The sequence below is a fragment of the Amycolatopsis sp. genome (assembly GCF_025464955.1).
GTDB lineage: Bacteria > Actinomycetota > Actinomycetes > Mycobacteriales > Pseudonocardiaceae > Amycolatopsis.
Map to the genome: position 1 here is coordinate 1 of NZ_JAODNM010000094.1, position 55717 is coordinate 55717.

At 68.1% G+C, this 55717-nt stretch carries 56 protein-coding genes (1 of these 56 cut by a window edge); 29 read left to right on the forward strand and 27 right to left on the reverse strand.

The window, feature by feature from the left end; genetic code table 11:
* The 6 genes from JWQ81_RS21885 to JWQ81_RS21910 form a co-directional block, all read right to left on the reverse strand.
* The coding region (locus JWQ81_RS21885; protein WP_297544344.1) for a nickel-dependent hydrogenase large subunit at positions 1-759 on the reverse strand (759 nt) is incomplete at its 3' end.
* A 14-nt stretch (positions 760-773) separates the two neighbouring features.
* Positions 774-1850: a hydrogenase expression protein HypE gene (locus JWQ81_RS21890; protein WP_297544345.1), complete on the reverse strand. Its 1077-nt coding sequence runs from the start codon at positions 1848-1850 to the stop codon at positions 774-776.
* Positions 1847-2587 carry an SIS domain-containing protein gene (locus JWQ81_RS21895; RefSeq protein WP_297544346.1) on the reverse strand — a complete coding sequence of 247 codons (741 nt, stop codon included), beginning with the start codon at positions 2585-2587 and terminating at the stop codon, positions 1847-1849. The genes JWQ81_RS21890 and JWQ81_RS21895 overlap by 4 nt, the downstream gene beginning before the upstream one ends.
* A 20-nt stretch (positions 2588-2607) precedes the next feature.
* A complete protein-coding gene (locus tag JWQ81_RS21900) occupies positions 2608-2838 on the reverse strand; it encodes a HypC/HybG/HupF family hydrogenase formation chaperone (RefSeq protein ID WP_297544347.1) in 231 nt (76 codons plus the stop codon).
* On the reverse strand, positions 2835-3455 hold the full coding sequence (locus JWQ81_RS21905; RefSeq protein WP_297544348.1) for an SIS domain-containing protein: 621 nt from the start codon (positions 3453-3455) through the stop codon (positions 2835-2837). The genes JWQ81_RS21900 and JWQ81_RS21905 overlap by 4 nt, the downstream gene beginning before the upstream one ends.
* 157 nt (positions 3456-3612) lie before the next feature.
* On the reverse strand, positions 3613-3975 hold the full coding sequence (locus JWQ81_RS21910; protein WP_297544349.1) for a metalloregulator ArsR/SmtB family transcription factor: 363 nt from the start codon (positions 3973-3975) through the stop codon (positions 3613-3615).
* Between the two features lie 90 nt (positions 3976-4065).
* On the opposite strand from JWQ81_RS21910, the gene JWQ81_RS21915 reads away from it, so the two are divergent.
* Entirely contained in the window at positions 4066-4917 is an 852-nt protein-coding gene (locus JWQ81_RS21915; RefSeq protein WP_297544350.1) for a hypothetical protein, read from the forward strand.
* Between the two features lie 79 nt (positions 4918-4996).
* On the opposite strand, the gene JWQ81_RS21920 is transcribed toward JWQ81_RS21915, so the two are convergent.
* Complete coding sequence (locus JWQ81_RS21920) at positions 4997-6196, reverse strand: ROK family transcriptional regulator (RefSeq protein WP_297544351.1); 1200 nt, start codon at positions 6194-6196, stop codon at positions 4997-4999.
* Between the two features lie 145 nt (positions 6197-6341).
* Here JWQ81_RS21920 and JWQ81_RS21925 point away from each other — a divergent pair, with 145 nt between their 5' ends.
* The gene (locus JWQ81_RS21925) at positions 6342-7097 is read left to right on the forward strand and encodes a DUF427 domain-containing protein (RefSeq protein ID WP_297544352.1); all 756 of its coding nucleotides are present in this window, start codon (positions 6342-6344) and stop codon (positions 7095-7097) included.
* On the opposite strand, the gene JWQ81_RS21930 is transcribed toward JWQ81_RS21925, so the two are convergent.
* Complete coding sequence (locus JWQ81_RS21930) at positions 7094-8320, reverse strand: MFS transporter (RefSeq protein ID WP_297544353.1); 1227 nt, start codon at positions 8318-8320, stop codon at positions 7094-7096. The genes JWQ81_RS21925 and JWQ81_RS21930 overlap by 4 nt on opposite strands.
* Before the next feature lie 207 nt (positions 8321-8527).
* Between JWQ81_RS21930 and JWQ81_RS21935 the strand changes: the two genes are divergently transcribed.
* The 5 genes from JWQ81_RS21935 to JWQ81_RS21955 are packed head-to-tail and all read left to right on the forward strand — an operon-like array spanning position 8528 to position 12071.
* Positions 8528-9703: an alkane 1-monooxygenase gene (locus JWQ81_RS21935; protein WP_297544354.1), complete on the forward strand. Its 1176-nt coding sequence runs from the start codon at positions 8528-8530 to the stop codon at positions 9701-9703.
* Positions 9700-9867 carry a rubredoxin gene (locus JWQ81_RS21940; RefSeq protein WP_297544355.1) on the forward strand — a complete coding sequence of 56 codons (168 nt, stop codon included), beginning with the start codon at positions 9700-9702 and terminating at the stop codon, positions 9865-9867. The genes JWQ81_RS21935 and JWQ81_RS21940 overlap by 4 nt, the downstream gene beginning before the upstream one ends.
* Positions 9864-10037, forward strand: a complete 174-nt coding sequence (locus JWQ81_RS21945; protein WP_297544356.1) for a rubredoxin — start codon at positions 9864-9866, stop codon at positions 10035-10037. Before JWQ81_RS21940 ends, JWQ81_RS21945 begins: the two co-directional genes overlap by 4 nt.
* The gene (locus JWQ81_RS21950) at positions 10034-10693 is read left to right on the forward strand and encodes a TetR family transcriptional regulator (RefSeq protein WP_297544357.1); all 660 of its coding nucleotides are present in this window, start codon (positions 10034-10036) and stop codon (positions 10691-10693) included. The genes JWQ81_RS21945 and JWQ81_RS21950 overlap by 4 nt, the downstream gene beginning before the upstream one ends.
* A gap of 22 nt (positions 10694-10715) precedes the next feature.
* Entirely contained in the window at positions 10716-12071 is a 1356-nt protein-coding gene (locus JWQ81_RS21955) for a hypothetical protein (protein ID WP_297544358.1), read from the forward strand.
* 83 nt (positions 12072-12154) lie between these two features.
* Here JWQ81_RS21955 and mgrA read toward each other — a convergent pair whose 3' ends face one another.
* Together mgrA and JWQ81_RS21965 are read right to left on the reverse strand one after the other, a co-directional pair.
* Entirely contained in the window at positions 12155-13183 is a 1029-nt protein-coding gene (gene mgrA, locus JWQ81_RS21960; protein WP_297544359.1) for an L-glyceraldehyde 3-phosphate reductase, read from the reverse strand.
* A gap of 25 nt (positions 13184-13208) precedes the next feature.
* Positions 13209-15008, reverse strand: coding sequence for a helix-turn-helix domain-containing protein (locus JWQ81_RS21965; protein ID WP_297544360.1), 1800 nt, complete (start codon positions 15006-15008; stop codon positions 13209-13211).
* A gap of 224 nt (positions 15009-15232) precedes the next feature.
* On the opposite strand from JWQ81_RS21965, the gene JWQ81_RS21970 reads away from it, so the two are divergent.
* From JWQ81_RS21970 to JWQ81_RS22020, 11 genes are all read left to right on the forward strand, one after another.
* Positions 15233-16870, forward strand: a complete 1638-nt coding sequence (locus JWQ81_RS21970) for a methane monooxygenase (RefSeq protein WP_297544361.1) — start codon at positions 15233-15235, stop codon at positions 16868-16870.
* Between the two features lie 78 nt (positions 16871-16948).
* Positions 16949-18001: an FAD-binding oxidoreductase gene (locus tag JWQ81_RS21975; protein ID WP_297544362.1), complete on the forward strand. Its 1053-nt coding sequence runs from the start codon at positions 16949-16951 to the stop codon at positions 17999-18001.
* A 47-nt stretch (positions 18002-18048) separates the two neighbouring features.
* Positions 18049-19155: an aromatic/alkene monooxygenase hydroxylase subunit beta gene (locus JWQ81_RS21980; protein WP_297544363.1), complete on the forward strand. Its 1107-nt coding sequence runs from the start codon at positions 18049-18051 to the stop codon at positions 19153-19155.
* Entirely contained in the window at positions 19152-19502 is a 351-nt protein-coding gene (mimD, locus tag JWQ81_RS21985) for a propane 2-monooxygenase effector subunit MimD (protein WP_366942323.1), read from the forward strand. Before JWQ81_RS21980 ends, mimD begins: the two co-directional genes overlap by 4 nt.
* A gap of 94 nt (positions 19503-19596) precedes the next feature.
* A complete protein-coding gene (locus JWQ81_RS21990) occupies positions 19597-20637 on the forward strand; it encodes an amidohydrolase family protein (RefSeq protein WP_297544364.1) in 1041 nt (346 codons plus the stop codon).
* On the forward strand, positions 20634-21377 hold the full coding sequence (locus tag JWQ81_RS21995) for an iron-sulfur cluster assembly protein (RefSeq protein ID WP_297544365.1): 744 nt from the start codon (positions 20634-20636) through the stop codon (positions 21375-21377). The genes JWQ81_RS21990 and JWQ81_RS21995 overlap by 4 nt, the downstream gene beginning before the upstream one ends.
* Entirely contained in the window at positions 21374-22399 is a 1026-nt protein-coding gene (locus JWQ81_RS22000; protein ID WP_297544366.1) for an NAD(P)-dependent alcohol dehydrogenase, read from the forward strand. Before JWQ81_RS21995 ends, JWQ81_RS22000 begins: the two co-directional genes overlap by 4 nt.
* Before the next feature lie 38 nt (positions 22400-22437).
* Positions 22438-24087, forward strand: a complete 1650-nt coding sequence (gene groL, locus JWQ81_RS22005; protein ID WP_297544367.1) for a chaperonin GroEL — start codon at positions 22438-22440, stop codon at positions 24085-24087.
* 271 nt (positions 24088-24358) lie between these two features.
* Positions 24359-25255, forward strand: a complete 897-nt coding sequence (locus JWQ81_RS22010) for a MoxR family ATPase (protein WP_297544368.1) — start codon at positions 24359-24361, stop codon at positions 25253-25255.
* Complete coding sequence (locus JWQ81_RS22015; RefSeq protein ID WP_297544369.1) at positions 25252-26652, forward strand: VWA domain-containing protein; 1401 nt, start codon at positions 25252-25254, stop codon at positions 26650-26652. Before JWQ81_RS22010 ends, JWQ81_RS22015 begins: the two co-directional genes overlap by 4 nt.
* Positions 26653-26743: 91 nt before the next feature.
* A complete protein-coding gene (locus tag JWQ81_RS22020) occupies positions 26744-27862 on the forward strand; it encodes a N(5)-(carboxyethyl)ornithine synthase (protein ID WP_297544370.1) in 1119 nt (372 codons plus the stop codon).
* Positions 27863-28161: 299 nt separating this feature from the next.
* On the opposite strand, the gene JWQ81_RS22025 is transcribed toward JWQ81_RS22020, so the two are convergent.
* The 4 genes from JWQ81_RS22025 to recQ form a co-directional block, all read right to left on the reverse strand.
* Entirely contained in the window at positions 28162-28581 is a 420-nt protein-coding gene (locus JWQ81_RS22025; protein ID WP_297544371.1) for a hypothetical protein, read from the reverse strand.
* The gene (locus JWQ81_RS22030; protein ID WP_297544372.1) at positions 28581-29399 is read right to left on the reverse strand and encodes a heavy metal-binding domain-containing protein; all 819 of its coding nucleotides are present in this window, start codon (positions 29397-29399) and stop codon (positions 28581-28583) included. The genes JWQ81_RS22025 and JWQ81_RS22030 overlap by 1 nt, the downstream gene beginning before the upstream one ends.
* 11 nt (positions 29400-29410) lie before the next feature.
* Positions 29411-30229 (reverse strand): heavy metal-binding domain-containing protein, encoded by an 819-nt coding sequence (locus JWQ81_RS22035; RefSeq protein ID WP_297544373.1) that lies wholly within the window; start codon positions 30227-30229, stop codon positions 29411-29413.
* Between the two features lie 158 nt (positions 30230-30387).
* The gene (gene recQ / locus JWQ81_RS22040) at positions 30388-32238 is read right to left on the reverse strand and encodes a DNA helicase RecQ (protein WP_297544374.1); all 1851 of its coding nucleotides are present in this window, start codon (positions 32236-32238) and stop codon (positions 30388-30390) included.
* A 117-nt stretch (positions 32239-32355) separates the two neighbouring features.
* Between recQ and JWQ81_RS22045 the strand changes: the two genes are divergently transcribed.
* Positions 32356-32877 (forward strand): PadR family transcriptional regulator, encoded by a 522-nt coding sequence (locus JWQ81_RS22045; RefSeq protein ID WP_297544375.1) that lies wholly within the window; start codon positions 32356-32358, stop codon positions 32875-32877.
* Between the two features lie 35 nt (positions 32878-32912).
* Here JWQ81_RS22045 and JWQ81_RS22050 read toward each other — a convergent pair whose 3' ends face one another.
* Positions 32913-34202 (reverse strand): RNA polymerase sigma factor, encoded by a 1290-nt coding sequence (locus tag JWQ81_RS22050; RefSeq protein WP_297544376.1) that lies wholly within the window; start codon positions 34200-34202, stop codon positions 32913-32915.
* A gap of 104 nt (positions 34203-34306) precedes the next feature.
* Here JWQ81_RS22050 and JWQ81_RS22055 point away from each other — a divergent pair, with 104 nt between their 5' ends.
* On the forward strand, positions 34307-35053 hold the full coding sequence (locus JWQ81_RS22055) for a DUF899 domain-containing protein (protein WP_297544377.1): 747 nt from the start codon (positions 34307-34309) through the stop codon (positions 35051-35053).
* A gap of 83 nt (positions 35054-35136) precedes the next feature.
* On the opposite strand, the gene JWQ81_RS22060 is transcribed toward JWQ81_RS22055, so the two are convergent.
* Positions 35137-36354 carry a cytochrome P450 gene (locus tag JWQ81_RS22060; RefSeq protein WP_297544378.1) on the reverse strand — a complete coding sequence of 406 codons (1218 nt, stop codon included), beginning with the start codon at positions 36352-36354 and terminating at the stop codon, positions 35137-35139.
* A 181-nt stretch (positions 36355-36535) separates the two neighbouring features.
* On the opposite strand from JWQ81_RS22060, the gene JWQ81_RS22065 reads away from it, so the two are divergent.
* From JWQ81_RS22065 to JWQ81_RS22075, 3 genes are read left to right on the forward strand one after another with little or no spacing between them, the layout of a single operon-like run.
* Positions 36536-37060 (forward strand): PadR family transcriptional regulator, encoded by a 525-nt coding sequence (locus tag JWQ81_RS22065; RefSeq protein ID WP_297544379.1) that lies wholly within the window; start codon positions 36536-36538, stop codon positions 37058-37060.
* Complete coding sequence (locus JWQ81_RS22070) at positions 37057-37740, forward strand: ABC transporter ATP-binding protein (RefSeq protein ID WP_297544380.1); 684 nt, start codon at positions 37057-37059, stop codon at positions 37738-37740. Before JWQ81_RS22065 ends, JWQ81_RS22070 begins: the two co-directional genes overlap by 4 nt.
* 26 nt (positions 37741-37766) lie before the next feature.
* Complete coding sequence (locus tag JWQ81_RS22075; protein WP_297544381.1) at positions 37767-40070, forward strand: ABC transporter permease; 2304 nt, start codon at positions 37767-37769, stop codon at positions 40068-40070.
* A gap of 20 nt (positions 40071-40090) precedes the next feature.
* Here the strand turns inward: JWQ81_RS22075 and JWQ81_RS22080 are convergent, their stop codons facing one another.
* On the reverse strand, positions 40091-41053 hold the full coding sequence (locus JWQ81_RS22080; RefSeq protein WP_297544382.1) for a 2-oxoglutarate and iron-dependent oxygenase domain-containing protein: 963 nt from the start codon (positions 41051-41053) through the stop codon (positions 40091-40093).
* Between the two features lie 10 nt (positions 41054-41063).
* Positions 41064-41534, reverse strand: coding sequence for a nucleoside deaminase (locus JWQ81_RS22085; RefSeq protein WP_297544383.1), 471 nt, complete (start codon positions 41532-41534; stop codon positions 41064-41066).
* Between the two features lie 84 nt (positions 41535-41618).
* Here JWQ81_RS22085 and JWQ81_RS22090 point away from each other — a divergent pair, with 84 nt between their 5' ends.
* Positions 41619-42581, forward strand: a complete 963-nt coding sequence (locus JWQ81_RS22090; protein WP_297544384.1) for a YafY family protein — start codon at positions 41619-41621, stop codon at positions 42579-42581.
* A gap of 99 nt (positions 42582-42680) precedes the next feature.
* On the opposite strand, the gene JWQ81_RS22095 is transcribed toward JWQ81_RS22090, so the two are convergent.
* Positions 42681-43292: a TetR/AcrR family transcriptional regulator gene (locus JWQ81_RS22095; protein WP_297544385.1), complete on the reverse strand. Its 612-nt coding sequence runs from the start codon at positions 43290-43292 to the stop codon at positions 42681-42683.
* A 134-nt stretch (positions 43293-43426) separates the two neighbouring features.
* Between JWQ81_RS22095 and JWQ81_RS22100 the strand changes: the two genes are divergently transcribed.
* Positions 43427-44182 (forward strand): SDR family oxidoreductase, encoded by a 756-nt coding sequence (locus JWQ81_RS22100; RefSeq protein WP_297544386.1) that lies wholly within the window; start codon positions 43427-43429, stop codon positions 44180-44182.
* Entirely contained in the window at positions 44179-44970 is a 792-nt protein-coding gene (locus JWQ81_RS22105; RefSeq protein ID WP_297544387.1) for an SDR family oxidoreductase, read from the forward strand. The genes JWQ81_RS22100 and JWQ81_RS22105 overlap by 4 nt, the downstream gene beginning before the upstream one ends.
* Before the next feature lie 108 nt (positions 44971-45078).
* On the opposite strand, the gene JWQ81_RS22110 is transcribed toward JWQ81_RS22105, so the two are convergent.
* Positions 45079-45870, reverse strand: coding sequence for an enoyl-CoA hydratase-related protein (locus JWQ81_RS22110; protein ID WP_297544413.1), 792 nt, complete (start codon positions 45868-45870; stop codon positions 45079-45081).
* A 149-nt stretch (positions 45871-46019) separates the two neighbouring features.
* Positions 46020-46493, reverse strand: coding sequence for a hypothetical protein (locus tag JWQ81_RS22115; protein WP_297544388.1), 474 nt, complete (start codon positions 46491-46493; stop codon positions 46020-46022).
* Between the two features lie 178 nt (positions 46494-46671).
* On the opposite strand from JWQ81_RS22115, the gene JWQ81_RS22120 reads away from it, so the two are divergent.
* Genes JWQ81_RS22120 through JWQ81_RS22130 form a run of 3 tightly spaced genes read left to right on the forward strand, consistent with a single transcriptional unit; the run spans position 46672 to position 49960 of the window.
* Entirely contained in the window at positions 46672-48324 is a 1653-nt protein-coding gene (locus JWQ81_RS22120) for an AMP-binding protein (protein ID WP_297544389.1), read from the forward strand.
* Positions 48325-48332: 8 nt separating this feature from the next.
* Positions 48333-49313, forward strand: a complete 981-nt coding sequence (locus JWQ81_RS22125; RefSeq protein ID WP_297544390.1) for a phosphotriesterase-related protein — start codon at positions 48333-48335, stop codon at positions 49311-49313.
* A 26-nt stretch (positions 49314-49339) separates the two neighbouring features.
* Complete coding sequence (locus JWQ81_RS22130) at positions 49340-49960, forward strand: TetR/AcrR family transcriptional regulator (protein ID WP_297544391.1); 621 nt, start codon at positions 49340-49342, stop codon at positions 49958-49960.
* 9 nt (positions 49961-49969) lie between these two features.
* Here the strand turns inward: JWQ81_RS22130 and JWQ81_RS22135 are convergent, their stop codons facing one another.
* From JWQ81_RS22135 to JWQ81_RS22160, 6 genes are all read right to left on the reverse strand, one after another.
* Positions 49970-50308: a hypothetical protein gene (locus JWQ81_RS22135; RefSeq protein WP_297544392.1), complete on the reverse strand. Its 339-nt coding sequence runs from the start codon at positions 50306-50308 to the stop codon at positions 49970-49972.
* A gap of 448 nt (positions 50309-50756) precedes the next feature.
* Positions 50757-51893, reverse strand: coding sequence for an acyl-CoA dehydrogenase family protein (locus JWQ81_RS22140; protein WP_297544393.1), 1137 nt, complete (start codon positions 51891-51893; stop codon positions 50757-50759).
* Positions 51890-53089, reverse strand: coding sequence for an acyl-CoA dehydrogenase family protein (locus JWQ81_RS22145; RefSeq protein WP_297544394.1), 1200 nt, complete (start codon positions 53087-53089; stop codon positions 51890-51892). Before JWQ81_RS22145 ends, JWQ81_RS22140 begins: the two co-directional genes overlap by 4 nt.
* Positions 53086-54312, reverse strand: a complete 1227-nt coding sequence (locus JWQ81_RS22150) for an acyl-CoA dehydrogenase family protein (RefSeq protein ID WP_297544395.1) — start codon at positions 54310-54312, stop codon at positions 53086-53088. The genes JWQ81_RS22145 and JWQ81_RS22150 overlap by 4 nt, the downstream gene beginning before the upstream one ends.
* On the reverse strand, positions 54312-55337 hold the full coding sequence (locus tag JWQ81_RS22155; RefSeq protein ID WP_297544396.1) for a phosphotransferase family protein: 1026 nt from the start codon (positions 55335-55337) through the stop codon (positions 54312-54314). The genes JWQ81_RS22150 and JWQ81_RS22155 overlap by 1 nt, the downstream gene beginning before the upstream one ends.
* A gap of 88 nt (positions 55338-55425) precedes the next feature.
* Positions 55426-55717: the 3' portion of a MaoC family dehydratase gene (locus JWQ81_RS22160; protein ID WP_297544397.1), read on the reverse strand. Its footprint extends 161 nt past the window's final position; only the last 292 of its 453 coding nucleotides appear in the window; the start codon falls outside the window, past its right edge — the gene reads right to left on this strand; its stop codon occupies positions 55426-55428.

The following is a 55717-nucleotide window of genomic DNA, read 5'->3' on the forward strand; positions in this document are numbered from 1 at the left end:
GTAGCCGGGAAGCGCGTCGTAGAAGAAGTCGAACAGGTCGTCGTGCATGGGCACGACCCGCTTCATGAACTCGACGTAGCGCATGAGCCGGGTGAGGTAGTCGGTGAACAGCTGGACGGTCGCGACCGTGCCGACGCCGCCCGGATAGAGGGTGGACGGGTGGACGTGCCGGCCCTCCATGAGGCAGAACATCTCCCGGGTGGACCTGCTGACCTGCAGGGCCTCCCGGTAGAACTCGCCGGACAGCGGGTTCAGCGACGTCATGATGTCGGAGATGAACTTGTAACCGTGCTCGCCGGCGTGCGGAGCCTCGGTCCTCTTGGCCAGCTCCCAGACGCCCGGGTTGGTCTCGCGGACCATGCGCTCGCAGTAGTCCACCCCGACCAGATTCTCCTGGAAGATGTTGTGGTCGAACATGTACTCGGCCGACTCGCCGAGGTTGATGATCCATTCCCCGAGATGCGGCGGACGTACCCCGTAGGCCATGTTCTGCGCGTACACCGAGCAGGTCGCGTGGTTGTCCCCGCAGATCCCGCAGATCCGGCTGGTGATGAAATGCGCGTCGCGGGGGTCCTTGCCCTTCATGAAAATGCTGTACCCGCGGAAGACCGACGACGTGCTGTGGCACTCGACGACCCTCTTCTGCGCCCAGTCGATCTTCGTGTAGATGCCGAGACTGCCGACGATCCGGGTGATCGGATCCCAGTTCATCTCGACCAGGTCGTTGCTTCCCTTGGAGCTCCTGCCTGAGGCGGCCATTGGTCAGTTCCCTTTCAACGCCAGGTCGAGCGGTAGCCGGTCTGCAATTGCTTCCCCTTGTTACGCCACTTCGGTTCTTTGTCCGCCTTCTTCTCGGTGTACTTCCGCAACCTGCGGATCACCGAACCGTAGGCACCGCTGGCCATGGCCGAAACGTGCGCGCCGGGGGGTTCGTCCATGAACGGCATGAACTTGTCCGGGAACCCGGGCATCGTGCAGCCGATGCAGATCCCGCCGACGTTGGGACAGCCGCCGACGCCGTTGATCCAGCCGCGCTTGGGGACATTGCACTTCACGACCGGGCCCCAGCAGCCGAGCTTGACCAGGCAGCGGGGTGAGTCGTAGGTGTCGGCGAACTGGCCCTGTTCGTAGTAGCCCGCCCGGTCGCAGCCTTCGTGCACGGTGTTTCCGAACAGCCACTGCGGACGGAGGTTGTCGTCGAGGGGGATCATCGGGGCCTGGCCGGCGGCCTGGTAGAGCAGGTACGTGATGGTCTCCGACAGGTTGTCCGGGTGGGTCGGGCAGCCGGGGACGCACACGATCGGGATACCCGCTTTGGACTTCCAGTCCCAGCCGAGGTAGTCGGGGACGCCCATCGCGCCGGTCGGGTTTCCTTCCATGGCATGGATTCCGCCATAGGCGGCGCAGGTGCCGACGGCGAGCACGGCGAGCGCCTTGGGGGTCAACCTGTCCAACCATTCACTGGTGGTCATCGGCTGCCCGGTTTCGGGGTTGTTGCCGAACCCGCACCAGTAGCCTTCCTGTTTGATCGCCTCGTTCGGAATGGACCCTTCGACGACGAGGACGAACGGTTCCAGCTCGCCGCGGTCGGCCTTGTGGAACCATTCGATGAACGTGTCGGCGCCCTGCTCCGGACCGCATTCGAAATCGATCAGCGGCCAGTGGACGGCGATCTTCGGCAGTCCCGGCAGCACACCGAGCACGATTTCCTCGATACTCGGCTGGGTGGCGGCGGTCAGCGCGACCGAGTCCCCGTCACAGGACAGGCCGGCGTTGATCCAGAGAATGTGGATCGGTTTGACTTCTTCGGTCGGTTGGGCGTGCTTGGCTTCAGAGGCCGCTGTTGTCACGACAGATCACCCTCGGGTGTTGGGACGTGTCCTTGGTGGTGTCCGGCTCGAGGTGCCGGGTTCGCGCGGCCCGCGTCTTGGGCTGCCAGCGCGGCGAGACTGAGTTCCCACAGCGCGTGATAAAGAGTCGTTTGTGCTTCCTGGATCCGGTGCACCGACGGGGAAGGCACGACGAACAGGTAGTCGATCGTGTCCAGCTCCGCCATCTTTCCGCCGTCGTACCCGGCGATTCCGACCGTCATGAGCCCGCGTCTGGCGGCTTCGTCGAACCCGCGCAGCAGGTTCGCCGAATTGCCGCTCGTCGACAGGCCGACCGCGATATCGCCGCGACGGCCGAACGCGCCGACCTGCCGGGCGAACACCACGTCGAAGCCGATGTCGTTCGACAAGGCCGTCACCACGGCGATGTCGTTGGTCAACCCGAACGCGGGCAGTGGCCGGGAATCGCCCGGTGGGCTCAGGAACAGGCTCGCCAGATCCTGGGCGTCGGTCGAGCTCCCGCCGTTGCCGAAAGCCAGCAGCCGTCCGCCGTTGCCGAACGCCGTCGCCATGTCGCGGGCGCACGCGAGCAGTCGCCCGCCCTGCGCCTGGCACACTTCGCGGCGCAGTGCGGTGATCTCACGTGCTTTGTCCACAGTAGACTGACGGACGCGCGCGAGTACGGCGTCGAGATCGCTCGTTGCGGAATAGAGAAACGGGTAGAGCGCTTCAAGGCCGCTTGCTTCCAACTCACTCACGTTCCCGTGTGATGGGGAGCTCAACCGAGGGTGGCGATCGCTTCCTTGGCATGGACCAGGATGCGGTCGCCGACGCCCGCCGAAACCAGGGCGACACTGACCTCTTCGGTGCCCGAACCGGTGTCCACCATGGCGAGTCCGTCACCCAGCAGCTCGACCACCGTCACGGCGAGAGCGGTGTCGGAGCAGGTGATGCACACCCCGTCGTGGCACTCGGGGACGGGCACTCTGTCCGCATCACGCTCGTTCATGACGCCACTCCGGGGGTCAGGATGCCCGGTTGCTCGAAGAACACGTGGACCAGCTCCCAGAGCACGTGATAGGTCGTCACGTGGATCTCCTTGACCACCAAGGGATCGGCGGACTTCGCCACCAGGACGTGGTCCAGGCCCGGCAGGTCGGCGATCCGGCCGCCTGTCCCGCCGAGCAGCGCGGCGGTGAGCATGCCGAGGTCGCGTGCGGCGGCCAAACCCCGCAGCACGTTCTCGCAGTCGCCGTCGGTGGAGATCCCCAGTGCGATGTCTGCGGGCTCGGCGAGGAACCGGATCTGATGGGCGAATACTTCGGCCAGGCCCGCCCGGCTCGCGATGTTCGTCAGGGTCGCGATGTCCGCGGTGAGCGAGATGGCGGGCAACGCGCGTTTCCCGACGATCACCGGATGAACGAATTCGACGGCCACGTGCTGGGCGTCGGTGCTGGGGCCGCCGTTGCCGAACACGACGAGCTTGCCGCCGGAATGAAAGCGGACCGCCATCGCGTGGCACAGGCGCGCGACCTCGTCCGCTCGCGCGGCGAGGTCGGCAACCGGCGCTTCTCGCCGCGCGAAGATCTTTTCCACGGCGTCCGCGTCGTCGGAAGACCACGGCATTGCAGTCACTTCCTCGGAGTGGGAGGCAGACCCTGTCCAAGGTAGAACTGAAAGCAAGATCACACAACAGCGATGTTGATGTTTTCAGTCCAATGTGTTAGTTCGAGACCTCTAAAATTGCTGGATCTCTTTTCACCTGTTCAGATAAAGAGGTGGATCATTTGCCGTCGGGCGTGTCGGAATGCGGCCGGACGCGGTGGATCAGGTCGTGCACGGTGGTGTCGGTGAGCCGGTACCGGACCACGCGGCCGCTGCGGTGGGCCGTGACGAGCCCGTGCGCGCGGAGCAGCCGGAGCGCCTGCGAGACGGCGGTGTCGGTCATCCTGGCGGCCACGGCCAGATCGGAGACGCAGATCTCCTTGGCGTAGTGGATGCAGACCAGCAGCGTCAGCCGGGACGGATCGGCGACCACCGAGAAGCGCTGGGCCCATTCGTCGATGCCCGCGCGATCGCCGAGACCGGCCAGGGCGTCTTCGACACGCTGCGGATCGATCAGGGGACGGACGGGCTCGGTGCTCACGGGGCGAATTATCCCCTCCGGCACCGGTCGCCGCTCACGCGGCCACAGGCTGCCCATGACGGGTTCGGCCCGGTATCCCATGATGGCGGTATGGCCATGCCGTCACCGCGCTCGATCTGGAGTCTGCTCGAGCCCATCCATGCCGTCACCTACTTCACCCCGCAGGCGCGGGCCGCGCACGAAGCCGTGGGGTTGCGTGGTTTCTGGCGCGGGTACGTCGCGATGCGGGCGGCGCCGCTCGGGCCCGCCGGGCTCGGCCCGGTGACGGCGGTCTTCTACAACTTCTCACCGTCGTTCCTCGCTCGGTCGCTGCCGGAGGTCTGGGACATCGTGTCGCCCGCGCAGGCCCTCGCCGTTCGGACCGAGGGCGCGACGGCCTCACTGCGCGCGTACCTGCCGGACCTGCTCGACGAGTCCCGGATCGACGGAGTACTCGGCACGCTGCGCGGGCTCGTCTCCCGTGCGGGGTGGGCGGGCCGGCCTCTCGGTGCGGCCAACGCGGCGCTGCCGTGGCCGGACAAGCCCGTCGAGGCACTGTGGCACGCGGCGACGGTGCTGCGGGAGCACCGCGGCGATGGTCACGTAGCCGTCCTGTCGGCTGAAGGCGTCGACGGCGTCGAGGCGCACGTGTTGCGAGACGCAGAGGAAGGCAACCGAGCGTCGATCATGGCCATCCGCGGCTGGACCGACGTGGAGTGGGATGACGGCGTCGCGCGCCTAGCCGCGCGCGGTCTGCTCGCGCCTGCCGGCGGGCTCACCGCCGAAGGTGCTGCCCTGCGTGCACACATCGAGCAGCGCACGGACGACCTCGCCGCCGCCCCGTACCGCGATGTCGACCCTGCCGAGTTGGTGGCGCTGGCCGACGTCCTCCGCCCTCTCGCCCGCGGCCTCGCCACCTCCGCCGTCCCCTATCCGAACCCCACCGGAGCCCCCGCCCCGTAGGTAGGGCAGGGACGTTGTGAAGGCCTAGTTGAGTGCGCTTTACGCTGTGAAGGTGGCCTTCACGACAGGTCACAGCCCGTTATGCGCCGACGCGGCGTTCGAAGACGAGGCCCTCGGCGGTGCGCAGGCCGACGGTGATCGCGCCGGCGAGGACGGCGTCCTCGCCCAGTTCGCCCTGGACGATCTTCGGCACCAGGGGAGTGAAGGCGTGCAGCGCGCGTTCCATGGGCTCGCGCAGCAGGTCGGCGTTGGCGCCCATGCCACCGCCGAGCACGATCAGCTCCGGGTCGACGACGGCAGCCACCGACGCGACGGTGTAGGCGAGCCTGTCAGCCTCCGCGTCCACGGCCCGTTGGGCCAGTTCGTCGCCGTCGCGTGCCAGCCGGAAGACCTGCCGCGCCGAACGAGCCGTGCCGAGCCCCAGTTCCCTCGCACCCCGGACGACGGACTGCGCCGCTGTCGCCTCTTCGAGGTGGCCGCGGGCGGGTGGCTCCAGCCCGGCCCGGTCCGCCGCCCTCAGCTGGCCGTAGGGCAGGTAGCCGATCTCGCCCGCCGCGCCCGTCGCGCCGCGGAAGACCTCGCCGTTGAGCATCAGGCCCATCCCGACCCCGGTGCCGATCGTGATGCAGGCAAACACGTCGACGCCCCGCGCGGCACCGCGCTCCCACTCGCCGACCGCGGTGAGGTTCGCGTCGTTCTCCACCACCACGTCCGGCCCGATCGCGGCCTCCAGCTCGTCGAGCAGGCCGGCCTTACCCCAGCCGGGCAGGTTGGGCGCGTGCCGGAAGCAGCGGCGGCTCGGATCGGCGACACCGGGGCTGCCGACGACGCGGACCAGGATGTCGTTCTGTTTCAGCCCCGCGGCCCGCACGGTCTCGGTCGCGAGCGCGCCGATCGCGGCGACCAGCGCGACACCCGACCTGGACGTATTGCGTTCGTCACGGTGCGCGACGATCGTGCCGCCGAGGTCGGCGATCGAGGTCCGCAGGTGTTCGCGGCCGATGTCGACCCCGAGGACGTACCCCGCCGTCGGGTCGGCCTCGTAGAGCACGGCCGAGCGTCCGGTACCGGTCGAGGTGTGCCCGGTGGCGCGGGCGAGCCCCACGCCTTCCAAGGCGAGCAGCGCCTGGCTCACCGTGGGCTTCGACAGTCCGGTGTCCTTGGCGATCTGGGGTCGGGTGGCCGGGCCGGAGCGCCGCAGCAGGTCCAGCACGGCCCGCTGGTTGATTTTGCGCATTCCGGCCGGCGTGCCGACCGGAGTTGTTTCGAGGCCGACCACCGGCGCCTGCTTCCTGTCGAATGAGTTGTCAGTCAGTCCAAGTTATCGGCGCCGGCTGAGCAAGGGTTAAGAACCTTTCCGATTCCGCCCGTTTCCGTAAGATCGTTCCCGAAATACCACCGTACGGAACGGGGTTGTGCTGTCCATGAACACAGTCGGCCGCGGACGAGTCCGCGTTTCACCAGGTGCCAAGCGAATCAGGGCGTACTTCGGCGGGAAGGTCATCGCCGACACCGTCCATCCCTTGCTGGTGTGGGAAGTCCCCTACTACCCCGCCTACTACATTCCGTCCGGCGACGTGCGCACGGAGTTCCTGTCCGCTACCGGTCGCACCCAGCACTCGCCGAGCAGGGGAGACGCCGTTCTGTCGAGCTTACGTGTCGACGAGCGGGAAGTCGTGGACGCCGCGCTGGAGTACGTCGATTCGCCCATCGACGAGCTTCGGGGCCATATCCGTCTCACCTGGGACGCCATGGACGCGTGGTTCGAAGAGGACGAAGAGGTGTTCACCCATCCGCGTGATCCTGGGGTGCGGGTCGACATCCTGCCGAGTTCGCGGCATGTCCGCGTCGAGATCGACGGCATGACCGTCGCCGATTCGGTGCGGCCGCGGCTGCTGTTCGAGACCGGGCTGCCCACGCGGTACTACCTGCCCAAGGTCGATGTCCGGCTCGACCTGCTCGAGCCGACCGCGACGATCACGCACTGCCCGTACAAGGGTTCGGCCGAGTACTGGTCGGTGCGGACCGGAAAAGACGTTCATACCGACATCGCCTGGAGCTACCGCACTCCGCTGCCGGAGAGCCAGAAGGCCGCCGGGCTGATCGCGTTCACAGACGAGAAAGTCGACGTATATGTGGACGATGTTCTGCAGGTGCGACCGAAGACGAAGTTCTCTTAAGCGTTTTTGATGCCCTTCAGTTCGCGCGAACGGGCGCGGGTGCCGCTCAACCGGGCCAGTGCGGCGGCACCCGCGAGCGGGCCCAACGCGAGCAGGGGTGCGGCGGCGCGCCAGCCGACGGCGTCGGCGAGCAGCGGCAGGGCCTGGATGGTCAGCACGCTGATGCCGAACCCGATCGCGGTCTGGACGGTCAGCGCCGTGCCGACGTAGGCCTGATCGGTCGCTTCGGTCAGCGCGGCCGAGAACTGGCCGGAGTCGGCGATCGCGGCAATGCCCCACACCAGCACGAGGCTGAACAGCACGGCAGGATGGGCCCCGAACGCCGCGACGGACAGGACGCAGCACGCCGCGCTGAGCAGCATCGCCGCCTTCGCGACCTCGATCCCGCCGACGCGGTCCGCCAGGGTTCCGCCGGCGAGGCAGCCGATGGCACCGCCGATCCCGATCACGGCGAATGCACCGAAGCTCACCGCGCGGGCGCTCACCGGCCCGGGTGACCAGGCCGCGTAGCTCGCGGTGAGGTAGGCGGGCAACCAGGTCCACAACGCGTAGAGCTCCCACATATGCCCGAAGTAGCCGAACACGATCAGTCGCTGACGTCGATCGCGGAACAGCCGGGTGACCTGTGCGGGTGCCCACGGCGGCGCGGGGCGTGCGTTCGGGCCGGGTTTGACGAACAGGAGCGAGATCAGTGAGCCGAGCAATGCCAGCGCCGCGGCCACGAGGAGGACATCGCGCCAGCGCGGCATGTCCAGTCCGTTGAGCAGTTGGGGTGCGGCCGAACCGAGCGCGAGCGCGCCGAGGAGCACGCCGAGCGCGGTGCCACGCCCGCGCGGGAACCACGAGACGACGACCTTCATCCCGGTCGGATACACCCCGGCCAGCGCGAACCCGGTGGTGAAGCGCAATGCCGCGGCGGCCCAAATCTCCTTGCCATAGAAGGGGAACGCAAGCGTCGCGCCGGCGGCGAGCGCCGCGCTGAGGGCGATCAGGAGCTGCGGGCGCAGCCGGTCGGCGAGGTTCGCCACCGCCGAGACCACCGCGCCCGCGGCGAACCCGACCTGCACCGTGGCGGTGAGCAGGATGCCGGCCTCGCGGGACAGCGCCCATTCCGCGCGCAGCGCCGGAACCACGCTGGAGGCGGAGAACCACAGTCCCATCACGAGGATTTGCACGAGCGCGACAAGCCCGAGCTGGACACGGCGTGACGCGGGTGGGGGCAACGTGGTTCCTCGAAGCTCGCCGACCGGCCCGTTCGCCGTCGAATCCCTTTCATATCGCCGTCCAGCCGGCCGCGGGTCAAGGCTCCGGCGTGCTTGATCAATCTATCGAGTGATGAACCACGAGGTTGACACCGATTGCTCTCGTGTCTAGATTGGGTACACATCACGATGGTTTGTAAGCTGGTCGGGACCGCAAGGAGGCGTGTCATGACGGCATCGACGTCGAGGGGTCAGGAGGCCGAAGAGGTCACCTGGCGCGATGGCAAGCGGTATGCGTGGCTGCTCGGCCTGATCATCCCGACGGCCCCGTTCATCGCCTGGGGCCTGGTTTCGGCCACCGGGCTCGGGCTGTTCTGGTGGGCCGGGCCGATCCTCGTCTTCCTGCTCATCCCGCTCATCGACGTCGTGGTGGGCACCGACGCCGAGAACCCGCCGGACGACCTGATCGACTGGCTCGAGCGGGACCGCTACTACCGCTGGGTCACCTATCTCTACCTGCCGATCCAGTACGTGTCGCTGGCCGTCGCGTGCTGGCTCTGGACGACACATCCGATGTCGGTGGCAGACAAGATCGGCCTGGCGGTCACGGTTGGCATCGTCGCCGGGATCGGCATCAACACCGCGCACGAACTGGGGCACAAGAAGGACGAACTCGAGCGCTGGCTGTCGAAGATCGCGCTGGCGCAGTCCGCATACGGCCACTTCTTCATCGAACACAACCGGGGTCACCACGTCCGCGTCGCGACCCCGGAAGACCCGGCGAGCTCCCGGTTCGGCGAGACGTTCTGGGGTTTCCTCCCGCGTTCGGTGTCCGGCAGCCTCAAATCGGGATGGAGCCTGGAAAAGGCGCGGCTCGCGAGGTCGAACAAGGGGCCGTGGAGCCTGCGCAACGACGTCGTCAACGCCTGGGCGATGACGCTCGTGTTGTTCGCGGCGCTCGTCGCGGTGTTCGGCGTGAGTGTGCTGCCGTACCTGGTCGTCCAGGCGGTGTTCGGGTTTTCGTTGCTGGAAGCCGTGAACTACCTCGAGCACTACGGCCTCCGGCGGCAAAAGGAACCTTCCGGTCGTTACGAGCGCCCGGCGCCGCGGCACAGCTGGAACAGCAACAACGTGTGCACCAACGTCTTCCTGTACCACCTCCAGCGCCACAGCGACCACCACGCGAACCCGACGAGGCGGTACCAGGCGCTGCGGCATTTCGAACAGGCGCCGCAGCTGCCCGCGGGGTACGCGTCGATGATCGTGTGCGCGTACTTCCCGCCGGTATGGCGCAAGGTGATGGACAAGCGCGTACTCGCCCACTACGGCGGCGACGTCACGCTCGCGAACGTCAACCCCCGCAACCGCGGCCGGATCCTGGCCAGGTATGGACAGGCGGCATGAGCCGGTTCCGGTGCCCGGTCTGCTCGTACGTCTACGACGAGGCTCAGGGCGCGCCACGTGAAGGATTCCCGGCCGGCACGGGCTGGGCCGACGTGCCCGACGACTGGTGCTGCCCGGACTGCGGGGTCAGGGAGAAGATCGATTTCGAGGAGGTCGGGTCATGAAGGTCTACCGCTGCGAGGTCTGCGGGTTCGAGTACGACGAGGCGCTGGGCTGGCCGGACGAGGACATCGCTCCGGGCACCCCGTGGGACGACATCCCGGACGACTGGTCCTGCCCCGACTGCGGCGCCGCGAAGGCGGACTTCGTCATGGTCGAGGTGGAACGGGCTTGAGCGCGGTTTTGACACTGCGGACGGGCGCTGACAACGTGACGGACATGGCCGTCACCAAAACCCGGGTCCCGTTCGCCGAAGCGGCGCGGACGCTGCTGCGGGACACTCTGCTCGACGCGGCGAGCGACCTGCTGCGCGAGCACGCCTGGGCCGAGCTGAAGATGGCCGACATCGCCAGGACCGCCGGGGTCAGCAGGCAGACGCTGTACAAGGAGTTCGGCTCCCGCCAGGCGTTCGCGCAGGCCTACATCGTGCGCGAGGCCGGGGTGTTCCTCACCGCCGTCGAGAGTGCGGTCGCCCAGCACCTCGACGACCCGCGTCAGGCGGTGAGCGCGGCCATCTCCGTCTTCCTGACCGCGGCTGCCGAGGAGCCGCTGATCAAGGCGATCGTCGCCGGTGACGACGCCGACGGGCTGCTCTCGCTCGTCACCAACCACGCCGGCCCGGTGCTGAGCGGCGCGAGCGAGCGGCTGGCGGCCTTCCTGATCGCCCACTGGCCGGACGCCCCGGCCGCGAAGCTCGAACTGGTCGCCAAGTACATGGTCCGGCTGGCGGTCAGCTTCGCCGCGTCGCCGGAGGGGACGCCCGCCGAGACCGCGGCCGCGATGGCGGACGTGCTCGGGCCTTTCCTCGACGAGGTCGTCGGACCACGCTAACGTCACCCCACGGAGGTGTCGCATGCGCTTGGCTCGCCGGGTCCGCAGTGTGGTGTCAGTAGGTCTGGGTTTGTTACTGCTGGGGGCGCTCCTCGCGCCCGCGGCTTCGGCGGCGGCGACGTCTCCACCGGACGACCAGCCGTTGCCCGGTTACACGATCAGCAATCCGCCGTTGCCTCCGGCGACAGTCGGCGGTCAACTCGCGAAGGTGACCCAGGGCGTGCACAGCCACGCCGCGTACACCATCGAAGTTCCGCCGCACTGGAACGGCAGCCTCGCGCTGTGGGCGCACGGGTATCGCGGTCAGGGCACCGTGCTCACCGTCGACGCGCCGTCGTACGGCCTGCGCCAGCAAATGCTCGACCAGGGCTACGCGTGGGCGGCGTCGTCGTACTACGACAACGGCTACGACGTGCGGTCCGGTGTGACGACGACGCGTGATCTCGCGACGTTGTTCGGCAAGCTCGCCGGGAAGCCCAAGCAGGTCTTCCTCGCCGGGGTGTCGATGGGCGGGCACGTCATCGGCCGCTCGCTCGAGCAGTACCCCGGGTTCTACGCCGGCGCGCTGCCGATGTGCGGGGTGCTCGGCGACCAGACGCTGTTCGACGGCTACTACGACTACAACCTCGCCGCGCAGGACCTCGCGGGCGTGCCGGCGTTCCCGATTCCCGCCGACTACGCGACGAACGCGGCGCCGAAGATCGAAGCCGCGCTCGGACTGACGGCGTTGAAGCCGGGCGGTCCGGACACGACGAACGAGCGTGGAGCGCAGCTGCGGGCGATCACGGTCAACCGCACGGGCGGCGTGCGGCCGGGCGCGGACAACGCGTTCGCGTACTGGAAGGACTTCCTGTTCAGCATCGCCGTGCCGTCGGGCGGGACGACGTTGGCGCAGAACCCGGGCCAGGTCGCGACGAACTTGTTCACCCGGTACCAGCCCAACACCCCGGTCAACGTCAACGCCACTGTGCGCCGGGTCCCGCCGGCCAACCTCGCGGCCCGGCTCTCGCCCGCGTTGACGCAGATCCCGCACATCTACGGGCTGCCGCGCGTGCCGGTGCTGACGCTGCACGGCCTCGGGGACATGTTCGTCCCGTTCTCGATGGAACAGGCGTACCGCGCCGACGTCGACCGCACCGGCCAGGGTGGCCTGGTGGTGCAACGGGCGATCCGGTCGGTGAACCACTGTGAGTTCGACGCGACCGAGGCCGGATCAGCCTGGAACGACCTCGTTCGCTGGGTCGACACCGGGCACCGCCCCGCCGGCGACGTCGTCGACAACCCGAAGACCGTCGCGTCCCCGACGTTCGGCTGCCGCTTCACCGACCCGGCAGCCCACGCCACCGGCACCCGGCCGCTCTTCCCTGCCTGCCCGTAGGGGGAGCTCGGGAGCCCTCAGGGCCACCCTTGTGGCGTTCAACGCCACAAGGGTGGCCCTGAGGGAGCTTTGCCGGGAGGACCTCAGGAGTCGGTGGACTTCTTCCAGAGGTTGATGTCCGCGTCGGTGGCGTACTTGTCGATCTCGGCGAGCTCATCGGCGGTGAACTCGAGGTTGTCCAGGGCGCCGACGTTGTCCTCGAGCTGTTTGACGCTGCTCGCGCCGATGAGGACCGAGGTCATCCGCGGGTCGCGGAGGCCCCAGGCCAGTGCGAGCTGGGCGAGGCTCTGACCGCGGCGTCCGGCGATCTCGTTGAGCGCGCGCACCTTGCTCAGCGCTTGCTCGTTCAGGGTGTCCGGGTTGAGCGACTTGCCCTGCGCGGCGCGCGAGTCCGACGGGATGCCGTCGAGGTAGCGGTCGGTCAGCATGCCCTGCGCGAGCGGGGAGAACGCGATGCAGCCGGAGCCGGTCTCCTCGAGGGTGTCGAGCAGGTGGTCGTCCTCGGTCCAGCGGTTTAGCATCGAGTACGACGGCTGGTGGATCAGCAGCGGCGTGCCGAGTTCGCGCAGCAGCCGCGCCGCCTCGCGGGTCTTCTCGGAGGAGTACGACGAGATCCCGACGTAGAGCGCCTTACCCGAGGTGACGGCGGTGTGCAGCGCGCCGACCGTCTCCTCCAGCGGGGTCTCCGGGTCGAAGCGGTGCGAGTAGAAGATGTCGACGTAGTCGAGGCCCAGCCGGCCGAGGGACTGGTCGAGCGACGCCAGCACGTACTTCCGGGATCCCCACTCACCGTACGGGCCCGGCCACATGTCGTAACCGGCTTTGGACGAGATGATCAGCTCGTCGCGGTACGGGCGGAAGTCGTCGGCGAGCATGCGGCCGAAGTTCGTCTCGGCCGAGCCGTACGGCGGGCCGTAGTTGTTCGCCAGGTCGAAGTGCGTGATGCCGAGGTCGAACGCCCGGCGCGCGATGGCCCGCTGGGTGTCGTACGGGCGGTCGTGGCCGAAGTTGTGCCACAGACCCAGCGAGATCGCCGGCAGTTTCAGGCCGCTTCGCCCGCAGCGCCGGTAGGGGAACGAGTCATATCGGCTGCTAGCCGCAACGTAGGTCACGACCGCCAATCTAACCCTGCCCGCGCTAGTGCGGCACGTCGATGCCGTAGTCGTGGATCTTGCGGTAGATCGTCGCCCGTGACATGCCGAGCGCCTTCGCCGCCTGCGCCTTGTTGCCCTCTGCGTCGAGCAGGCTCCGCACGATCGCATCCCGTTCCATCGACTCGAGCGGGCTCAGGATGCGGCGGTTCACCGTGCGGCATTCGGGTGGCAGGTCCTCGGGCTCGATCGTGCCCGCCCGCCGGCGCCGCTCGACTTTCCGCAGCACCTGCTTGAGCTGGCTGACGTTGCCGGGCCACTTGTTCCGCAGCAGCAGCTGGACCGCGGCGGGCGAACACACCAGCCGGGTGTCCTGGCCCAGCTTCAGCAGCAGGAACGGGACGAGCTCGCGGATGTCCTCGATGTGGTGCCGCAGCGGCGGAACCGGGACGGACCGGGGGAAGCACTCGAGGACGTCGTCTGCCGCGTGGTCCTGGCCCTCGGCCATCGTGGCGACCAGCCAGGGGCCGTCCTGCTTGTCCTCTCGGCGCAAGGCCGCCGCGTCAAGCTTCGCCACGAGCCTGTCGGCGTGCTCGGGAGGCATCTGGTCTAGATGGGAAAGCACGACGGTGCCCGAGTCTCGGTCGAGCGCTTCGGCGAGCGGCTTGAACAGCTCGTCCGGTGTCGACAGCTGCGCGAAGTCGAGAACGGTGAACGGGGCCGTGGGGTTCTGCCGATCGTGGACGGCTTTGGCGATCGACAGCTTGCCGGTCCCGCGTTCGCCTTCGAGCACGGTCCACTCGCCGTTTTGGCGGTGGTGGCGCGTGTCGTTGCAGGCACGCAGCCACAGGGCGCCCGAGCCGACGATCCCGGGCAGCAGCGGCGCCTGGATGGGGACGGCGGCCGCGGCGGGGAACTCGGCTTCCCGGGTGAGGCGGACGCGCACGATGCCACCGGCCGGGCCCGCTTCGCTCGACACCGGCGTGCACGACAGCCGCGCGGTCGCGCCGCTCGGCAGGTCCATACTGAGCGTGACCTGCCGCCGTGCGGTCAGCACCTCGGCGCCGCGCGCCAGCAGCGCGGCCTGGTCGCCGGGGGCGAGGACACGCCGCGCGTGCTCGTTCAGCATCACCAGGCTGTTGTTGACGGCGAAGACGATGCCTTGGCCGCGGCGGCACGCGCGGAGGTACTCGGTGAACAGGCTGAGCTCGCGGATACCCACTTGCGTGGTGAGTTCGTGCTGGATGTCTTGCACGGTCGCCTTCGCCAGGGTCAGCAGGAGTGGGCCGGCGTCTTTCCGCCAGCAGGTCAGGTCGAGCAGGCCGACCACCTGGCCGGAGATCGGGTGGCGGATCGGGACTCCGGCACAGCCGAGCATGTCGAGGTTCTCGGCGTAGTGCTCGTGCCCGAACACCGCCGTCGGCTGCCGGCCTTCCAGCGCGGTGCCGATGCCGTTCGTGCCGACGAACTCCTCGGCGTAGCTGAACCCGCGTGCCAGCTGGACGCGGTCGAGGTGGCGTTCGAGTGACGGGTCGTCGGTCCGGCGGTCGAGGACGAGCCCGCGGTCGTCGGTGAGGATGACACTGACGGCCGAGCCGTTCAGCTGCTCCTGAAGCCGGGCGAGCACCGGGCCCGCGCTCTGCGTCAGCGGGGTCTCGAGGTTGGGGTCCTTGACGTATGGCGATTCGACGTGGTCGGCGGCGACGTTCCACGTCCTCGACCGCCACCAGGAGGCCAGGATCGTCGACCGTACAGCGCGTTCATCGACCGATTCCGCGCTGAGGAAACGTTCTCGTGCCTCCGCGAGCAGGCCAAGAGAGCTGCCTTGGCCGTACGAATCCGCCAACGATCCACCTCCGACCTGAGTCCCGGATCTGCCGTGGGGAGTGCAGCGTCGAGGCGCGGCACAGCCCTGTGTCGCTGACCAGAGTACGCGGAGCGCAAGTCCGGCATCGTCTCACAATGAGACCGCGCGCCCATCGGCTCTGGGGTGTGATTCGAGTTACCAGGACGGCACCGCGAATGCTTCATCCCGGACCTGCGCACGAACCCCATCCACGGAGGTATGGCGTGAGCCGACAGAGTCTGAGCAAAGCACATAAAAAGATCACCGAACTGTCGTGGGATCCCACGTTCGCCACTCCCGCGAAGCGTTTCGGCACCGACTACAAGTTCGACAAGGCCCCGAAGAAAGATCCACTGAAGCAGATCCTTCGCTCCTACTTCCCGATGGAGGAGGAAAAGGACAACCGGGTCTTCGGCGCGATGGACGGTGCCATCCGCGGGAACATGTTCCGCCAGGTGCAGGAGCGGTGGATGGAGTGGCAGAAGCTGTTCCTGTCGATCATCCCGTTCCCGGAGATCTCGGCGGCGCGGGCGATGCCGCTGGCCATCGACGCGGTCCCGAACCCCGAGGTGCACAACGGCCTCGCGGTGCAGATGATCGACGAGGTCCGGCATTCCACGATCCAGATGAACCTCAAGCGCCTCTACATGAACCACTACATCGACCCGGCCGGGTTCGACATCACCGAGAAGGCGTTCTCCAACAGCTACTGCGGCACCATCGGCCGCCAGTTCGGTGAAGGGTTCATCACCGGCGACGCGATCACCGCCGCCAACATCTATCTGACGGTCGTGGCCGAGACGGCGTTCACCAACACGCTGTTCGTCGCCATGCCGTCGGAAGCCGCCGCCAACGGCGACTACCTGCTGCCGACGGTGTTCCACTCGGTGCAGTCGGACGAGTCGCGCCACATCAGCAATGGTTACTCCATTCTGCTGATGGCGCTCGCCGACGAGGACAACCGCCAGCTGCTCGAGCGCGACCTGCGTTACGCCTGGTGGAACAACCACTGCGTGGTCGACGCCGCGATCGGGACCTTCATCGAGTACGGCACGAAGGACCGCCGCAAGGACCGCGACAGCTACGCCGAGATGTGGCGCCGGTGGATCTACGACGACTACTACCGCTCGTACCTGATCCCGCTGGAGAAGTACGGCTTGAAGATCCCGCACGACCTCGTCGAAGAGGCGTGGGACCGGATCATCAACAAGTTCTACGTCCACCGCGTCGCGCAGTTCTTCGCGACGGGCTGGCCGGTGAACTACTGGCGCATCGACCCGATGACGGACAAGGACTTCGAGTGGTTCGAAGCCAAGTACCCGGGTTGGTACAGCCAGTTCGGCAAGTGGTGGGAGGCGTACAGCCGCCTGCGCTACCCGGGCAAGAACAAGCCGATCGCCTTCGAGGACGTCGGCTACGAGTACCCGCACCGCTGCTGGTCGTGCATGGTCCCCTGCCTGATCCGCGAGGACATGGTGGTGGACAAGGTCGACGACACCTGGCGCACCTACTGCTCGGAAACCTGCGCCTGGACCGACAAGACCGCGTTCCGCCCGACCTACGAGGGTCGCGAGACCCCCAACATGGGCCGGCTCACCGGAAAGCGGGAGTGGGAGACGCTGTACGACGGCGGCGACCTGGCCGACATCATCACCGACCTCGGTTACGTCCGTGATGACGGCAAGACGCTGATCCCGCAGCCGCACCTCGACCTCGACGACCCGAAGAAGCTGTGGACCCTCGACGACGTCCGTGGCATTCCCTTCGGCAGCCCGAACATCGCGCTCAACAAGATGTCGGACGCCGAGCGCGAGGCCCACGTGGCCGCGTACCGGGCCAACCCGAACGTCACGGTGAGCTGATGAGCATCCCCGCGGCGGCCCGCAACCCGGGCCGCCGCGGGTGACCCATCCCCTTTTTCGCGGCAAGGAGTGGCGTACATGGGCGAGACCCACAGGATCCGGTTCGAACCGGTCGGCATCGACATCGAGGCGGACGAGGACGAAACGATCCTCGACGCGGCGTTCCGGCAGGGCGTCATGCTGATGCACGGATGCAAGGAAGGGCAGTGCTCGGCGTGTAAGTCCTTCCTGCTGGAGGGCGACCTCCAGATGGACCGGTACTCCACCTTCGCGTTGGCCGACTACGAGAGCGAAGAAGGTTACGTCCTGCTCTGCCGGGGACACGCCTACAGCGATCTCGAAATCGAACTGGTCAACTACGACGAGGACATGATCCGCTCGGGTCTGCCGGTCGTCAGCGCGGCTACCGAGGTCGAGTCGATCACCCCGCTGACGCACGACATCTCGTTGCTGCGGCTGAAGATCACCGAGGACGCGGGGCTGCGGTTCCACCCCGGGCAGTACGTGGACATCGCGATCCCCGGCACCGAGGAGCACCGCTCGTTCTCGATGGCCAACATCACCGTGGCCGACGGGGTCCTCGAGTTCATCATCAAGCGGTATCCCGGCGGCAAGTTCTCGGGCCTGCTCGAAGGGACGCTGCAGCCCGGCGACCCGCTCAAGGTGACTGGCCCGTACGGGACGTTCACCCTGCGGGTCAGCTCGGACCGCCGGCTGGTCTTCGTCGGGGGTGGCGCCGGGATGTCCCCCATCCTGTCGCTGCTCGGGCAGATGGCCGAAAGCGGGAACGAACGGGAAGCCGTCTACTACTACGGAGCGCGCACGGAAGCCGATCTCTTCCACGCCGAGGAAATGGCGCAGCTCGCCGAACGACTCCCGAAGTTCCGGTTCGTGCCGTGCCTTTCCGAGTCCTGGCCGGATGGCTGGCCAGGCGATGGCGTCGAAGGCGAAACCGGGCTGGTCACTCAGGTTCTCGAGCGCTGCGAAGAGAACCTGACCGACTGCGACGTCTATCTGTGCGGCCCGCCGCCCATGATCGACGCCGCGTTGCCGCTGCTGGAAGCCCTGGGCGTGCCCAAGGAGCAGATCTTCTACGACAAGTTCACGATCACCGCCGCCGCCGAAGCCTGACAGCGCGGCAGTTCTCCACCAACGTTCACACACAGAGAGGTGTGCTCATGGTCAGCGCGGAAAAAGTCCAACCGCAGAGCTTCCCGAAGCCGGAATTCACCGGTGCCGAAGCGGGCCTGCTCGACTTCCCGAGCTCGAAGAGCCGCAGTTACAACTATTTCAAGCCGAAGAAGCTGCGCGCGACGATGTACGAAGACGTCACGATGGACGTCCAGCCGGACCCTGAGCGGCACCTCAGCCAGGGCTGGCTCTACGGGTTCGCGAACAGCCCCGGTGGCTACCCGCCGGAGTGGACCGCGGTCAAGTCCACGGACTGGCACCTGTTCCTCGACCCCAACGAGGAATGGGAACAGACGATCTACCGCAACAACGCCAACACGGTGCGGCAGATCGAGCGGACCCTGAGCAACGCGAAGGCCGCCGGCGCCTACAAGCACTGGACGCCGAGCTGGACCAAGTTCGTGGAGAACCACGTCGGCGCGTGGATGCACGCCGAGCACGGTCTCGGGATGCACGTGTTCATGTCCGAGCAGCGGTCCGCCCCGACGAACATGATCAACAATGCGATCGCCGTCAACTGCGTGCACAAGCTGCGGTTCGCCCAGGACCTGGCGCTGTACAACCTGGACCTGTCGGAGTCGGAGATCGAGTTCGACGGCTCGGCGCACAAGGCGTCGTGGCAGTCCGCGCCGGTGTGGCAGGGCGTCCGCGAGAACGTGGAGCGGCTCACCGCCATCGGTGACTGGGCCGAATCCCTGTTCGCCGCCAACGTCGTGTTCGAGTCGCTGGTCGGGTCGCTGTTCCGCAGCCATCTGGTGATGCAGATCGCCGCCCGCAACGGTGACTACGTCACCCCGACCGTGGTGGGCGCCGGCGAGCACGACTACGACCGGGATCGCCGCTACAGCAAGGTGTTGTTCGCCATGCTGACCGCCGACGAGCAGCACGGTGAGGCCAACAAGGAGACCATGCAGGGCTGGATGGACACCTGGGTCCCGATCAGCGTGCAAGCCGCGCGCGAGCTGCAGCCCATCTGGTCTCAGCCGCACGAAAAGGTCGTCACCTTCGCGGAGTCCTGGGAAGCGGCGCTGACCGGATTCCGGACTCTGCTGTCCGATCTCAACCTCTCCGAGCCGAAGGGACTGGACCTGTGACCGCGAGCAGGCAGTACGAGGTCAACCGCACTTCCTCGAACATGTGCGGCGTGACGCTGATGAACAACCAGAACGGGTACGTGGTCGCGGAGGTCATGCGCGGCAAGGAAGGCGTCGAAGTCGCCGAGTACCCCTCGATGATCCGGGTGGACGGCAAGAACAAGGTCGTCTTCAACTGGGACGAGATCTCCGAGGCCATCGGCTTCGAGTTCGCCCAGCCCGACTTCGAAGAGATCATGTCGACCCACTACGGCCGCATGGTTCATCTCGACGACGAGACAGTCCTCTTCGCCAACCCGGAGGACGCCGCGGAGTACATCGACTTCGACCTCAAGGTCATCGACTAGTCGGTAGCGGTATCCGAACTGATGTGCCCGGGGCCGCGGTGCCCGTTCCCGCGGCCCCACCCCTAAACCCGCGACGTAGAACAGAGGTAGGAATATGTACACGAAGGACGGCGAGAACTACTTTGTCGTGGACAGCCACGTGCACTTCTGGGACGGTAGCCCGGCCAACCAGCTGAACCGGTACGGCAAGGGCTTCATTGAGTGCTTCTACGACTACCACCGCAACCTGAGCCCGTCGGAATGGGTCTGGACGCTGGAGAAGTTCGGCAAGTACTCCGAAGAGACGATGCTCCACGACCTGTTCGAAACGGGCTACGTCGACAAGGCGATCTTCCAGCCCACCTATCTCTCCGACTTCTACGTCAACGGGTTCAACACCACCGAGGACGACGGCGCCGTCGCCGAACGCAACCCCGGCAAGTTCATCGTCAACGGCGCTTTCGACCCGCGTGACGGCGAAGCCGGCCTCGACGACTTGGCGAAGCTCGCCCAACGGTGGAACCTCAAGGGCGTCAAGCTCTACACCGCCGAATGGAAGGGTGACTCCAAGGGCTGGAAGCTGTCCGACCCCTGGGCGTACCGCTACCTGGAGAAGTGCCAGGAGCTCGGCATCAAGAACGTCCATGTCCACAAGGGACCGACGATCTACCCGCTGAACCGCGACGCCTTCGACGTCGCCGATGTCGACGAGGCCGCCAGTGCGTTCCCGGACCTCAACTTCATCGTCGAGCACGTCGGCCTGCCGCGGCTGGAGGACTTCTGCTGGATCGCCACGCAGGAGCCGAACGTCTACGGCGGGCTCGCCGTCGCGATGCCGTTCATCCACACCCGGCCGCGGTACTTCGCGCAGATCATCGGGGAACTCCTGTACTGGCTGGACGAAAACCGCATCACCTTCGCCAGCGACTACGCGATCTGGAGCCCGAAGTGGCTCGTCGAGGCCTTTGTGGACTTCCAGATTCCCGAGGACATGCAGTCCGAGTACGGTGTGCTGACCCCGGACATCAAGCGGAAGATCCTCGGTCTCAACGCCGCGGCGCTCTACGACATCGAAGTGCCCGCCGAGGCGCAGGCGTCCAGCGCGCCCGTGGACAGCGGCGAGGCGGTGGGTTCGGCCCCGAAGGTACCGGCATGACTACCACCCAGGAATCCTTGACCGCTCAGACGAATGAAGAACTTGCGGTCCGGGCGTGGGCGGCGCTGGGTACGGTCGTCGATCCCGAACTCGGTGAGCCGATCACCGATCTCGGTTTCGTCACCGCGCTCAGTGTGGTCCCGCCCGGGGGCGGCGGACAGGAAGTTCATGTCCTGCTTCGGTTGCCGACCTATTTCTGCGCGCCCAACTTCGCCTACCTCATGGTCGCCGACGCGCATGACGCGATCCTCGGCCTGGACGATGTCGACAGCGTGAAGGTCGAGCTCCAGGATCATTTCGCCTCGGCGGAGATCAACGCCGGGGTGGCCGCCAGCAACGGGTTCACGGACGCCTTTCCGGGCGAAGCGACGTCGGAGCTGAACGAGCTCCGGCTGACGTTCCAGCGCAAAACTCACTTGGCCTGCCTGGAACGCACCTGTCGCCGTTTGATCGCGGCAGGTTGGCAGATCGACGCGCTCGCGGACACGAAGCTCGCCGACGTGCCGCCGTCGCACGAGTTCGACAGCCTGATGCGCCGACGTGCCGAACTCGGGTTGCCGACCGGTCCGGAGTCGCCGCTGTTCGTCGAGGAAGACGGTGTCGGGGTCTCGGCCGAACAGCTGCCGGCGCGACTGCGGTTCGCCAAGGCGGTCCGGGTCAGCATCGACGGCAACGCCGGGCTTTGCCGTGGGCTGCTGAAGACCCGCTATGACCGGATGGCGAAGGAAGGTCAGTCATGAAGGCGGTCCAGCTCGGCAAGTACAACTCCGAACCCGCTCTGGTCGACGTCGCCGAACCGCAGGTCACCTCACCGCTGGACGTGGTCGTGCGCGTCGGCGGCGCGGGCGTCTGCCGGACGGACCTGCACATCATCGAAGGGCAGTGGGAGCAGAAGTCCGGCGTCACGCTGCCTTACACGATCGGCCACGAGAACGCGGGCTGGGTGCACGAGGTCGGGAGCGCGGTGACCGGGATCGCCGTCGGCGATCCGGTGATCCTGCATCCGCTCGCCACCTGCGGTCTCTGCCGTGCCTGCCGGGCAGGCGACGACGTGCACTGCGTCAACTCGGCGTTCCCCGGCATCGACAGCGATGGTGGTTATGCCGAGCTGATCAAGACCAACGCCCGTGCGGTGGTCAAGCTCGACCCGTCGCTGCAACCGGTCGACGTCGCCGCGCTCGCCGACGCGGGATTGACGGCGTACCACGCCGTGCGCAAGGCCGCGGCGGCGTTGCGGCCAGGCGATAAGGCGGTGGTGATCGGGGCCGGCGGGCTCGGACACATCGGCGTGCAGGTGTTCAAGGCGCTCAGTTCGGCTGAGATGATCGTCGTCGACCGGTCGCCCGAAGCACTGAAACTGGCCGGTGAACTCGGCGCGGAGCACCTGATCGTCGCCGACGGCAGCCAGGTCGACGCGGTCATGGACCTCACCGGCGGCAACGGCGCCGAAGCCGTCATCGACTTCGTCGGCGAGGGCGGGGCGATCGAGGACGGCGTCGCGATGTTGCGGCGCGCGGGCAACTACTACGTCATCGGCTACGGCGGTTCGCTGAACGTGCCCACGATCGACATCATTTCTACCGAGATCAACTTCATCGGCAACCTGGTCGGGTCCTACAACGACCTCGCCGAGCTCATGGTCCTGGCCGCGCAGGGCAAGGTTTCGTTGCACACCAGCACTTATTCGCTCACCGACTTCGCGCGCGCGCTCTCCGATCTCGATGCGGGCAACGTGCGAGGACGGGCGATTCTCGTTCCCTAGCTACAAAAAATCCGCGACTGTGTGAAGAGGTATTTCTGATGGCCAAGGATCTGCGGTTCAACGTCGAGGCGCGTCAACTGCTGGAGGCGGGCGTCAACGCGCTCGCCGACGCGGTGAAGGTGACCTTGGGCCCCAAGGGGCGCAACGCGGTGATCGAAAAGCTGACCGGCGCACCGACCATCACCAACGACGGTGTCACGATCGCCAGGGAGATCCAGCTGCGCAACCCGTTCGCCAACATGGGCGCCCAGCTGGTCAAGGAAGTCGCCATGAAGACCAACGGCGTGGCCGGTGACGGTACGACCACGGCCACCGTCCTGGCGCAGGCACTCGTCCGGGAAGGGCTGCGGGCGGTCGACGCGGGCGCCAACCCGATGCAGCTGAAGACGGGCATCCAGCAGGCTGTGGTCGCGGTGGTCGCCGCGCTGACCGAGCGGTCCCGGGAGATCAGCGGGCAGGAGGATCTTGCCCACGTGGCGATGCTTTCGGCGAGCAACGACGCCGAGATCGGCAACGTCATCGCCGAGGCCATGGGCCGGGTCGGGGAGAGCGGCGTGGTCACCGTCGAGGAGTCGCCGGCGTTCGGCCTCGATGTCAGCTTCGTGGACGGCGTCGAGTTCGACAACGGCTACATCTCGCCGTACATGGCGAAGGACAAGGAGCGGATGGAGACGGTCTTCGAGAACCCGTACATCCTGCTGACCAACGAAAAGATCTCGCGGGTCCAGCTGCTCATGCCGGTACTCGAGCAGGTCCAGCGGACCGGCAACCCGCTGGTGATCCTCGCCGAGAACGTCGACGGGCCCGCGCTGGGCATGCTGGTGACGAACACCGTGCACAACACGTTCTCTTCGGTGGCTGTGCGGGCTCCCGGCTTCGGGCACCGCCGCGTCGCCGAGCTCGAGGACCTCGGGGTGTTCACCGCCGGCGAGGTCATCACCTCCGATTCCGGGCGCACGCTCGACTCCGTGCGGCTCGAGCACCTCGGCCGCTGCCGCCGCATCACGATCACCGAGAGCAGCACCACGCTCGTCGGTGGCGCGGGGTCCGATCAGGCCGTCTTCGCGCGGATCGAGCAGATCAAGCGGGAGCTGGAGCGGGCCGAGAACGAGCACGACCAGGACAGCCTGCAGGCCAGGATCGCGCGGTTGTCGGGCAGCGTCGCCGTGATCCACGTCGGCGCGGCGACCGGCGTCGAACTCAAGGAGAAGCAGCACCGCGTCGAGGACTCGCTGTCCGCGACCCGGGCCGCGATCGAGGACGGCGTGGTCGCCGGCGGTGGCACCGCGCTCGTCCAGGCGGAGCAGGCCGCGCGTGACCTCGAGCTGACCGGGGACGCCGCGATCGGCCGCGACATCGTGTGCCGCTCGCTCGCCGAGCCGCTCCGGTGGATCGCGATCAACGCCGGTTACGACGGCCAGGAGGTCCTCGACCACGTCACTTCGATGGCCGTGGGGGAGGGCTTCAACGCCCTGACCGGCGAATACGGCGACATGTTCGACTTCGGGGTCATCGACCCGCTGAAGGTGACCAGGTCGGCGCTGCAGAGCGCGGCGTCGATCGCGGCGCTGCTGCTCACCACCGAGACGCTCGTTGTCGAAGAGGTGCTCGGCAACCCCGGCGCGATCATGGCCCCGGGCTTCGGCGACCTGGCCGAGGGCATGGTCCGCCCGTCGAACATCTACTGAGCGCCTGGTCACCTCGGGTCGTGAGTGTTCCCGCCGGTTCTCAGAGGCCGGAACACTCACGAGTCCGAGCAGTGGGGGCACAGCTCGATCGCGGGTGAATCGGCACCACGCGGTGGGGTCGTCCGTGGGCTCCGGGTGAGTCGCGGCGCCCGGTCCCACGGCCGAAACACCGGCTCGGAGGACCTTTCGTCCCGTGCATCGTCGAAAAGGTCCCCCGAGCCGTTTCTCTCACTCACGGAGTCAGTCCGGAAACGCCACTAAGATGGTCGGCATGGGTGCGCACGTGAGCGGGACCGGGTTCTTCGCGTCGGTGGACGAGGTGTCCGAGCGGCTGGCCGACGTCGGCTACCTGGCGTCGACAGCGGTGGCGACGACCGTGTTCCTCGCCGACCGCCTCGGCAAGCCGCTGCTGGTCGAAGGCCCGGCCGGGGTCGGCAAGACCGAACTGGCCAAGGCCGTCGCCGCCGCGACCGGCTCTGGGCTCGTCCGGCTGCAGTGCTATGAGGGCGTCGACGAGTCGCGGGCCCTGTACGAGTGGAACCACGCCAAGCAGCTGCTGCGCATCACCGCCGGCCGCGACGAGAGCTGGGACGAGGCGCGGAACGACATCTTCAGCGAGGAGTTCCTGCTCCCGCGTCCGTTGCTGACCGCGATCCGGCGCACCGAGCCGACCGTCCTGCTCATCGACGAGACCGACAAGGCCGACGTCGAGGTCGAAGGCCTGCTGCTGGAGGTCCTCGGCGACTTCCAGGTCACCGTGCCCGAGCTGGGCACCATCGTCGCGACCCGGCAGCCGTTCGTCGTGCTGACCTCCAACGCCACCCGCGAGCTGTCCGAAGCGCTGCGGCGCCGATGCCTGTTCCTGCACATCGACTTCCCCGATCCCGAGCTGGAACGTGCGATCGTCCGGCTCAAGGTCGACGGGATCGACGACGTCCTGGCCGACTCCGTGGTCCGCGTGATCACCGCGCTGCGCGCGATGGAGCTGCGCAAGGTGCCGTCGGTGGCCGAGACCATCGACTGGGCCCGCACGCTGCTGGCGCTCGGGGCGGACACCCTCGACGAGGCCGTGGTGACGGCCAGCCTCGGCGTGATCCTCAAGCATCAGGACGACGTTACGAAGGCGGGTAAACAACTGCAGCTCGACAGGGTGTTGGGAGCCCCGTGAAAGAGCAGGAAGCCGGCGAGCAGGAAGCCGGCCTCCCCGAGCGGCTCACGGAGTTCGTCCGCACGCTGCGTTCCCAGGGCATCCCTGCGGGGCCGAGTGAGACCGTCGACGCCGCCGCCGCGCTCGAGGTGCTCGGGCTCGACGACCGCGAGCAGATGCGGGAGGGTCTGGCGGCCGCGCTCGTCCGGCGGGGCGGCCAGCGCGCGGTGTTCGACGCGACCTTCGACCTGTACTTCCCGCTCGGCATCGGTGCCCGCGAGCAGACACGTGAAGGTTCCACGAGTCGCGACCACCTGCGTGAGGAGCTCGCCGCGGCGCTCGCTGCGAACGACGAAGCCGCGATGGCCCAGCTCGCCGCCATGGCCGTCGACGAACTGGGCCGGTACGGCGTCGGACAAGGCCCGGGGTCGGGTTCCGGCACCGGCTGGTCGGCGCACCAGACGCTCGAACGCCTGCAGCCGCAGACTTTGTTGGTGCGCGTCCTCACGCAGATGCAGGGACTGGCCGAAGCGGAGTCGTTCACCGACCGCCTCGACCGCGAGGAGATCCGACGCCGGATCGAGAGCTTCCGCGGTTTGGTCCGCGGGGAGGCCCGACGCCGGGCCGCGGAGCTGCGTGGGCGCGAGCGTGTCGCCCGGCATGCCATCCCGCCCGCCGCGGACAGGGTCGACTTCCTCGTCGCGAGCCGGAGCCAGCTGGCGGATCTGCGCCGTGCGGTGTACCCGCTGTCCCGCAAGCTCGCGACGCGGCTCGCCGCGCGCCGCCGCCGGACCAGCCGCGGTCGGATCGACCTGCGCCGGACATTGCGGCGGTCGTTGTCCACCGGCGGTGTCCCGTTGCGCCCGGCGTTCCGCCAGCGTCGGCCGGGGCGGCCGGAAATCGTGCTGCTGTGCGACATGTCCGGCTCGGTCGCCGGTTTCGCGAACTTCACCATGCTGCTGGTGCAGGCCCTCCATGACCAGTTCAGCAAGATCCGGGTGTTCGCCTTCATCGACTCGACCGACGAGATCACGCACCTGGTGACCGGCGGCGACGCCGACCCACAGGCGCTCGGCGGCCGCGTGCTCACCGAAGCGGAACTGTCCAAATGGGACGGCCACAGCGACTACGGCACCGCCTTGCGCGAGTTCACCGAGCGTTATCTCGACGCCGTCGGCCCGCGCACGTCGGTGCTGATCCTGGGCGACGCCCGCACCAACGGCGGTGATCCGAACCTGGACGCACTGCGCCGGATCGTCGGGCGCGCGCGGCACGCGTACTGGCTGAACCCCGAGCGCACGTCGCTGTGGCCGACCGGTGATTCGGCCGCGATCGCCTACGCGGACATCGTCGAAATGCACGAATGCCGTAATGTAGAACAACTGGGTGGGCTGGTCACCAAACTGCTCCCTGTCTGAAGCGCTCCCGGCGGACGGATTTCGCCGAGAGCCGCGCACTCCATAACTGAACATTTGAGGAGCACTCGTGGGTCAGCTCACGCTGGGAGTCATGTCCCGGTCACGCAAGGAAAACGAGCACCGGTTACCGATCCACCCCCTTCACCTCGAGCGGATCGATCCCGAGCTGAAGGGCAGTGTCTACCTCGAACGCGGCTATGGTGAACGGTTCGGGTTGGCCGACAAACAGCTGGAGCAGCACGTCGCGGGTATCCGGCCCCGTGACCAGCTCATCGCGGAATGCGACGTCATCCTCCACCCGAAGCCGCAGCCCGAGGATCTCGCGGAGATGCGCAACGGACAGGTCCTCTGGGGCTGGCCGCACTGCGTGCAGGACGAGAAGATCACCCAGTTGGCCATCGACCGCAAGCTGACGCTGATCGCCTTCGAGGCGATGAACCACTGGACCGCCGAGGGCTGGTTCAGCCTGCACGTCTTCCACAAGAACAACGAGCTCGCCGGGTACTGTTCGGTAATCCACGGGCTGGAGTCCATCGGGTCCACCGGCGACTACGGCCGCCGCCTGCGTGCCGCCGTGATCGGCTTCGGCGCGACGGCGCGCGGCGCGGTGACGGCCTTGCGCGCACACGGCGTCCACGACGTCCACATCCTGACCAACCGCGACGTCACGGCGGTGGCTTCCCCGATCCACGCGGCCAGCATCGTGCAGTTCGACCACGACGACGCCGACCCGCGCCGCACACACGCGCAGTACGAGGGCGAGCGCGTGCCGATCGCGGAGTTCCTTTCCGGCTTCGACATCGTCGTGAACTGCGTGCTGCAGCAGCCTGACGCGCCGTTGACGTTCCTGGAGGAGAGCGACCTCGGCGCGTTCGCTCCGGGCAGCCTCATCATCGACGTCTCGTGCGACGAAGGCATGGGCTTCAGTTGGGCGCGCGCCACGACGTTCACCGAGCCGACCTTCACCGTCGGCGACAACGTCCAATACTACGGCGTCGACCACAGTCCGTCACTGCTGTGGAACTCGGCCACCTGGGAGATCAGCGAGGCGCTGCTGCCGCACCTCGGGACCGTGCTCGCGGGCCCGTCGGTGTGGAAGGACGACTCGGTCATCGCGAAGGCGATCGAGATCCACGACGGCGTCATCCAGAACCCGGCCATCCTGTCCTTCCAAGGCCGCTCCGCCACCTACCCCCACCTTCCCGTCTAGCGAGGTGCTCACGCTCCCTACCGCAACTCGCCGTCGAGTTGCGGTAGTTGAGCCCTCAAGGAGGGCACAAAAGTGGCTCTTGTGTCGTATGTGTGCGGTCGCGAGCGTGGGACTCGACGTCCTGAGCGTGGGACTCGCGGTGCGCCCGGCGAGTCCCACACTCACCGACAGCGAGTCCCACGCTTACGGACCAGAGTCCCACGCCCGGTTCCGCCACCAGCGCAACTCGACGGCGAATTGTGGTGGCAACGGCCCATACCTATGACCGAGGAGCGACAAAAGTACAAAAGTGCCCGGGGTTAGAGGCCGAAGAGGCGGGAGAGGGCTTCGCGGGCGGTGGTGTCGCGGGCGGCGAGCTTGGTGAGGACGTCGGCGAGCACGGTCAGCCACTCGTCGACGCCGACCTCCTTGCGGCTGATCGCGACACCCCGGACGACCGAGCGCACCTCGGCCTTCACCCCGCCGTGCTTGGCGGCTGTCAGCTCGAGCAGCTTGTCGTCCGTGGTGACGCGCAGCGAGATCGGCTGCCCCTCGCGGCCGGCCACCCGGTCGGCCATGCTGCGGCGGCGGTCGATCTCGACCATGCCGGCCGGCAGCGCGTCGCCGAGGGTGTCGGAGAGGACCCTGGCGTAGGACTCGACGTCGGACCGGTCGGTCCGCAGCGCCGCGACCAGCAGGTGCAGGTCACCCATCGGCCCGAGGCCGGATTCGTCGGCCATCAGTCGGTCAGCGGCAGCACGAGCTGCGGTTTGGCGATGGTGTGGTCGGCGCGCAGCGGTTTGACCGCGGTGCCGATCGCGAAGAACTCCGTCGTGTGGCCGCCCCAGCGGTGGGGGAGCGACAGCAGCTGCACGCCGACGATCCCTTCCGCGTGCAGCTGCTCGGCCTCGGCTTGCATCCGGCTCATCGCGAGCTCTCGCGCGTCGTAGAGCGCTTCGGTGAACTGCGGGATCTCGACGTTCTGCCCGATGTTGCTCATCGTCTGCCGGAACCGCTGGTGCGCGATGTGGTAGACGCAGGTGCCCATCACCATGCCCAGCGGGGCGTAGCCGGACTGCACCAGCGTCCAGAAGTCCTGCCCCGATAGGTCCGAGGTGAACGGCTTCCCGGTGTTGTTGCGCCATTCGCCTGGCTCGTCGGCCTTGACCGCGGTGCCGACGGCGACGAACTCGGCAAGGTCGTTGCCGAACTCCTTGAACTCGATCTCGAGGCGTACCCCGACGATGCCGTCCGCGCCCAGCACGTCGGCTTCGGCCTCCATCCGGGACATCGCGAGCTCGCGAGCGTGGTACATCGCCTGCGAAAGCCTGTCGAGCTCCTGGTTTTTGCTCCACCGGCCCATCTGGAACCCGACGTGGTAGATGCTCGAGCCCAGTACCAGCCCCAACGGCCGGAAACCCGCTTCGCGTACGAGCAGGAACTCGTTGACGCTCAGATCCGAAGTGAAGAGGCTGGTCGCCTGGCCAGGCTTCATCTCGGCCAGGCGACGCATCGCGTCTTCCGGGATGTTGGTGGCTGTGGGATCCGCGGTCGTCATGTGAATTCTCCTCAGCGCTGCCGGACCGGCAGGATGGTCAAGGTCGAGTGTGGTGCTGCTTTGCCCCGGTGGAACTTCGCGATCGCGGTACCGAACATGACCGCCTGTGCCGCCACCGCGGACTCCCCGAGCGGCCACATGTTCAGCGACATCGCGGAGACGATCGCGCCGTCCGCGCCGGTCTGCTTGAGGGTGCGGCGGAACTGGCCGCGCGCCCCGGCCCGGACCTTGCTGACGAGCTGGGTGTAGGCGTCGACTTCGACATTGCCCGCCCACGCCGTCAGCTGGTACGCGGCGTTGTAGTTGTAGGTCGCGCGTGCCTCCAGCGCGATCATGAGCGAGGCCGGCGCCCAGCCCGCGAGCATCAGCTTGGCGACGTCCTGCCCCGCGAGCTCGGTGGTGAACAGCCGCTTCGGACGCTGTTTCGTCTCGGCCCGGACCGCGGTGCCCAGCGCGACGAACTCCCGCTGGCCGTTGCCCAGGTGCGAGATCGAGAAGGTCACCCCGACCACGCCATCGGCGCCGATCGCGACGGCTTCCTGCCGCAGGCGGTCGAGCGCCATGTTGTACCCGTGCCGCATCGCCGCCGCGAACGGTTCCATCGTCAGGCCGGTGTTCGTGGCCATCATGGTCGCCGTGCCGAGCGCGATCGCCGGGTAGATCTGCATCACGATGCAGCCCATGACCTCGCCGACCGGCGAGAGCCCGACGGTCTCGATGCCGACCGCGGCGGGCACCGACAGCAAGGAGGTCTTGAGCCCGGATGCGGCGTACCTGTCGACCCGCGCTCGGGCGACCGGTGGCAGCCCGCGGCCGTCCCACTCGGTCAAGACGAACCTCCTCGTTGGCCTAGGTGACGGCCTCTTTGTGCACTGAGATCCACAGTAGAGGAATCACCGTGGCAGCGCCGTGAACCTGGCCGTGCCTGTGTGGTCCGTAATGTCTGGCCGCTATCCGGCCCCGGCCGCTGCCACTGTCCGGCCACTGTCTAGCCGGCGAGCGTGTCGAGGATCTGCTGTCCGTATTTCGCCAGTTTGTTCTCGCCGACCCCGCTGACCGTACCGAGCGCGGACAGCGTGGCGGGCCGTTCGGTGGCGATCTGACGCAGTGTCGCGTCGTGGAAGATCACGTACGCGGGCACACCCTGCTCCTTCGCGCTGGCGCCGCGCCAGGCGCGCAGGAGCTCGAAATCGGCGTTCGCGGACGCCGGCATGTCGACGGCGGCGGCCTTGCCGCGCGACTTGGCGGTCTTGGTCGCCCGCGCCGTCCTTTCCGGCTCGCGCCGGAGAAGGACCTCGCGCTCGCGGCGCAGGACTTCGGCGCTCGTGTCGGTGAGCACCAGGGTGCCGTAGTCGCCCTCGACGGCCAGGAGCCGCTGGGCCAGCAGCTGGCGCACGACTCCGCGCCACTCGGTGTCGCGCAGTTCGGTGCCGATGCCGAACACCTTCAGCGAGTCGTGGTTGTGCTGGCTCACCTTGGGCGTGGTCTTGCCGAGCAGGATGTCGATGATCTGGCCGGCGCCGAACTTCTGGTGGCGCTCTTCGGCGAGCCGGAACACCGTGGAGAGCAGCTTCTGCGCCGCGATGGTGCCGTCCCAGGACTCCGGCGGGGTGAGGCAGGTGTCGCAGTTGCCGCACGCGGAGCTGTCCTGGCCGAAGTACGCGAGCAGCTGCACGCGGCGGCAGGTCACCGTTTCGCAGAGCGCGAGCATCGCGTCGAGGTGGGTGCCCAGCCGGCGGCGGTGCGCGTCGTCGCCTTCGGAGGTGTCGATCATCTTCCGCTGCTGCACGACGTCCTGGAGACCGTAGGCGAGCCACGCCGTCGACGGCTGGCCGTCACGGCCCGCGCGACCTGTCTCCTGGTAGTAGCCCTCGACGGACTTGGGCAGGTCGAGGTGCGCCACGAACCGGACGTCGGGTTTGTCGATGCCCATCCCGAACGCGATGGTGGCCACCATGACCATCCCGTCCTCGCGCAGGAACCGTGACTGGTTCGCGGCGCGGACCCGCGCGTCGAGCCCCGCGTGGTAGGGCAGCGCCTGAATTCCGTTGTCCACCAGGAAATCCGCGGTCTTCTCCACCGAAGCACGCGAAAGGCAGTAGACGATTCCGGCCTCGCCCGGGTGCTCGGTGCGCAGCAGGTCCAGCAGCTGCTTCTTGGGCTCGTTCTTCGGTGCGATGCGGTACTGGATGTTCGGCCGGTCGAAGCTCGCGACGAAATGCCGCGCCTCGCCCAGGTTCAGCCGGAACGCGATTTCGGAGTGGGTCGCCTCGGTGGCGGTGGCCGTCAGTGCGATGCGCGGGACCTCGGGCCAGCGCTCGTGCAACGTCGACAGGGCGAGGTAATCGGGGCGGAAGTCGTGGCCCCACTGGGCGACACAGTGCGCCTCGTCGATGGCGAACAGGGAAATCTTGCCGTTTTCCAGCAACCGCAACGTGGATTCGACCTTGAGCCGCTCGGGCGCGAGGTAGAGCAGGTCGAGCTCACCGGACCGGAACGCCGATTCGACCCGGCGCCGCTGCTCGAAATCCTGGGTGGAGTTCAGGAAACCGGCGCGGACGCCGAGCGCGGTCAGTGCGTCGACCTGGTCCTGCATCAGCGCGATCAGCGGCGAGACCACCACCCCGACACCTTCGCGGACGAGCGCCGGAATCTGGTAGCACAACGACTTTCCGCCGCCGGTCGGCATGAGCACCAGCGCGTCGCCGCCGGTGCAGACGTGGTCGATGATGTCGGCCTGGTTGCCCCGGAAGGAGTCGTAGCCGAACACGCGATGCAGGACCTGCAACGCTTCGCTGGATTCGGGTTCGGAACCGGCACCGGATTCGGGGTAGGCCATCCGGCGATTCTACGAGGGCCCCGGCGGCCGGTTCCGGCGCACTGTAATCTACAAGTGACCTGTCACTCAAAGAGGGTGATTGCTTGACATGTCAATATTGGAGCGTACGGTGGGGTCATGAGTCTCCGACACGCGCTGCTCGGCCTTCTCGTGGATCGTCAGGGCAGCGGATACGACCTGATGAAGCTGTTCGAGACCTCCCTCGCCAACGTCTGGCCTGCCACGCAAAGTCAGGTCTACGGCGAACTCGGGAAGCTGGCGGACGGCGGGTTGCTGGCGGTGGCCGCCGAAGGTCCGCGCGGGCGCAAGGAGTACTCGCTCACCGAGTCCGGGCTCGCGGAGCTGCGGCACTGGCTCGTCGACGTCGAACCCACCCGGGTCCACCGCAGCGACATGCTGCTCCGGGTGTTTTTCCTCGGTGCGTTGACCAGGGAAGAGGCGCACACGTTCCTCGTCAAGGAGCAGCTGCGGGCCTCGCAGGACCACGACGCGTACGAGGACATCAAGGAGAAGATCGACTGGGGCGACGACATGATCTCGGTCAACGGCCGGATCGCGCTGGAGTTCGGACTGCGGCTGAGCGCGATGCGCGAGGAGTGGGCGCAGTGGGCGGCGGACCAGCTCACCGTGCCGTCTTGACCTCGTAACGAAACTCCACTCACCCGGCACTCCACTCACCCGGCACTACGGGCGCATTCTTCGGCGCGGCCGAGCAGGAACGTGCGCTCGCGGGAGTTGCGGGTCATCGCCGCCGCCCGTTCGAACTCGGCCTTCGCTTCGACGAACCGCTCGAGCTTCGCCAGGAAGTCTCCACGCACGGTCGGCAGCAGGTGGTAGTTCGCCAGCAGCGGTTCCGAGATGAGCGCGTCGACGAGTTCCAGCCCGGCGGCGGGCCCGAACGCCATCGAGACGGCCACCGCGCGGTTGAGCTCGACGACCGGAGACGGGCTCATCTTCGCGAGCTGCCCGTAGATTTCGGCGATCCGCGCCCAGTCGGTGTCCTCGGGGGCCAACGCTCGCGCGTGGCAAGCGGCTATCGCGGCCTGGAGCACGTACGGCCCATCGGCGTTTCCGGTTCGCTCCGCGCGGTCGAGCGCGGCCAGGCCGCGGCGGATCAGCAGCCTGTCCCAGCGGGCGCGGTTCTGGTCGAGCAGCAGGACCGGTTCGCCGTTCGCGCCGATCCGTGCCCTGGTCCGCGATGCCTGGATCTCCATCAGCGCGACGAGCCCGTGTACCTCCGGCTCAGCGGGGGCCAGCTCGGCCAGGATCCGCCCGAGGCGCAGGGCGTCTTCGCAGAGCGCCGGGCGCATCCAGTCGTCGCCCGCAGTGGCCGAGTAGCCCTCGTTGAAGATCAGGTAGACGACTTCGAGGACCGACGCGAGCCGCTCGGCGAGCTCGGGGCCCCGGGGGACTTCGAACGGGACCTTCTTCTTCGCGAGGGTCTTCTTGGCCCGCACGATGCGCTGGGCGACAGTGGGCTCCGGTACGAGGAACGCGCGGGCGATCTCGTCGGTGGTCAGGCCGCCGAGCAGGCGCAGGGTGAGCGCCGTGCGCGCCTCCGCCGACAGCACCGGGTGGCACGCGGTGAACACCAGGCGCAGCAGGTCGTCGCCGATGTCGTCGGGCTCGTCGAGGACGGCGTCGAACTCGGCCGGGACGGTGTCCTGCCCGTACTCGAGGTCCCGCCCGATCTCCTCCTGCTTGCGCCGCAGGTTCTGCTGGCGGCGCAGGTTGTCGATCGCGCGGCGTTTCGCCGTGGTCATCAGCCACGCGCCGGGGTTGTCGGGGACGCCCGAGGACGGCCACTGTTCGAGCGCGGCGACGAGCGCGTCCTGCGCCAGCTCCTCGGCGAGCCCCACGTCGTGGACCATCCGGGCGAGGCCCGCGATCAGCCGCGGTGCCTCGATCCGCCACACGGCGTCGATTGCCCGGTGTGTGTCGGCCTGTGTTTCGGTGCTCCCCACGACGGTTGATCCCAGCACCTTCCCCCGGATGGCGCAAGGTGGTCGGCCGGCTGGCGCTCGCGGTGGCACGATGGGCCCACGGAACGCGATCGGAAGGATCCGTCATGGATAGTTCGCGAGTCGTCTCCAGGCACGACTGGCTGGAGGCCAGGAAAGCCTTGCTGGTCAAGGAAAAGGAGCTGACCCGGCAGCGTGACGCGCTGAACGCGGAACGGCGGGGGCTGCCGGTGGTGAAGGTCGGCAAGCACTACGTCTTCGAGTCTCCGGACGGCCGGGTCGGGTTGGCCGACCTGTTCGAAGGACGCCGTCAGCTCATCGTCCGGCACTTCATGTTCGACCCGGCCTGGGACGCGGGCTGCCCGAGCTGCACGGCGGCCTGCGACGAGATGTCCGCGGGGCTGCTCGACCACCTGCACACCCGCGACACCACGTTCGCCGTGGTCTCGCGTGCGCCGCTGGCGAAGATCGAGGCGTACAAGGCGGAAAAGGGCTGGGACTTTCCCTGGTATTCGTCCTACGGCAGCGACTTCAACTACGACTACCACGTGACGATGGACGAGTCGGTCGCGCCGCCGGTCTACAACTATCGCGGCCAGGCCGAGCACGAGGAACTGGGCACGGGTTACTACTTCGACGGCGCGAAGTCCGTCGAAGAGCCCGGCCACAGCTGCTTCCTACGCGACGGCGACGACATCTTCCACACCTATTCGAGCTACGCGCGCGGCGCCGAGACCCTCGGCGGTTCGTATTACTTCCTGGACCTGACCTACCTCGGCCGGCAGGAAGACTGGGAGGAGCCGAAAGGCCGTGCCGCCGAGCTCCGCACCGCCACGCCGGACTTCCTGACCTAGCCGGCGCCTGATCCGTGCGCGGACCCCTCAAGGCCATTTTGAGTGCGTTGAACGCACTCAAAATGGCCTTGAGGGACAGCTCGCTACCAGGTGACGGGGATCGCGTGCGCGCCGAAGACGAGGGCGGACGGTTCCCGGAAGGACAGTTCTTCCACCGGGACGGCGAGTTCCAGGTTCGGGAGGCGGCGGAACAGCGTCTCGAACGCGATCTGCAGCTCCATCCTGGCCAGGTTCTGCCCGATGCACTGGTGCGGCCCGAAACCGAAGGCCACGTGCTGACGTGAGCCGCGCTCGATATCGAACGCGTCGGGGTCGGGGTAGACGTTCGGATCGCGGTTGGCCGCGTATCCGAGCGGCAGCACGCCTTCGCCCGCGGGGATCGTCACCCCGTTGACCTCTATGTCTTCGGTGGCGACGCGCAGCGCGACGGTGTCGGCGACGGTGAAGTACCGCAGGAGTTCTTCGACGGCGTTCGAGATCTTGCTCGGGTCCTCGCGGATGATCGCGAGCTGGTCCGGGTGCTCCTTGAACGCGAGTACGCCGAGCCCGATCATGTTCGCCGTGGTCTCATGGCCGGCGACCAGCAGCGCGACCGCCATCCCGACCAGGTCCGCGACGGCGATGGGATCGGCGGCGTCGGCTTGCGCGGCCAGCCTGCCCAGCAGGTCCTCGGTCGGCTCGGCGAGCTTCGACTGCACCAGCCCGTGGAGGTACCCCATCACGGCATCGGAGGCTTCGGAGCGCTCGTCCAGGGGGGTGGCGCGATCGACCATTTTGGCCGAGCGGGTCTCGAAGAAGGAATGGTCGGCGTAGGGGACGCCGAGCAGTTCGCAGATGACCAGCGACGGCACCGGCAGCGCGAACGCCGCGACCAGGTCGACCGGCTTCGGACCGGCGAGCATGGCGTCGATGTGCTGGTCGACGATCTGCTGGATCCGGGGCCGCAGCGCCTCCATGCGCCGTACGGTGAACTCGCCGACGACCGACCGGCGGGACTCGCCGTGCTCCGGCGGGTCGAGGTTGAGGATCACCCGCCTGCCTTGCTGCGGCGCCGACCCATCGCTCTTGTTCAGCCGGGGATAGGCCGGGTGGTGGCTGTTCGAGCTGAACCGGGTGTCGGCGAGTACCGCCCGGACGTCCTCGTGGCGGGCCACCACCCACATCTGCTCGCCCTCGTTGGGCAGGTCGACCTTGGTGACCGGCTCCTCCTCACGAAGGCGGCGGTACTCGTCGGGTGGCGCGAACGGGCAGGTGCGCGGCAGTGGAAACGTGATGGTGCCGGGATCGGCCACTTCGGTCAAGGAAAGACCCTCATTCCGGGATGAACAGCGGGTGGTGGGTGAGGTCGGGCTGGATCTGTCGAGCTATGTATGCGGATGGTTATATTCCGCTTTACCCGTCAAGGTACCCAAGTCGCGTCCCGGCGTCCAGCCGCCAGGGGTGTATGACTCGTGTGTATACCTCGTGTGTATAGTGGGTCTCATGTCACTGGGACACTCATTGCTCGGACTGCTCGAACAGGGCCCGAGTCACGGCTACGACCTGAAGAGGGCGTACGACCGGCATTTCGGCAACGACCGCTCGCTGCACTACGGGCAGGTCTACACAACGCTGTCCAGGCTCCTGCGCAACGGACTGGTCGAGGAGGCCGGCGTCGAGGCGGGGGAGGGGCCCGAGCGCAAGCGCTATGCCATCACCGATGCCGGGGTCACCGACGTCGACCAGTGGCTGCACACCCCGGAGAAGCCGGAGCAGTACCTGCAGAACACGCTCTACAGCAAGGTCGTCCTCGCGCTGCTGTCGAAGCGCAGCGCCACCGAGGTGCTCGATGTCCAGCGTGCGGCGCATCTGGACACCATGCGCCAGCTGACCCGCCGGAAGCTGTCCGGCGACCTCGCCGACCAGCTGATCTGCGATCACGCCCTGTTCCACCTCGAAGCCGACCTCCGGTGGCTCGAGCTGACCGCGGCCCGCCTCGACGAGCTCGCCCGAGAGATGAAGCCATGACCGACACCCCGTTGCTGACAGCCGAAGGCCTGCACAAGTCCTTCGGGCTGACCCCGGCACTCGACGGCGCGGGCATGAGCGTCTGGGCGGGCGAGGTCATCGCGATCATGGGCCCGTCCGGCTCCGGCAAGTCGACGCTCCTGCACTGCCTGGCCGGGATCATCCCGCCGGACTCGGGCACCGTGCGCCACCACGGCCGTGACCTCGCCGAGCTGTCCGACCGCGACCGGAGCGACCTGCGCCGGTCCGAGTTCGGTTTCGTCTTCCAGTTCGGCCACCTGGTGCCGGAACTGACCTGCCTCGAGAACGTCGCGCTTCCGCTGCGGCTCGGGGGCGTCAAACGCAAGGAAGCCGAGAGCCGGTCGCGTGAGTGGCTCGAGCGGCTCGACGTGTCCGAGGTCGCGGGCAAACGCCCCGGCGAGACGTCGGGCGGGCAAGGGCAGCGCGTCGCGATCGCGAGGGCGCTGGTCACTGGGCCGTCGGTGGTCTTCGCCGACGAGCCCACCGGCGCCTTGGACACTCTCAACGGCGAGCGCGTGATGAACCTGCTCGTCACCTCGGCGGCCGAGTCGAACGCCGCGGTGGTGCTCGTGACCCATGATCCGCGGGTCGCGTCGTACTCCGGGCGCGAGGTCATGGTCCGTGACGGCCGGGCGCGTGAAGTGGAGCGAATCCGTTGAGCCGCTTGCAGCCGAGCCGACTGCAGGTGAGCCGGCTGAAAGAGTGGAGCGCCGACCTTTTGCTGGGGTGCCGCCTCACCCTCAGCGGTGGACGGCCGGCGTGGACCAGGCTCGCGCTCACCGGGCTCGGGATCGGCCTGGCGGTGTGCGTCCTGCTGGTCGCGGCCTCCGCGGTAACGACCCGCGAACACCGGGACGCGCGGCTGAACTCGATCGCCTCCATCAGTGTGCCGCGGGCGGGAGTCGCTCCGCTCGTCCTCGTCAACTCCGGAACCTCCTTCCGTGGTCAGGAAATCCGCGCCAACTACGTCGAGGCCACCGGGCCGTCTTCGCCCGTGCCACCGGGGATTTCCCGGCTGCCACGTGAAGGAGAGGCAGTGCTCTCACCGGGGCTCGCGGCTGTGCTGGCTTCGCCCGACGGGGCGTTGCTGCGCCCGCGGATCACTCAGCACGTCATCGGGACGATCACCGAGGCCGGTCTGTCCGCACCGGACGACCTGAAGTACTACGCGGGTGCGTCGAACCTGCCCGCGATGCCGATCAACCTGGTCTACGGGTTCGGGGAGGCCCGACCCGGCAAGGGAATGACCGCCGACCTGTGGCTGCTCGTCGTGGTCGGGGTGATCGTGCTGCTCTTCCCGGTGCTGGTGTTCGCCGCGATCAGCACCCGGCTTTCCGGAGCCGAGCGGGACAGGAGGCTTTCCGCGTTGAGACTGATCGGCGCGAGCGCGCACCGGGTCCGGCGGATCGCGGCCGGGGAGTCGCTGCTCGGAGCGATGGTGGGCCTCGTGGTCGGCACCGGGCTGTTCCTCGTCCTCCGGCAGTTCGCCGACCAGGTCCGGCTCGCCGGGGTCAGTGTGTTCGTCGACGACGTCCAGCCCGCGCCGGTGCTGGCCGTCCTCATCGCCGTCGGAGTGCCGGCGATGGCCGTGATGACAGCGATCACCGCCCTGCGGCGGACCCTCATCGAGCCGCTCGGGGTGGTCCGGCAGACTTCGAGCCGCGGGCGCAAGCTGTGGTGGCGGCTGATCCCGCTAGTGCTCGGTGCCGCCTTGCTGGCCGCGCAGGGGAGCCTGACCGCCGAGTCCGACCCTGGCCTGCCCGGGATCCCGGCGATGGCCGCGATCGTGTTGCTGCTACTGGGGATTCCGACGCTGCTGCCGTGGCTGGTCGAGCGGACGGTCGGCTATCTGCGCGGCGGCACGCCGTCCTGGCAGCTGGCGACGCGGCGGCTGCAGCTGGACAGCGGGGTCGCGGCGAAGGTGGTCGGCGGGGTCGCGGTGCTGCTCGCCGGGGCGATCGCGTTGCAGACCACGGTGTCCGGCGTCGAGCGGGAGGTGCTCGACCGGCCACTGCCCACAGCGGACCAGAACACCCTGGTCGTGGCGCTGTCATCAGGGGCCGTCGGCAGTTTCGCGCAGGCGGAGAAGCTCGCCGGAACAGCGTCGGGGGTGCGGTCGATCGAGAGCATCCGGGTTGCCGACTTCCACGGCAACGCCAACGAGGGCGGCATGGTCACAGTCCTGCCATGCGCCGCGATGAGGTTGCGGGTCCAAGTCGGGCACTGCACCGATGGTGACGCCTTCTGGGCCGAGGGTCCGGGGTCCGACAGCCCTGCGGTGAGTGCGGGGCAGAAGGTCACGTTCAGCACGCCGACGGAGAAGGGCGCGATCTCCCCGGACGGTCCTCAGTGGACTATTCCGGTCTTCGCCAGGGTGCCGCTGTCGGCGGGCGGCCAGTACGGGGATGGGCTGTTCGTCACCCCTGGCGCGATCGCGGGCGTGGACGTGCCGTACGAGGACGCGAGGCTCACGGTGCATCTGGATCCGCAGGATCCGGACGCCGCCGAACGCGTCCGCAACGCCGTCGCCCCACTGGCCTGGCAGACGAGCACGACCCTGCAGGGGCAGCAGGACCCGAGCGACACAGTCCGGCAGTACCAGGCGATCCGGCGCGCGTTGACCGCCGGATCGCTGATCACGCTGCTGCTGGCCGGCGCGAGCCTGCTGGTGCTCGGGCTCGAACAGATCCGGGAACGGCGTCGCTCCTTGGCGGTGTTGGCGGCCACCGGGGTGCCGCGCGGGGTGCTCGCTCGTTCGCTGCTCTGGCAGAACGCGCTGCCGCTGCTGGTGGCGACGGTCTTTTCGACCGCTGTCGGTTTCGGGCTGGGGGCGTTGCTGCTGCGCATGATGTCCAAGCCACTCGCGTTTGACTGGGCGGCCGCGGGCCTCCTGGCCGGCTACGCGATTCTGGTCGTGTTCGCCGTCGCGTTGATGACCCTGCCCTCACTGAACAAGGCAACCGCCGCACTCGGCCTCCGCGCGGAGTGACCGCCATCTGACCAGACCTTTCAAGCCATGGTGATGGAATCGAGTTTCTCGCGGAGGTAGGTCGAGGCGAGGACTTCGGGGTACGTGGTCCGGCCGATCGGCGGTGCGAGTGAGGCGATCCGCGCGTCGTGGTTGGTCTCGTAGAAGAAGATGAGCGAGACCAGGTCCTCGTCGGGGGCGCTCGCGTCCGGCGGGAGGACGCGGTGCCGGGTGGAGCGCCAGCGGTCGCCGGTCCAGCGGGCCATCAGGTCGCCGATGTTGACGGTGAACGCGTCGGGGTCGAACGGCGCGTCCTCCCAGCGGCCGTCGGCGGTGAACACCTGCAGCCCGCCGACTCCGGCTTGGCGGTCGAGCACGGTCACGGTGCCGAAGTCGGTGTGCGGGCCGATGCGGAACTGCCCGGCCTCGGGGGTGCCGACATGGGTCATCGGCGGATAACGGTTGATGTTGAAGGTATAGGTCGGATGCCGCGTGTGCTGGGTGAAGTGGTCGGCGGGCAGCGCGAGTGCGGCCGCGAAAATCGTGAGCAGCTCGTCGGACAACGCCCGCATGCGGTCCATGTATTCGGTGGCCGCCGCGGCGAGTTCGGGGACCTCGGCAGGCCAGACGTTGGGCTGGAACCAGAACGCGTCGACCTCGGGATCGCCGACCGCCCCGTCGGCGCCGACGGAGTAGGACTCCTTGAGATCGGGCGGGGTCGCGGTGCCTTCGGCGTAGCCGTTGGCTTCCACGCCGGGTGGCAGCCAACCGCGCCCGCCCACGGTAACTGTGTACTTCGCCTTCGCGGCCTCGGGCAAGGTGAAGAACCGCCGCGCCAGCTCGCGGGTCGCCGTGCGCAGTTCGTCGGGCACACCGTGGCCGGTGATCAGCAGGAACCCCGATCCGCGCAGTGCCGCGTCGATCGCGGCGGCCACCGACGCTCGTCCCTCGGTGGTCCCGGCAAACCAGGGCGACAGGTCGACGAGCGGAACAGACGAGACCATCGTGGTGCTCCTAATCGTCCAGTGTGGACTTGTCGACGCCGATGTCCTCGAACCACAGGTCGGGACGGGCCGCGATGAACTCCGTCATCAGGCCGGTACAGACCGGGTCGTCCAGCAGCGTGATGTCGACGCCGTGCTCGGCCAGCCAGCCGTGCCCGCCGGAGAACGTTGTGGCTTCGCCGATCACGACCCGCGGGATCGCGAACTGGCGGACCAGTCCGCTGCAGTACCAACACGGCGAAAGTGTGGTGACCATGACCGTGTCGCGGTAGTGCGGCCGCCGCCCGGCGTTGCGGAACGCCGTCGTCTCCGCGTGCAGCGACGGGTCGCCGTCCTGGACACGCCGGTTATGGCCGCGGCCGAGCAGTTCGCCGTCCAGGGTGAACAGGGCCGCGCCGATGGGCACCCCGCCCTCGGCTTTGCCGAGCAGGGCTTCGTCCCGCGCGACGGCCAGCAGCGCGGCCGGATCGTAGGTCTGCATGGGCCCACTCTCGCGGGCGTGGGGCCTGGTCCGCAACCTTGATCGAGGACTCATCACGTCCGCGTTGTCTGCCAGAATCCCCGCATGGTCGAATCCGCGGCACGGCTGTTGCGCCTGCTTTCCCTGCTCCAGGCGCGCCGCGACTGGCCAGGACCGGATCTGGCCGAACGGCTTGACGTCGACGTCCGCACGGTCCGGCGGGACGTCGAACGCCTGCGCGGCCTCGGCTACCCGGTGCACGCCACCCCCGGCGTCGCGGGCGGATACCGGCTCGGTGCGGGCGCCGCGCTGCCGCCACTGCTGCTGGACGACGACGAGGCCGTCGCGGTCGCTGTCGGGCTTCGGACGGCGGCGAACGGCACGGTCGCGGGCATCGAGGAGACGTCCGTGCGCGCACTGGCGAAGCTTGAGCAGGTGCTGCCTGCCCGTCTCCGGCATCGCGTCAACGCCTTCGACGGTGTCACGGTCCCGTTGACCGCCGGCGTGGTTCCGGTGGATCCGGAGGTGCTGACCGTGATTGCCGCGGCGTGCCGCGACCGTCAGCGGCTCCGGTTCGACTACGAGAGCCACACGGGCTCCGCCTCGGAGCGCACGGTGGAGCCGCTGCGCCTCGCGTTCACCGGTCGGCGGTGGTACCTGCTCGCCTACGACGTCGATCGCGAGGACTGGCGCACCTTCCGTGCGGACCGGATCGCCGCGCCGCCGGTGCCGAGGTTCCGGTTCGCGCCGCGGGAGCCGCCGGATGAGGACCTCGCGGCGTACCTGGCCCGCTCGATTTCCTCCGCGCCCTACAAGTTCGTGGTGCGGATTGTCGTCCACGCGCCGGCGGAGGTCGTCGCCGAGCGGATCGGACCGTCCATCGGCCTGGTCGAGGCCCTCGACGAGCACACCTGCGTGGTGCACAGCGGGATGAACTCGTTCGAGGAGACGCCGTTCTACCTGGCGCGCTGGGAGTTCGACTTCGACGTCGTGGGCCCGCCGGAGCTGGTCGACCGGCTCCGGTCCATCGCGGCCCGGTTCACCAGGGCGATCGGCGGAGCCTTGTAACCAGTGTCACCGCGGGGTGGCACCCGAATCTCCGGCCCGCCGGTTGATACCGACTGGTTGGTATGTCACGCTGCTGACGTGACGTCAAAGCAGCCGTTGTCAGCGGCGCGCGCCCAGCATGCTCAGGACGAGCTCGCCGTATTCGCGGCCGAGCTCGACCGGGGTCTGGCGCGAGCGCTCGTTGTACCAGCGCGCGACGTCGACGCCGAGCGAAAGCACCGCCCGCGCGGCCGTGCGCGGATTGCTCACGGTGAACGCGCCCGACGCGGTGCCTTCGGCGATCACCTCGCGCACCAGCCGTTCGATGCGCCGGCGCAGCTCAGCGACGACTTTGTACTCCTCTTCCGGCAGGGCCTGGAGCTCGTACTGGACCACTCTGGCCACTGTGTGCCGCCGCGCGTGCCAGGCGACGAAGTCCTCCACGATCAGCTGAATCCGCTCGACCGGTTTGTCGACCCGCGCGAGGACGTTCTCGACCAGCGCGAGCGTGTTCTCGTGACCGCTGCGGCTGATCGCGAACAGCAGCGCGGCCTTCGACGGGAAGTGGACGTAGAGCGCGGCGGGACTCATCCCCGCGCCGCTCGCGATATCCCGCGTGGTGGTGGCGTGGTAGCCCTGGCGCGCGAACGATTCGACCCCGGCGAGCATCAGCCGCCTCGCCGCCTCCGGCTGGACTTCCGGCCACAGCTCGGCGGACAGGGACACAGGCATCGCACACTCCTCTCAGACGCGAGGCCTGCCGGTGGCGGGCTTGACAGGACGCCTCGATCCTCACAGTGTAAGCGAGCGCTTAGTGCTCCATTCGCCGTAACACGGGAATGCCGGAGAACAGGAGATCCACAGCAGTGAACTCGTTCAAGGATCGCGTCGCGATCATCACCGGCGCCAGCCGCGGAATCGGGCTGGGCATCGCCAAGGAACTCGTCGAACGCGGCGCGAAGGTCTGCATCACCGCGCGTAAGCCCGAGGCGCTCGCCGACGCCGTCAACGAGCTCGGCGGCCCCGATGTGGCGATCGCCGTCCCCGGCAAGGCGGACGACACCGCCCATCAGGAAGAGGCCGTGGCCAAGGCGATCGAGGCGTTCGGCCGACTCGACATGCTGGTCAACAACACCGGCATCAACCCGGTCTACGGGCCGATGCTCGACATCGACCTCGAGGCCGCGATGAAGATCTTCGCGGTCAACGTGCTCGCTCCGCTGTCCTGGACGCGTCGCGCGCGTGACGCGTGGATGGGCGAACACGGCGGCTCGGTGGTCAACGTGTCTTCGGTGGCCGGATTGCCCCACGCGTCGCCGGGACTCGGGATGTACGGCGTGAGCAAGGCCGCCCTGATCCGCCAGACCGTGGAGCTCGGCGTCGAGTTGGGGCCGAAGATCCGCGTCAACGCCGTCGCACCGGCCGTGGTGAAGACCAAGTTCGCCACCGCGCTCTACGAAGGCCGCGAGGAAGAGGTCGCTTCGGCGTATCCGATGAAGCGGCTGGGGGTGCCCGCCGACATCGCCGGCGCGGTCGCCTTCCTGCTTTCGGACGAGGCCGGCTGGATCACCGGCCAGACGCTCGTGCTCGATGGCGGCGTGACGTTGATGGGTGGCGTATGAGCACCCGGCTGGCCGGCGCCGGGGTGGTCGTCACCGGCGGTGGCGGCGGGATCGGCGCGGCGCTGGCCCGCCGGTTCACCGCCGAAGGTGCCCGAGTGGTGGTCGCCGACCTCAACGCCGACGCCGTCAACGCCGTCGCAGAGGAGATCAAAGGCACCGCTGTCGTCGGTGACGCGGCCAGTGAAACGGGCGTCGAAAGCCTGATCGCGCAGGCCCGCGAGGCGCTCGGTGACATCGACGTCTTCTGTGCCAACGCCGGTGTGGCCGGTTTCGGGATCGGCCGCGAGTCGACCGAAGACGACTGGTCGCTGGCCTGGGAAGTCAACGTGATGGCCCACGTCCGTGCCGCGAAGCAGCTGCTCCCGGCTTGGCTCGAGCGCGGCAGCGGGCACTTCATCGCCACGGTTTCGGCCGCAGGCCTGCTCACCAGCCTCGGCTCCGCGCCCTACTCGGTCACCAAGCACGGCGCGCTCGCGCACGCCGAATGGCTGGCCGCGACCTACCGCCACCGCGGGCTGACCGTGCAGGCCGTGTGCCCGCAGGGGGTCCGCACGCAGATGCTGACCGACGCCGGCAAGGCGGGCGACCTGCTGATGGGCGAGTCCGCGATCCAGCCGGAGCAGGTGTCCGACGCGCTGATGACAGCGATCAAGGAGAACCGCTTCCTGGTGCTTCCGCACCCCGAGGTCGCCGGCTACTACGCGGCTCGGGCGACCGACACCGACCGCTGGCTCGGCGGGATGAACAAGCTCCAGCGGAAGATCGAGCAACACTCCTTCGACGAGTGATCGGCAGCCGGACGTGGGACTCGGCCGCGAGTCCCACGTTCAAGCGAGTGAGTCCCACGTTCGCGCGGCGTGAAGTGCACGCGGGCGGTCGTGGGGGTGCTTGGGCGGTCAGCGAGTGCGTTCGTAGGGCGGGAAGTTCGGGGGGCGGCGTTCGTTCCAGCTGGCCAGGCCTTCGGGGAGTTCGGGGTGGCTGAACGATTCGAGCATCAGGGCGGTGGCGGTGGAGGCGGCGTCTTCGAGGGTCATCGCGGGTTCGTGGCGGAGCTGGTCCTTCATGATCGCCATGGACCGCGGGGCGCTGTAGGTCGCGAGTTCTTCGGCGTACGCGTTGGCGCGGTCGGCCAATTCTTCGGCGGGAACGACTTCTTGGACGAGGCCGTAGTCGAAGGCCTGTTCGGCGGTGAACGTGCGGCCCGACAGCAGGAGGTCGGCGGCGCGGCCCCGGCCGATGAGTTCCGGCAGCAGTTTCGCGACGCCGTATTCGGCGATCAGGCCGCGTCGGGAGAACGCGGTGGTGAACTTGGCGCCCGCGGCGGCGAACCGCACGTCGGCCGCGCAGGCCAGGACGAACCCGAGCCCCGCGCAACCGCCATTGATCGCCGCGATGACGGGTTTGGGGGTGAACGCCGCCGCCAGTACGTCGCGGAAGGTCTCGTGGCGGTCGGCTTCGGGGGTGGGGCCCGCGGAAATGCCGTCCAGCAGGCCCAGGTCGGCGCCGGGGCAGAACGACCGGCCTCGGCCGGTGACGACGACGGCTCGCACGGCCGGGTCGGCGCTCGCTTCCCTGAGCAAGGCGCCGTAGCGGGCCTGCATGGCCAGGTCCATCGCGTTCGCGCGGGCGGGGCGGTCGAAGGTCAGGGTGGCGACCCCTGCCGCGTCGCGATACCCGACACCGTCCACGACATCGTCCACAGTGGACTTCGGGTTTTCCCGTACGGGCTGTGACACGAGGACCTCCTTTGGCCTGCGCCTGATACTAAGCGCTCGCTCATGGACAAACCAGGGGATCGGTAGCCCGAATAGTCGCCTCATGCCCGGATCGTGCCTGATCACGCACTCCTTCGGGCGTGGTAGCCGGCGAACCAGGCGAGCGCGTCGGGAACATCCACGGCTCGGTGGTCGGCGACGGTGTCGGGCGAGGCGCCCTGCAGGATCCGTTTGACCGGGACTTCGAGCTTCTTCCCGGTACGGGTGTGCGGAATGTGTTGTATGGCGAGGATTTCGTCGGGTATGTGCCGTGGTGACGCCTCGTCGCGGATGGCGGTCCTGATGCGCGTGGCGAGGGCGTCGTCGAGGACTGTGCCGTCCCGCAGCACGACGAACAGCGGCATCCAGTAGCCGCCGTCCGGCTGCTCGGCACCGATCACCAGGGCCTCGGTGATCTCCGGTAGTTGCTCGACCGCCCGGTAGATGTCGGCGTTGCCCATCCGGACGCCGTTGCGGTTGAGGGTGGAGTCGGAGCGGCCGTGGATGACGACCGAGCCGCGGTCGGTGATGGTGATCCAGTCGCCGTGCCGCCACACGCCGGGATAGGTGCGGCATATCGAACGAGCGCCCTGTCAGTTGATCGCATACGCGCGGGAGCGGGGGGTCGAACAGTTGGACGCTCGGCGGTAGGGCGTCGAGGGGTTGACCGCCTCTCCGCCGCCTTCTAGCGTCCTCATACCGACTGGTCGGTGTCCAACGTGGGAAGGTGCCCGGGTGAGCTGGTACGACGAGAAGCCATGGCTAGCCCGTTACGGCGAATACGGGATCGACAGCCAGGCCGTCGGGACGGTGAGGCCGCTGGAGACCTTCCGTCGCACCGCGGATCGTGTTCCCGAAGTCACCGCGATCGCGTACTTCGACTCCGAACTGAGCTACCGCCAGGTCGACGAGCTCTCGGACGGCATCGCGAACCACCTGCTTTCCAGCGGGTTCCGGAGCGGGGACCGGCTGGTGATCCTGCTCCAGAACATCCCGCAGTTCGTCCTCGCGCTGCTCGGCGCCTGGAAAGCGGGCGGCATCGTCGTCCCGGTCAACCCGATGTACCGCGGTGCCGAGCTCACGCACGTGCTCTCCGACGCCGGGGTGGCGGCCGTCGTGTGCTCGCAGACGGCTTGGAACGCCTACGTTTCCGACGTCGTCGCCGCGAGCGACGTCCGCATCTCGCTGACCACCAGCGAACTCGACCTCCAGACTCGCGACGACACGCGAGCGCTCGGCAAGGTTCAGCGCGAGGAAACTCCCGGCGCGCAAGACCTCCTCGACGTCGCGCGAGCCGCCGGCGCCAAGCCGCCTGAGCCGGCTTTCACCGCCGAAGACGTCGCGTTGATCAGCTATACCTCGGGCACCAGCGGAACGCCGAAGGGCGCGACCAACACTCATGGGAACATCGGGATCAACGCCGCGACGCTGACCAAGTTCAGCGGGCTGGGCGAGGGCAGCGTGCTGTTCGGGCTGGCGCCGTTGTTCCACATCACCGGGATGGTGTGCGAGCTCGCGTCCGCGATCGACATCGGGGGCACCCTCGTCCTCGCGTACCGATTCGAGTCAGGGGTGGTCCTTGACGCGTTTCTCGAGCATCATCCCGTGTACACCGTGGGCCCGTCGACGGCATACATGGCGTTGATGTCCCATCCTGACGTCTCGCGCGAGCACTTCGCTTCGTTCCAGCATGTCTACTCCGGTGGGGCAGCGCTTCCGCCGGCCGTCGTCGACACGTTCGAAGAGCGGTTCGGCCACTACATCCACAACGGTTACGGGCTCACCGAGACGACCGCCGGCTGCGTCGTCGTGCCAGGGCCCGCGCGAGCACCGATCGACCCGGCGTCCGGGACCATCTCGATCGGCCTCCCGGTGCCGGGCACGATCGTCCGCATCCTCGGCGAGGACGGCACGGAACTCCCGCTCGGCGAGCCGGGGGAGATCGCCGTCGAAGGGCCGATGGTCGTCCCCGGCTACTGGAACCGGCCGGCGGAGACCGCGGCCGCACTGCCCGGCGGGCGACTGCTGACCGGCGACATCGGGTTCATGGACACCGATGGCTGGCTCTACGTCGTGGACCGCAAGAAGGACATGATCAACGCGTCCGGGTTCAAGGTGTGGCCGCGCGAGGTCGAGGACGTGCTGTACACCCACCCGTCGGTACGCGAAGCCGCCGTCGTCGGTGTGCCGGACGCGTACCGGGGCGAAACGGTCAAGGCGTATGTCAGCGTGCGACCGGGTAGTTCGGCCGATCCGGCCGACATCGTCGCGTATTGCCGCGAGCGGCTGGCCGCGTACAAGTACCCCAGAGAAGTCGAAGTGCTCACCGAGTTGCCGAAAACGGTCAGTGGGAAGATCCTGCGCCGGGAACTGCGGGACCGAGGATAACGACGTCGATGGCGCAGGTGGAGACAGTCACGGGCCCGCTGGACACCGCGGACCTCGGCCGGGTGCTCATGCACGAGCACATCTTCGTCCTCAGTCCCGAATTCGTCGCGAACTATCCGGAGCATGACGGTTTCGTCGAGGAAGAACAGGTTCCGGAGGCTATCCGGAGACTGCGTGAGCTGGCCGAGGCCGGGATCGACACGATCGTGGATCCCACGGTCGTCGGGCTCGGCCGCTACATCCCACGCATCCAGCGGGTCGCCGCCGGGGTCGGGATCAACATCGTCGTGGCGACCGGGCTCTACACCTACAACGAAGTCCCGCATTACCTGCACTTCCGCGGGCCCGGCGCGATGCTTGGCGGCGAGGACCCGTTGATCGGGATGTTCGTCGAGGATCTCACCACGGGCATTGCCGGTACCGGGGTCAAGGCCGCGTTCCTCAAGTGCGCCACCGACGAACAGGGCATTACACCGGGTGTCGAGCGGGTGCTGCGCGCCGTCGGGAAGGCTCATGCCGCGACGGGTGCGCCGATCATGACGCATTCGCATGCCGTTTCGCGCAACGGTCTTCTCCAGCAGGACGTGCTCGAGTCCGAAGGCGTCGACCTTCGGCGCGTGCTGATCGGGCACAGCGGGGACACCACCGACCTCGGCTACCTGACCGAGGTGGCCGATCGGGGTTCACTGCTGGGCATGGACCGGTTCGGTCTCGACCTGCTGCTGCCGTTCGAAGAACGCGTCGCGACCGTGGCGGCGCTGTGTGAGCGCGGCTACGCCGGCAGCGTGGTGCTGTCCCATGACGCCTCGTGCTACATCGACTGGCTGCCGCGTGAGCAGCTGCCGGTGCTGACACCGAACTGGCACTACCTGCACATCACCAGCGACGTCCTGCCCGCGTTGCGGGCGCGCGGAGTCAGCGAGGACGACCTCACGACCATGCTCGTCGGCAATCCGCGGCGATTCTTCGAGTCCGTTCGGACGGCTTGAGACCAACCGGTCGGTATGCTGAGCCGATGACCCGAGCCAATGCCCGCAAACCGGGGGCGGCCCCCGGCGCGGACGACCAGGGGTCCGTTCCGCGCAGGCTCCTTTCCCACGCGACGAAACTCTTCGCCAAGAAGGGTTTCGACCGCACGTCGGTGCAGGAGATCGTGGAAGCGGCCGGGGTCACCAAGGGCGCGATGTACCACTACTTCGGCTCGAAGGACGACCTGCTCTACGAGATCTACGCCCGGGTGCTGCGCGAACAGACCGAGCAGCTGGAAAAGGTCGCGGTCATCGACGCGCCGCTGCGGGAGCGGTTGACCGCCGCCGCGTCCGACGTGGTCGTCAGCACCATCGCCAGCCTGGACGACAACAAGATCTTCGCGCAGTCGATGCACCAGCTCAGCGCCGAAAAGCAGAAGGCCGTCCGCGCCGAGCGACGCAAGTACCACGAACGCTTCCGCACGCTGATCGAAGAGGGACAGGCCTCCGGTGACTTCCGTGCCGACAAGCCCGCGGACCTGGTCGTCGACTTCTTTTTCGGTTCGGTGCACCACCTCGGCTCGTGGTACCACCGCGGCGGCTCGCTCACCGCACGCCAGGTCGGCGACCACTACGCCGACCTGCTGCTCGACTCCCTGCGTCCGTAGGGGACCGTGTCAGGACTCCCGGCGCCGCTTCAGCATGGCCAGCCCGGGAACCGACAGATCGGGCCACGGCGGACGCCGGAGTACGGCCAGCGTGGAGATGACCGCGGCCGCCAGCCCGATGGTCACGCCGACGAGCGCTATCCGGGTTTCGTCTTCGGCGGCCGTCCAGGTGACCTTGCCCTCGACGATGGAGAACAGTCCGACCGGCGCGGCCCTGATGCCGAACATGGTGCTGACCCGGCTGACGGAGATGACCGTGACACCTTCGTCGGTCTCGTACGGCTCGCCGTACACCTGGGGCAAGACGCTGCCCGCCCGTAGCCGGTCCAGGCCCTTGTCGAGCTTCATCGCGCATTTCCCCTCAGCCGGATTGCCTCAATGCCACCTTAGGTGGGCTCAACGTACTTAAGGTGGCCTTGAGGGAACGCTAGAAATCCGAACGGCGCTAGAAATCCGAGCGGCGCTAGATTTACTTTCGATACGAAACGTCCCCCGATACAAATGATTTGTACGAAACGTCCCCCGAGTCACTCGCACGCGGGTCGCAACGCCACAGCAGCCCCCACTGCCCCCTCAGCCCCAACACGTTCCCTCGGGGCCCTCGGAGCTGCCCCACGGCCCAGGCTGCCCTCGTCCTTGCTGCAGTAGAAGCGACCTTCACACGAGGAGTTGACCCTCTGCCTGACGCCCGCCAACAAGCCCAGCTTATGGCGACCCTCGCAGTGCGTTCAACGCACTGCGAGGGTCGCCATGTCGTGACCTTGAGGGGTCCCTGGCACCCGACGGCACCGAAACGTCAGCGCGGCAGGTCGATCAGGGTGGCCAGGGTCGCGCGGTGGCGGCCCGGGGTGCCCAGCGCGATCTCGTCGGCCTTGGCGCGCTTGAGGTACAGGTGCGCCGGGTGCTCCCAGGTCATGCCGATGCCGCCGTGGAGCTGGATGGTCTCCTCGGCGACGTGGACGGCGATGGAGGAGCAGCGGGACTTCGCGACCGCCACGGCGATCGGGATGTCTTCGCTGCCGGTGGCGAGCGCGTCGGCGGCGTAACGGGCGGCTGCGCGGGCGTTGACGAGTTCGAGATAGAGGTTTGCCAGGCGGTGTTTCAGTGACTGGAACGAACCGACCGGACGGCCGAACTGATAACGCTCTTTCAGATACCGCACCGTTTCGGTGAGGCACCACTCGGCGAGGCCGAGCTGCTCGGACGCCAGGAGGCCGGCGGCGGTGGTCAGTGCGTGCTGCAGCGCCGCCGGGGCGTGCTCCGCGTCGGCGAGCAGGCGTGCCGGGGCACCGGCCAGCTCGACGTCGGCGACACGGCGGGTCAGATCGAACGACGTCAGCTCGGTGATTGTCGCGGCCGCCGCCTCGACGGCGTAGAGCGCGGCCCCGTCCGGGCCGACAGCGGGGACCACGAGCAGTTCCGCCACCGACGCATCCGCGACGGTACCGACGCGGCCGGTGAGCGTTCCGTCGGAACCGACCTTGACGCTCTCCGGGAAAGCGACGCCGGGCTGCGCCGACAGGGGGATCGCCAGGGCGCCGATCAGCTCGCCCGCGGCCAGCCGCAGCAGCAACTCGGCGACGGCTTGCTGGGTGGTGTCCGCGCCGAGCAGGGCCGAGGTCGCGAGGACGACGCTGCCGAGGAAGGGAACGGGAGCGACGCTGCGCCCCAGTTCCTCCATCACCAGCGCGGTTTCCCGGGCCGACGCCCCATGACCGCCGAGCTCCTCGGGCACGGCAAGCCCAGCCGCGCCGAGATCCGCGGCCAAGGTGCGCCACAGCTTCAGGTCGTACGGTTCGGCCGTCTCGATCCTCGCGAGCACCGCCGCCGGGCCGGCCTGGTCGGCGAGCAGGTCGCGCACGCTGGCCCGAAGGTCCTCTTCGACCTCCGAGTAGAGCAGGTCCGGCGTCGCCGGAGTCGTGGGCTTGCTCATCGCGGGAGGTCCTTCCAGGCGACGTCCTTGTCGACGCGCGGCTCGGACGGCAGCCCCAGGACGCGTTCGGAGATGATGTTGCGCAGGATTTCCGAGGTACCACCCTCGATGGAGTTGCCCTTCGCCCGCAGGTAGCGGTAACCCGCTTCGCGTGCGGTGAAGTCGACAGTCTCCGGGCGCCGCATGGTCCAGTCGTCGTAACGCAGGCCTTCTTCGCCCATCAGCTCGACTTCGAGTCCGGACAGCGCCTGGTTGAGCTCGGCGAACGCGAGCTTCATGGCTGAGCCCTCGGGGCCGGGCTGACCCACCGCGAGCTGCTGGCGCAGCCGTCCGCCCGCCAGCCGCAGGGTTTCGGTCTCCACCCAGAGCTTCAGCAGGCGGTCGTGCAGCTCCGACGTCCGCAGCTCGGGACGTGCGCGCCAGACATCGGAGACGATACCGATCATGCCGCCCTCACGCGGGACCGCGTTGCCGCCGATCGCCACGCGTTCGTTGTTCAGCGTGGTCTGCGCGACCTTCCAGCCCTCGCCCACCTCACCGAGGCGATGCGCGTCGGGGATGCGGACCTCGGTCAGGAAGACCTCGTTGAACTCGGCCTCGCCGGTGATCTGGCGCAGCGGCCGGACCTCGACGCCGGGCGCGGTCATGTCGCACAGGAAGTACGTCATGCCCTGGTGCTTCGGCAGGTCGGGATCGGTGCGGGTGACCAGGATCGCCCACTGCGCGGCATGCGCGCCCGAGGTCCACACCTTCTGCCCGGTGACGACCCAGTCGTCACCGTCGCGGACCGCGCGGGTGCCGAGCGCGGCGAGGTCGGAGCCGGCGCCCGGCTCGCTGAACAGCTGGCACCAGACCTCTTCGCCGGTCCACAGTGGACGCAGGAACTTCGCGTGCTGATCGGACGTGCCGAAGCGCAGGATCGTCGGCGCGGCCATGCCGAGCCCGATGCCGATCCGGCGGGGGTTGTTGTCCGGCGCGCCTGCCGCGGCGAACTGGGCGTCCACAGCGGACTGCAGGGACCGCGGCGCGTCGAGGCCGCCCAGGCCCACCGGGAAGTGGACCCAGGACAGCCCGGCGTCGAACCGGGCTTGCAGGAACGCCAGCCGGTCGGTGGTCTTGGGATCGTGCTCCGACAACAGTTTCGCGACCCGATCGCGGAGCTGGGCCGCGTCGATCTTCGTGGTGACACTGGTCATTTCGCGTCTCCGACGGGTCGGTACTTCTTGAGCTCGCGGTGCGCCATCGAGCGCTTGTGCACCTCGTCGGGACCGTCGGCGAGCCGCAGCGTGCGGGCGTGCGCCCACAGCGAGGCCAGCGGGAAGTCCTGGCTGACGCCGCCGGCGCCGTGCGCCTGGATGGCCTTGTCGAGGATCCACTCGACGGTGATCGGAGTGGAGATCTTGATGGCCTGGATCTCGGTGTGCGCGTTCTGGTTGCCGACGGTGTCCATCAGCCACGCCGTCTTGAGCACCAGCAGGCGCTGCAGCTCGATCTTGACGCGGGACTCGGCGATCCAGTCCTGCACCACGCCCTGCGACGCGATCGGCTTGCCGAACGCCTCCCGCGAGAGGGTGCGGCGGCACATCAGTTCGAGCGCGCGCTCGGCCATGCCGATCAGCCGCATGCAGTGGTGGATACGGCCGGGGCCGAGGCGGGCCTGCGCGATCGCGAAACCGCCGCCTTCCTCGGTGAGCAGGTTCTCCGCCGGCACGCGGACGTCTTCGAAGATCACCTCGGCGTGGCCGCCGTGGTCGCCATCGGAGTAGCCGAACACGTGCATGCCGCGCTTGACCGTCATACCCGGGGTGTCACGCGGGACCAGGATCATGCTCTGCTGGCGGTGCGGCGCCGCTTCGGGATCGGTCTTGCCCATCACGATGAAGATCTTGCAGTTCGGGTTCATCGCGCCGGAGATGTACCACTTGCGGCCGTTGATGACGTATTCGTCGCCGTCGCGCCGGATGCTGGTGGCAATGTTGCGGGCGTCCGAGGACGCGACGTCCGGCTCGGTCATCGCGAACGCGGAGCGGATCTCGCCGTCGAGCAGCGGCTGCAACCACTGCTTGCGCTGCGCTTCGTTGCCGAACCCGGCCAGCACTTCCATGTTGCCGGTGTCCGGGGCGGCGCAGTTCAACGCCGTCGGCGCGAGGCTCGGGCTGCGACCGGTGATCTCGGCGAGCGGCGCGTACTGCAGGTTGGTCAGACCGGGGCCGTGCTCACCGGGGAGGAAGAAGTTCCAGAGCCCCTGCTTACGGGCTTCGGTTTTCAGCTCCTCGACGACAGGTGTTGTCGTCCAAGGGTTTTCCCGTTCGGCGAGCTGCTCGGCGAAGACCGGCTCGGCCGGGTAGACGTGCGAGTCCATGAACGCGAGCAGCTTTTCGCGCAGCTCCTCGGTCTTGGCGTCGAAGGCGAATTCCATTACTGCTCCTCTTTGAGAATCTCGTTGCCATGGGCGACCAGTGGGGCGACACCCGCGCCGACCTGTTCGAACCCGGAACCGACGGTCTGGCCTTTGCTGAACCGGAAGTAGATGCCTTCCAGGATCACGGCGAGCTTGAAGAACGCGAAGCCGATATACCAGTTGAGCTGGGAGACGTCCCGTCCTGAGCGCTCCGCGTACCGGGCGATGACGGCGTCGGTGCTGGGGTAGCCCGGTGCGGAGGTCGCGTTCGACACGAACGTCAGGTTCACCGCGCTGCGCTCGGCGTAGGCGATCATCAGCGCGAGGTCGGTGAGCGGGTCGCCCAGTGTCGACATCTCCCAGTCGAGCACCGCGGTGATCCGGTCGTCGCTGTCGACGAGGACGTTGTCCAGGCGGTAGTCGCCGTGGATGATCGACGGCGCCCCGGACTCGGGCACCGACGCGGCGAGCCGGTCGTGCAGCTCGTCGATGCCCGGCAGGTCGCGGCTCCTGGACCCGTCGAGCTGCTTCTTCCAGCGGCGCAGCTGCCGCTCGAGGAAGCCGTCCGGACGGCCGAAGTCGTCGAGCCCGACCGATTCCGGGTCGACGGAGTGCAGGTCGACGAGAGTGTCCACCAGCGAGTCGGCGATCGCTTTGGTCCTCGCCGGGCCGAGGGCGATGAGCTCTTCGGCGGTGCGGTACGGCGTCCCGGTGACGAACTCCATCACGTAGAACGGCGCGCCGAGGATGTCCTTGTCCTCGCAGAGCAGCAGCGCTTCCGGCACCGGCACGGCGGTGGTGTGCAGCCCGGAGATGACGCGGAACTCGCGCTTCATGTCGTGCGCGGTCGGCAGGACGTGGCCGAGCGGTGGACGGCGGACCACCCACTGCGCCGCGGCGTCCCGCACGATGTAGGTGAGGTTCGAGCGGCCGCCCTGCACGACTTCGGCGCTGAGTTCGCCGGTTGTGAGCCCGGGGCGGTGCTCGTCCAGGTACGCGCGCAACCGCGCCAAGTCGAGGCCCGGCGGGTCCGTTCGGCTCATTTCGTCTCCCTCGGTGTCGCGGCTATCGTACCGACCAGTCGGTATGTACTACGGGGCGGGCACTCGACGGCTGTCTCCGGGCCGTCGATCAGGCGATCAGGCGAGCGACGGTCTCGGCGACGCAGGCGGGCTTCGCCTGGCCCTCGATCTCGATCGTGCACCGGACGACGGCCTGCTTGCCACCGGGGACGTCGGTGACCTCGAGCAGTTCCATCCCGGCGCGGACCTTCGACCCGACCCGGACCGCCTCTGGGAACCGCACTTTGTTGAGGCCGTAGTTGACACCCATCGTGAGGTTCTCGACCCGGTAGATCTCGGGGGAGAACATCGGGATCAGCGACAGCGTCAGGTAACCGTGTGCGATGGTCCCGCCGAACGGT

Excerpts from the sequence above, each read along its gene's own strand:
- JWQ81_RS21900 (WP_297544347.1), bottom strand. The coding sequence starts at position 2,838 with ATGAACGAGCGTGATGCGGACAGAGTGCCCGTCCCCGAGTGCCACGAC.
- groL (WP_297544367.1), top strand. The coding sequence starts at position 22,438 with ATGGCCAAGGATCTGCGGTTCAACGTCGAGGCGCGTCAACTGCTGGAG.
- recQ (WP_297544374.1), bottom strand. The coding sequence starts at position 32,238 with ATGGCCTACCCCGAATCCGGTGCCGGTTCCGAACCCGAATCCAGCGAA.
- JWQ81_RS21905 (WP_297544348.1), bottom strand. The coding sequence starts at position 3,455 with ATGCCGTGGTCTTCCGACGACGCGGACGCCGTGGAAAAGATCTTCGCG.
- JWQ81_RS22065 (WP_297544379.1), top strand. The coding sequence starts at position 36,536 with ATGTCACTGGGACACTCATTGCTCGGACTGCTCGAACAGGGCCCGAGT.
- JWQ81_RS22095 (WP_297544385.1), bottom strand. The coding sequence starts at position 43,292 with ATGCCTGTGTCCCTGTCCGCCGAGCTGTGGCCGGAAGTCCAGCCGGAG.
- JWQ81_RS22045 (WP_297544375.1), top strand. The coding sequence starts at position 32,356 with ATGAGTCTCCGACACGCGCTGCTCGGCCTTCTCGTGGATCGTCAGGGC.
- JWQ81_RS21915 (WP_297544350.1), top strand. The coding sequence starts at position 4,066 with ATGGCCATGCCGTCACCGCGCTCGATCTGGAGTCTGCTCGAGCCCATC.
- JWQ81_RS22070 (WP_297544380.1), top strand. The coding sequence starts at position 37,057 with ATGACCGACACCCCGTTGCTGACAGCCGAAGGCCTGCACAAGTCCTTC.
- JWQ81_RS22055 (WP_297544377.1), top strand. The coding sequence starts at position 34,307 with ATGGATAGTTCGCGAGTCGTCTCCAGGCACGACTGGCTGGAGGCCAGG.
- JWQ81_RS22130 (WP_297544391.1), top strand. The coding sequence starts at position 49,340 with ATGACCCGAGCCAATGCCCGCAAACCGGGGGCGGCCCCCGGCGCGGAC.
- JWQ81_RS22020 (WP_297544370.1), top strand. The coding sequence starts at position 26,744 with ATGTCCCGGTCACGCAAGGAAAACGAGCACCGGTTACCGATCCACCCC.
- JWQ81_RS22155 (WP_297544396.1), bottom strand. The coding sequence starts at position 55,337 with ATGAGCCGAACGGACCCGCCGGGCCTCGACTTGGCGCGGTTGCGCGCG.
- JWQ81_RS22140 (WP_297544393.1), bottom strand. The coding sequence starts at position 51,893 with ATGAGCAAGCCCACGACTCCGGCGACGCCGGACCTGCTCTACTCGGAG.
- JWQ81_RS21940 (WP_297544355.1), top strand. The coding sequence starts at position 9,700 with ATGAGCCGGTTCCGGTGCCCGGTCTGCTCGTACGTCTACGACGAGGCT.
- JWQ81_RS21980 (WP_297544363.1), top strand. The coding sequence starts at position 18,049 with ATGGTCAGCGCGGAAAAAGTCCAACCGCAGAGCTTCCCGAAGCCGGAA.
- JWQ81_RS21935 (WP_297544354.1), top strand. The coding sequence starts at position 8,528 with ATGACGGCATCGACGTCGAGGGGTCAGGAGGCCGAAGAGGTCACCTGG.
- JWQ81_RS22000 (WP_297544366.1), top strand. The coding sequence starts at position 21,374 with ATGAAGGCGGTCCAGCTCGGCAAGTACAACTCCGAACCCGCTCTGGTC.
- JWQ81_RS22105 (WP_297544387.1), top strand. The coding sequence starts at position 44,179 with ATGAGCACCCGGCTGGCCGGCGCCGGGGTGGTCGTCACCGGCGGTGGC.
- JWQ81_RS22145 (WP_297544394.1), bottom strand. The coding sequence starts at position 53,089 with ATGACCAGTGTCACCACGAAGATCGACGCGGCCCAGCTCCGCGATCGG.
- JWQ81_RS22125 (WP_297544390.1), top strand. The coding sequence starts at position 48,333 with ATGGCGCAGGTGGAGACAGTCACGGGCCCGCTGGACACCGCGGACCTC.
- JWQ81_RS22030 (WP_297544372.1), bottom strand. The coding sequence starts at position 29,399 with ATGACGACCGCGGATCCCACAGCCACCAACATCCCGGAAGACGCGATG.
- JWQ81_RS21995 (WP_297544365.1), top strand. The coding sequence starts at position 20,634 with ATGACTACCACCCAGGAATCCTTGACCGCTCAGACGAATGAAGAACTT.
- JWQ81_RS22150 (WP_297544395.1), bottom strand. The coding sequence starts at position 54,312 with ATGGAATTCGCCTTCGACGCCAAGACCGAGGAGCTGCGCGAAAAGCTG.
- JWQ81_RS21975 (WP_297544362.1), top strand. The coding sequence starts at position 16,949 with ATGGGCGAGACCCACAGGATCCGGTTCGAACCGGTCGGCATCGACATC.
- JWQ81_RS22090 (WP_297544384.1), top strand. The coding sequence starts at position 41,619 with ATGGTCGAATCCGCGGCACGGCTGTTGCGCCTGCTTTCCCTGCTCCAG.
- JWQ81_RS22135 (WP_297544392.1), bottom strand. The coding sequence starts at position 50,308 with ATGAAGCTCGACAAGGGCCTGGACCGGCTACGGGCGGGCAGCGTCTTG.
- JWQ81_RS21945 (WP_297544356.1), top strand. The coding sequence starts at position 9,864 with ATGAAGGTCTACCGCTGCGAGGTCTGCGGGTTCGAGTACGACGAGGCG.
- JWQ81_RS21955 (WP_297544358.1), top strand. The coding sequence starts at position 10,716 with ATGCGCTTGGCTCGCCGGGTCCGCAGTGTGGTGTCAGTAGGTCTGGGT.
- JWQ81_RS21925 (WP_297544352.1), top strand. The coding sequence starts at position 6,342 with ATGAACACAGTCGGCCGCGGACGAGTCCGCGTTTCACCAGGTGCCAAG.
- JWQ81_RS22010 (WP_297544368.1), top strand. The coding sequence starts at position 24,359 with ATGGGTGCGCACGTGAGCGGGACCGGGTTCTTCGCGTCGGTGGACGAG.
- JWQ81_RS22080 (WP_297544382.1), bottom strand. The coding sequence starts at position 41,053 with ATGGTCTCGTCTGTTCCGCTCGTCGACCTGTCGCCCTGGTTTGCCGGG.
- JWQ81_RS21990 (WP_297544364.1), top strand. The coding sequence starts at position 19,597 with ATGTACACGAAGGACGGCGAGAACTACTTTGTCGTGGACAGCCACGTG.
- JWQ81_RS22025 (WP_297544371.1), bottom strand. The coding sequence starts at position 28,581 with ATGGCCGACGAATCCGGCCTCGGGCCGATGGGTGACCTGCACCTGCTG.
- JWQ81_RS22085 (WP_297544383.1), bottom strand. The coding sequence starts at position 41,534 with ATGCAGACCTACGATCCGGCCGCGCTGCTGGCCGTCGCGCGGGACGAA.